General features: G+C 45.0%; 41 protein-coding genes (2 of these 41 running past the window's edge). 23 read left to right on the top strand and 18 right to left on the bottom strand.

Translation table 11 applies throughout. The annotated features are described in order from the left end of the window. Window positions 1–2,690: the 3' portion of an efflux RND transporter permease subunit gene (locus tag VME0621_RS14260; RefSeq protein WP_062463280.1), read on the top strand. Its footprint begins 433 nt before the window's first position; the window shows 2,690 of its 3,123 coding nt (coding positions 434–3,123); its start codon lies off the left edge, out of view; it ends in the stop codon at window positions 2,688–2,690. Window positions 2,691–2,747: 57 nt separating this feature from the next. Next, entirely contained in the window at window positions 2,748–3,299 is a 552-nt protein-coding gene (gene copI / locus VME0621_RS14255; protein WP_062463283.1) for a copper-resistant cuproprotein CopI, read from the top strand. Between the two features lie 92 nt (window positions 3,300–3,391). Here the strand turns inward: copI and VME0621_RS14250 are convergent, their stop codons facing one another. Then, complete coding sequence (locus VME0621_RS14250; protein WP_062463287.1) at window positions 3,392–4,657, bottom strand: RidA family protein; 1,266 nt, start codon at window positions 4,655–4,657, stop codon at window positions 3,392–3,394. Between the two features lie 512 nt (window positions 4,658–5,169). Between VME0621_RS14250 and gad the strand changes: the two genes are divergently transcribed. From gad to VME0621_RS14235, 3 genes are all read left to right on the top strand, one after another. After that, complete coding sequence (gene gad, locus VME0621_RS14245) at window positions 5,170–6,564, top strand: glutamate decarboxylase (protein ID WP_062463290.1); 1,395 nt, start codon at window positions 5,170–5,172, stop codon at window positions 6,562–6,564. 80 nt (window positions 6,565–6,644) lie between these two features. Further along, complete coding sequence (locus VME0621_RS14240; RefSeq protein ID WP_062463293.1) at window positions 6,645–8,372, top strand: aspartate:alanine exchanger family transporter; 1,728 nt, start codon at window positions 6,645–6,647, stop codon at window positions 8,370–8,372. Between the two features lie 193 nt (window positions 8,373–8,565). Beyond that, a complete protein-coding gene (locus VME0621_RS14235; RefSeq protein WP_062463296.1) occupies window positions 8,566–9,801 on the top strand; it encodes a methyl-accepting chemotaxis protein in 1,236 nt (411 codons plus the stop codon). Window positions 9,802–9,899: 98 nt separating this feature from the next. Here the strand turns inward: VME0621_RS14235 and VME0621_RS14230 are convergent, their stop codons facing one another. The 5 genes from VME0621_RS14230 to VME0621_RS14215 form a co-directional block, all read right to left on the bottom strand. Then, window positions 9,900–11,195, bottom strand: coding sequence for a DEAD/DEAH box helicase (locus VME0621_RS14230; RefSeq protein WP_062463299.1), 1,296 nt, complete (start codon window positions 11,193–11,195; stop codon window positions 9,900–9,902). A gap of 281 nt (window positions 11,196–11,476) precedes the next feature. Next, window positions 11,477–12,022 carry a DUF2799 domain-containing protein gene (locus tag VME0621_RS14225; protein WP_062463302.1) on the bottom strand — a complete coding sequence of 182 codons (546 nt, stop codon included), beginning with the start codon at window positions 12,020–12,022 and terminating at the stop codon, window positions 11,477–11,479. A 144-nt stretch (window positions 12,023–12,166) separates the two neighbouring features. Beyond that, on the bottom strand, window positions 12,167–12,367 hold the full coding sequence (locus tag VME0621_RS27060) for a DUF3955 domain-containing protein (protein ID WP_081411551.1): 201 nt from the start codon (window positions 12,365–12,367) through the stop codon (window positions 12,167–12,169). Window positions 12,368–12,694: 327 nt separating this feature from the next. Further along, window positions 12,695–13,075 (bottom strand): DUF2061 domain-containing protein, encoded by a 381-nt coding sequence (locus VME0621_RS14220; RefSeq protein ID WP_062463305.1) that lies wholly within the window; start codon window positions 13,073–13,075, stop codon window positions 12,695–12,697. 306 nt (window positions 13,076–13,381) lie between these two features. Continuing rightward, window positions 13,382–14,023: a Crp/Fnr family transcriptional regulator gene (locus VME0621_RS14215; RefSeq protein ID WP_006071350.1), complete on the bottom strand. Its 642-nt coding sequence runs from the start codon at window positions 14,021–14,023 to the stop codon at window positions 13,382–13,384. Window positions 14,024–14,298: 275 nt separating this feature from the next. Between VME0621_RS14215 and VME0621_RS14210 the strand changes: the two genes are divergently transcribed. Further along, a complete protein-coding gene (locus VME0621_RS14210) occupies window positions 14,299–15,444 on the top strand; it encodes an OmpP1/FadL family transporter (RefSeq protein WP_231892941.1) in 1,146 nt (381 codons plus the stop codon). A 75-nt stretch (window positions 15,445–15,519) separates the two neighbouring features. After that, window positions 15,520–16,230 (top strand): ShlB/FhaC/HecB family protein, encoded by a 711-nt coding sequence (locus VME0621_RS14205; protein WP_006071348.1) that lies wholly within the window; start codon window positions 15,520–15,522, stop codon window positions 16,228–16,230. Window positions 16,231–16,295: 65 nt separating this feature from the next. Here the strand turns inward: VME0621_RS14205 and VME0621_RS14200 are convergent, their stop codons facing one another. Together VME0621_RS14200 and VME0621_RS14195 are read right to left on the bottom strand one after the other, a co-directional pair. Beyond that, complete coding sequence (locus tag VME0621_RS14200) at window positions 16,296–19,040, bottom strand: sulfide/dihydroorotate dehydrogenase-like FAD/NAD-binding protein (RefSeq protein WP_062463312.1); 2,745 nt, start codon at window positions 19,038–19,040, stop codon at window positions 16,296–16,298. 2 nt (window positions 19,041–19,042) lie between these two features. Beyond that, window positions 19,043–24,040, bottom strand: coding sequence for a 2-oxoacid:acceptor oxidoreductase family protein (locus VME0621_RS14195; protein ID WP_062463315.1), 4,998 nt, complete (start codon window positions 24,038–24,040; stop codon window positions 19,043–19,045). A gap of 708 nt (window positions 24,041–24,748) precedes the next feature. Here VME0621_RS14195 and VME0621_RS14190 point away from each other — a divergent pair. After that, window positions 24,749–25,384 carry a murein L,D-transpeptidase catalytic domain family protein gene (locus VME0621_RS14190; RefSeq protein ID WP_038229911.1) on the top strand — a complete coding sequence of 212 codons (636 nt, stop codon included), beginning with the start codon at window positions 24,749–24,751 and terminating at the stop codon, window positions 25,382–25,384. Window positions 25,385–25,448: 64 nt separating this feature from the next. Here VME0621_RS14190 and VME0621_RS14185 read toward each other — a convergent pair whose 3' ends face one another. Further along, entirely contained in the window at window positions 25,449–26,882 is a 1,434-nt protein-coding gene (locus VME0621_RS14185) for a DEAD/DEAH box helicase (RefSeq protein ID WP_062463317.1), read from the bottom strand. A gap of 267 nt (window positions 26,883–27,149) precedes the next feature. Between VME0621_RS14185 and VME0621_RS14180 the strand changes: the two genes are divergently transcribed. Continuing rightward, entirely contained in the window at window positions 27,150–28,553 is a 1,404-nt protein-coding gene (locus VME0621_RS14180) for an MATE family efflux transporter (protein WP_062463320.1), read from the top strand. Window positions 28,554–28,612: 59 nt separating this feature from the next. On the opposite strand, the gene VME0621_RS14175 is transcribed toward VME0621_RS14180, so the two are convergent. From VME0621_RS14175 to mnmC, 8 genes are all read right to left on the bottom strand, one after another. Then, complete coding sequence (locus VME0621_RS14175) at window positions 28,613–29,578, bottom strand: enolase C-terminal domain-like protein (protein ID WP_062463322.1); 966 nt, start codon at window positions 29,576–29,578, stop codon at window positions 28,613–28,615. 7 nt (window positions 29,579–29,585) lie between these two features. Next, on the bottom strand, window positions 29,586–30,590 hold the full coding sequence (gene dgcN / locus VME0621_RS14170) for an N-acetyltransferase DgcN (protein WP_062463325.1): 1,005 nt from the start codon (window positions 30,588–30,590) through the stop codon (window positions 29,586–29,588). A 170-nt stretch (window positions 30,591–30,760) separates the two neighbouring features. Then, window positions 30,761–31,663: a LysR family transcriptional regulator gene (locus VME0621_RS14165; protein ID WP_062463327.1), complete on the bottom strand. Its 903-nt coding sequence runs from the start codon at window positions 31,661–31,663 to the stop codon at window positions 30,761–30,763. A gap of 471 nt (window positions 31,664–32,134) precedes the next feature. Then, window positions 32,135–32,512 carry a diacylglycerol kinase gene (locus tag VME0621_RS14160; RefSeq protein WP_062463330.1) on the bottom strand — a complete coding sequence of 126 codons (378 nt, stop codon included), beginning with the start codon at window positions 32,510–32,512 and terminating at the stop codon, window positions 32,135–32,137. A 4-nt stretch (window positions 32,513–32,516) separates the two neighbouring features. After that, window positions 32,517–33,590 (bottom strand): DUF4056 domain-containing protein, encoded by a 1,074-nt coding sequence (locus VME0621_RS14155; RefSeq protein ID WP_062463332.1) that lies wholly within the window; start codon window positions 33,588–33,590, stop codon window positions 32,517–32,519. Window positions 33,591–33,713: 123 nt separating this feature from the next. After that, on the bottom strand, window positions 33,714–35,540 hold the full coding sequence (locus VME0621_RS14150; RefSeq protein ID WP_062463334.1) for a GGDEF domain-containing protein: 1,827 nt from the start codon (window positions 35,538–35,540) through the stop codon (window positions 33,714–33,716). Between the two features lie 7 nt (window positions 35,541–35,547). Continuing rightward, window positions 35,548–36,609 (bottom strand): ABC transporter substrate-binding protein, encoded by a 1,062-nt coding sequence (locus tag VME0621_RS14145; protein WP_062463337.1) that lies wholly within the window; start codon window positions 36,607–36,609, stop codon window positions 35,548–35,550. Between the two features lie 179 nt (window positions 36,610–36,788). Beyond that, window positions 36,789–38,798 (bottom strand): bifunctional tRNA (5-methylaminomethyl-2-thiouridine)(34)-methyltransferase MnmC2/FAD-dependent 5-carboxymethylaminomethyl-2-thiouridine(34) oxidoreductase MnmC1, encoded by a 2,010-nt coding sequence (gene mnmC / locus VME0621_RS14140; protein ID WP_065311694.1) that lies wholly within the window; start codon window positions 38,796–38,798, stop codon window positions 36,789–36,791. A gap of 175 nt (window positions 38,799–38,973) precedes the next feature. Here mnmC and fabB point away from each other — a divergent pair, with 175 nt between their 5' ends. The 10 genes from fabB to purF all read left to right on the top strand — a co-directional run bounded on the left by fabB (window position 38,974) and on the right by purF (window position 52,970). Further along, window positions 38,974–40,185: a beta-ketoacyl-ACP synthase I gene (fabB, locus tag VME0621_RS14135; protein WP_006071332.1), complete on the top strand. Its 1,212-nt coding sequence runs from the start codon at window positions 38,974–38,976 to the stop codon at window positions 40,183–40,185. A 232-nt stretch (window positions 40,186–40,417) separates the two neighbouring features. Next, window positions 40,418–41,563, top strand: coding sequence for a 4-phosphoerythronate dehydrogenase (locus tag VME0621_RS14130; RefSeq protein WP_062460407.1), 1,146 nt, complete (start codon window positions 40,418–40,420; stop codon window positions 41,561–41,563). After that, window positions 41,547–42,560, top strand: a complete 1,014-nt coding sequence (locus VME0621_RS14125; RefSeq protein ID WP_062460405.1) for an aspartate-semialdehyde dehydrogenase — start codon at window positions 41,547–41,549, stop codon at window positions 42,558–42,560. Before VME0621_RS14130 ends, VME0621_RS14125 begins: the two co-directional genes overlap by 17 nt. Window positions 42,561–42,756: 196 nt before the next feature. Further along, entirely contained in the window at window positions 42,757–46,911 is a 4,155-nt protein-coding gene (locus VME0621_RS14120) for a FimV/HubP family polar landmark protein (protein WP_062460403.1), read from the top strand. Between the two features lie 150 nt (window positions 46,912–47,061). Continuing rightward, window positions 47,062–47,865 (top strand): tRNA pseudouridine(38-40) synthase TruA, encoded by an 804-nt coding sequence (gene truA / locus VME0621_RS14115; protein WP_038229944.1) that lies wholly within the window; start codon window positions 47,062–47,064, stop codon window positions 47,863–47,865. Window positions 47,866–48,043: 178 nt separating this feature from the next. After that, window positions 48,044–48,970 carry an acetyl-CoA carboxylase, carboxyltransferase subunit beta gene (gene accD / locus VME0621_RS14110; protein ID WP_006071327.1) on the top strand — a complete coding sequence of 309 codons (927 nt, stop codon included), beginning with the start codon at window positions 48,044–48,046 and terminating at the stop codon, window positions 48,968–48,970. A 42-nt stretch (window positions 48,971–49,012) separates the two neighbouring features. Further along, window positions 49,013–50,293, top strand: a complete 1,281-nt coding sequence (folC, locus tag VME0621_RS14105) for a bifunctional tetrahydrofolate synthase/dihydrofolate synthase (RefSeq protein ID WP_062460401.1) — start codon at window positions 49,013–49,015, stop codon at window positions 50,291–50,293. A gap of 18 nt (window positions 50,294–50,311) precedes the next feature. Continuing rightward, a complete protein-coding gene (locus VME0621_RS14100; protein ID WP_038229946.1) occupies window positions 50,312–50,875 on the top strand; it encodes an SPOR domain-containing protein in 564 nt (187 codons plus the stop codon). A gap of 61 nt (window positions 50,876–50,936) precedes the next feature. Beyond that, window positions 50,937–51,425 carry a CvpA family protein gene (locus tag VME0621_RS14095; protein ID WP_006071324.1) on the top strand — a complete coding sequence of 163 codons (489 nt, stop codon included), beginning with the start codon at window positions 50,937–50,939 and terminating at the stop codon, window positions 51,423–51,425. Between the two features lie 36 nt (window positions 51,426–51,461). Continuing rightward, window positions 51,462–52,970, top strand: coding sequence for an amidophosphoribosyltransferase (gene purF / locus VME0621_RS14090; RefSeq protein ID WP_006071323.1), 1,509 nt, complete (start codon window positions 51,462–51,464; stop codon window positions 52,968–52,970). Window positions 52,971–53,048: 78 nt separating this feature from the next. On the opposite strand, the gene VME0621_RS14085 is transcribed toward purF, so the two are convergent. Further along, window positions 53,049–53,924 carry a LysR family transcriptional regulator gene (locus VME0621_RS14085; protein ID WP_006071322.1) on the bottom strand — a complete coding sequence of 292 codons (876 nt, stop codon included), beginning with the start codon at window positions 53,922–53,924 and terminating at the stop codon, window positions 53,049–53,051. Window positions 53,925–54,278: 354 nt separating this feature from the next. Here VME0621_RS14085 and VME0621_RS14075 point away from each other — a divergent pair, with 354 nt between their 5' ends. The 4 genes from VME0621_RS14075 to dnaX all read left to right on the top strand — a co-directional run. After that, window positions 54,279–55,382: a response regulator gene (locus VME0621_RS14075; protein ID WP_062460396.1), complete on the top strand. Its 1,104-nt coding sequence runs from the start codon at window positions 54,279–54,281 to the stop codon at window positions 55,380–55,382. A 280-nt stretch (window positions 55,383–55,662) separates the two neighbouring features. Continuing rightward, the gene (locus VME0621_RS14070) at window positions 55,663–56,070 is read left to right on the top strand and encodes a YbaN family protein (RefSeq protein ID WP_256200720.1); all 408 of its coding nucleotides are present in this window, start codon (window positions 55,663–55,665) and stop codon (window positions 56,068–56,070) included. Window positions 56,071–56,203: 133 nt separating this feature from the next. Further along, the gene (gene apt, locus VME0621_RS14065) at window positions 56,204–56,749 is read left to right on the top strand and encodes an adenine phosphoribosyltransferase (RefSeq protein ID WP_006071318.1); all 546 of its coding nucleotides are present in this window, start codon (window positions 56,204–56,206) and stop codon (window positions 56,747–56,749) included. A gap of 13 nt (window positions 56,750–56,762) precedes the next feature. Next, window positions 56,763–57,671: the 5' end (the start) of a DNA polymerase III subunit gamma/tau gene (gene dnaX / locus VME0621_RS14060; protein WP_062460394.1), read on the top strand. The gene runs 1,260 nt beyond the window's last position; only the first 909 of its 2,169 coding nucleotides appear in the window; the start codon lies at window positions 56,763–56,765; its stop codon lies beyond the right edge, outside the window.

Below are 57,671 nucleotides of genomic sequence, written 5' to 3'. Positions count from 1 at the left end.
AAGACAAGACAGGCCAGCATGACCTAGCAGAACTTCGCAGTATACAAGACTGGTTTTTAAAGTATGAGTTACAGACCGTTGCTGGCGTTTCGGAAGTCGCGACGGTAGGCGGTATGGTCAAGCAGTATCAGGTCCAAATTGATCCTGCTAAGTTACGTGCTTATGACCTGACCTTGCAGCAGGTCAACATGGCTATCAAAAATGGTAACCAAGAGACTGGTGCATCAGTGATAGAGGTCGGTGAGGCTGAACATATGGTTCGCACTACGGGTTACTTGAGTAGCATTGAGGATATCAAAGCGCTTCCTCTTAAGGTGACGAGCAAAGGTACTCCTCTATTGCTGGGGGATATCGCGGACATCAATCTTGGGCCTCAAATGCGTCGTGGTATTTCCGAGTTTAATGGTGAAGGTGAAGCGGTTGGTGGCGTTATCGTTATGCGTTTTGGGGAGAACGCCAGTCAGGTTATTCATGATGTCAAAGCAAAGTTGGAAGAGCTGCAACGCGGTCTGCCTGATGGCGTTGAGATTGTTGCGACTTATGACCGTTCAACGCTCATCGATGCGGCGGTTGAAAATCTATGGAAGAAGTTGGCAGAAGAGTTCGTGGTAGTAGCCATAGTCTGTGCGCTGTTCTTATTCCACATTCGTTCTTCACTTGTGATTGCTATTAGTTTGCCCATTGGCATTTTGTCCGCATTTATCGTCATGCACTGGCAAGGGATTAACGCCAATATTATGTCGTTGGGTGGGATCGCTATTGCCATTGGGGCTATGGTCGATGGTGCGATAGTGATGATCGAAAATGTTCACAAACATATCGAGAAAACGCCCCTCACCGATAAAAACCGCTGGCAAGTTATCGGACGCGCAGCAGAAGAAGTCGGTGCTCCGCTGTTTTTCTCTTTGCTTATTATCACATTGAGCTTTGTTCCTGTGTTCGCGCTTGAAGGGCAGGAAGGCAAAATGTTCTCACCACTCGCTTATACCAAAACATACGCCATGGCAGCAGCTGCGGGTTTAGCCATTACTTTGGTGCCTGTGCTGATGGGGTACTTTATTCGTGGGAAAGTGCTGCCCGAACATAAAAATCCCGTCAACAAAGCGTTGATTGTCTTGTATCGACCGATGCTTAACCTAAGTCTTCGTTACCCTAAATCGATGATTGTACTGGCTATCGTCTTGATGGGGTCGGCTTTCTATCCGACCAGTAAGTTAGGTAGTGAGTTTATTCCGCCTTTGGATGAAGGGGATTTGATGTACATGCCAACGACTTATCCTGGTATCTCGATTGGTAAAGCACGTGAACTGCTTCAACAAACCAACAAGTTGATCAAGACCGTTCCTGAAGTCGAGACTGTGTGGGGCAAGATTGGTCGTGCAGAAACTGCCACTGACCCAGCCCCTTTAACCATGATTGAGACCACCATCCAATTGAAGCCTCGCTCAGAGTGGCGAGATGGCGTTACCACAGAATCACTACGTAAGGAGTTTGATGATTTGGTTCAGTTCCCAGGGCTAACAAACGCGTGGGTAATGCCAATTAAGACTCGCATCGACATGTTGGCCACTGGGATAAAGACGCCAATAGGTATCAAGATCGCTGGACCTGATCTCAAAGTCATCGAGGAGATAGGTGCCAATATCGAACCTATCCTCAATACGATTCAAGGCACGGTGTCGGTATATGCCGAAAGGGTAGCGGGTGGACGATATGTCACGATTGATATCAAACGACTCGCCGCCGCGCGTTATGGCCTTAACGTCAGTGATGTTCAGCAAGTTGTGTCAACGGCAGTGGGTGGTATGAATGTGGGCGAGACAGTGGAAGGGTTGGAGCGATACCCAATTAACGTTCGCTATCCACAAGATTATCGTGATTCGGTGGTGAAGCTACAGAACCTGCCTCTTGTCACTCCAAATGGTGCTCGAATCGCGTTAGCAGATGTGGCGGAAATTCGCTATGAAGATGGCCCGCCAATGATTAAGACTGAGAACGCTCGCCCGAACGGCTGGGTGTTTGTTGATATTGCTGAGCGCGATCTTGGGTCGTATGTCACTGAAGCTCAAAACATTGTGGCAGAGCAATTGCCCCTACCAGCGGGGTACTCGCTAACGTGGTCTGGTCAATATGAGTATATGGAGCGCGCCAAAGATCGTTTAAGCGTTGTTGTGCCTGTTACTCTCTCCATCATTATGTTGCTGCTTTACCTGAGTTTTAGAAGGGTCGGTGAAGTGCTGGTCATTATGGGGACACTGCCGCTCGCCATGGTAGGTGGCTTGTGGCTTATGCACTACCTTGGGTACAACTTCTCGATTGCTGTAGGAGTTGGCTTTATCGCGCTTGCTGGGGTAGCGGTCGAGATTGGAGTCATTATGCTGGTTTACCTAAATCAAGCATGGCATGCACGCAAACTAGCGGCACAAGAAAATCAAGCACCACTAACGCTCGATATGTTAACCGAGGCAATCCGAGAAGGAGCAGGGCTGCGTGTGCGACCCGTCATGATGACGGTGTTAACAGTTATCATCGGTCTTATTCCAATTATGTATGGGTCAGGTACTGGCTCTGAAGTGATGCAACGGATCGCCGCTCCAATGATTGGCGGCATGGCATCCGCGTTACTGCTCACATTGCTAGTCCTTCCGGCTATCTACAAGTTATGGAAATCAAAAGAAATTAACCAATAACCGTTGGCGGCCTCTAATGAAGAGGGCGCTAATCACTTATTTAAAAAGGAAGCAATCATGAAAAAAACACTGATAACATTAGCTCTTACCATCGCTTCAACCGCCGTGATGGCAGAAGGTATGGATCATTCGAAAATGGATCACTCCAATATGGACCATGGCATGATGAATCATTCTAATATGGACAACGCTAAGATGGACCATAGTAATATGATGAACATGGATGGGATGTCTGCTGTGGGTATGCCTGCCAAGGGAGCAAAGCCCGATAAAGTGGTACATGTGATTTTAACGGATGACATGAAAATCACTTTTAAGCGTGATGTTAAGATAGAACCTAATGACGTCGTTCAGTTTGTGGTCATGAACACTGGCAAAATCGACCATGAGTTTTCTATCGGTTCTATTGCAGAACAATTGGAACACCGTGAAATGATGAAATCGATGCCAGCGGGACATGATCATCATGGTATGGGCAACGTGGTTTATCTTGAACCAGGCAAAGCAGGACAGTTGCTATGGCATTTTCATGGTGAGAAACAAGTCGAGTTTGCTTGCAACATTCCAGGTCATGCAGAAGCTGGGATGGTTAAGAGCATCACATTGTAATAGAGCGGTGTTTCGTTAGTAAAAGTGCCCTAGAAGATAACTTCAAGGGCACTCAGGTCAGCAGGAAGCCTTGTCAGCGAGCTGCCATTAGCCTATTTGTTCGGCGGCGTACCTTCGGCGTTCGACATAATAGCATCTATTTGAACTACCGCATTAGACGGTAAACTGGATACGCCAATAACGGTCAACGCTGGCAACAAATCACTGAAATAGCTTCTCAATACTTCCTCTAGTGCGCACAAATCATTCATGTCTTTTAGCTGAATGTTGAGTTTAACAATGTCATCCATCACGTGGTCGATATTTTCTACGATGGCTTTAATGTTCTCGAAGCATTGCATCGCTTGTTCTTTTGTCCCTGAAGCAACAATCTTACCAATCGAAGAATCAATAGGCAGTTGCGCTGAGATATTGTTGTAGTGAGAGAAGGCCACGCTTTGCGTCGATAGGGCGTTTAACGGTGCTTTTTCGGTATTGGTTGCCTTAATAACGATGCCGTGACGGTCTTCAACTAATTGAGGCGGTGTACCATCGCCATGAGAAACGGTCGCATCTATTTGTACGAGTGCATCCAGCGCTAAGCCTTCCACAACCACAGTGGAGCGTGCAGGTAAGTAATTAACGGCACGAGCAATGGAAGAATCTGGGAAGAAGGTTTTATACACTTCGTCAACGGCCTCAAGATCCTCCAACTTTGTGATATGAATATTTGTTTTGACGATATCATCCATCGGCACGTCAATGCTTTCGAGTATCGTTTTGATATTGCGTAGACATTGTTGTGTCTGTTCTTTTATCCCGCCTGTCACTACATTCCCCGACTTTGGTTCGATAGGCAGCTGAGCTGAAATATGATTGTAGTGGGAAAACGCAACAGTCTGGCTTGAGAGTGGTGTTATCGGCGCGTTGACGCTATTTCTAGTTAATTTCACCAAATCACAAGGGTCTTGAGGGTAGGTACCTTCGCCATTTGAAATGACAGCGTCCATTTGCACCAACGCCCCTTTCATTGGCAAGTCAGCGACTGCAAGTGACGTATAAGTGGGGCGGTGCAGAGGAAAGAAGGAAGCATAGACTTCATTGACTTTATCGAGGTCGGTAATGTTTTTCAGGTAAACGTTGATCCTCACCACGTCACTCATCGTATGCTCAATGCTGTTTACTATCATTTTGATATTTTTCAGACACTGTTTTGCCTGCTGCTCTATACCACCCGCAATAAGAGTCTTGGTAGCAGGATCGATGGGTAATTGAGCCGAAATATTATTGTAGTGAGAAAAGGCAACAGACTGTGTAGATATTGGGCTTACGGGCGCTTTTTCAGTATTCCTTGAAACCTTAATGATACGGTTATCCATGTAGTGGTATCTCCAATTTTCGTTATTAGTTAGGATAAAACGAACAAATAATAAGCAAAAAGAGAGCCAAACTAACAAAAGGGTAAATCAAAGCTTCAAGTAGGGCGGATTTACTGTCGCACTAAATGCATAGTGAGGCGTTTATCTTAGCTTCTGGCACTAAGATTTATCTGACAGTGAGAGCGGGTGGTATAAGTCGAATTACGTTTGTGTTAAGCGTCTAGTTAGGTTTCAAGTAACGATTCTTGTTAATTTTTTAGGCAATTTTAGCGATTTAATCTCATGAGTTGAGAAAGTCATGGGATTAATTCATTAGAGACGAAAATGAGAGGCCGCACTACTCTCATCTGCAGAAAAGTCTACTAATAACGATTTGAATCTTATCAACCGAATATGAAACTAGCACGTTAATGGAATCTCGACTAACTTTAATCCAACGTCGTTGTGCCTTTTAAAACAAACGCTTAATGACAACTTACGCAATAGTTTCAATGATATAAAGGATTGATAATATGCCTCTTCATAAAAAGTCAGCTGTTCGTGGTTCAATGTTAGATGATGTTTACTCTTCCAAAGATTTGTCAGTGGTTATGCCCAAGTATCGAATCCCTGAGAATGAGCACGCACCTGAACATGCCTATCAAGTTGTTCACGATGAACTTATGCTAGACGGTAACTCGCGTCAGAACTTAGCGACATTTTGTCAAACATGGGTAGAAGATGAAGTTCATCAATTGATGGATGAATGCATCGATAAGAACATGATTGATAAAGATGAGTACCCACAAACGGCCGAGATCGAATCGCGTTGTGTTCATATGTTAGCGGATCTTTGGCATGCGCCAGATGCAGAGAACCCAATGGGTTGTTCAACGACGGGGTCGAGTGAAGCTGCGATGCTTGGTGGGATGGCATTAAAGTGGGCTTGGCGCGAAAAAATGAAGAAGCAAGGCAAATCTACCGACAAACCAAATCTTATTTGTGGCCCAGTACAGGTTTGTTGGCATAAGTTTGCGCGCTATTGGGATATTGAACTTCGTGAGATTCCAATGGAAGGTGATCGCCTTATCATGACACCTGAAGAAGTGATCAAACGTTGTGACGAAAACACTATTGGTGTAGTGCCGACTCTCGGTGTGACGTTCACATGCCAGTATGAGCCAGTAAAAGCGGTTCATGAAGCTCTAGATAAGCTTCAAGAAGAAACAGGCTTAGATATTCCGATTCACGTTGATGGCGCCAGTGGTGCGTTTTTAGCGCCTTTCTGTGACCCTGATTTAGAATGGGACTTCCGCTTGCCTCGTGTTAAATCGATTAATGCTTCCGGCCACAAATTTGGGCTTTCGCCATTAGGTGTGGGTTGGGTCGTGTGGCGTGATGCTGATGCGTTGCATGAGGATTTGATCTTCAATGTAAACTATCTTGGCGGTAACATGCCGACATTTGCATTGAACTTCTCTCGCCCAGGGGGACAAATCGTTGCGCAGTACTACAACTTCTTAAGATTGGGTAAAGAAGGCTATAAAAAGATTCATGATGCATGCTACGAAACAGCACGCTACATTGCCAAAGAAGTTGAGCAGATGGGCATGTTTGAAATCATTTACGATGGCCACGGTGGTATTCCGGCACTAAGTTGGTCTATCAAAAAAGGTGCAAACCCAGGCTTCAACCTTTATGACTTATCGGATCGCATTCGATCTCGTGGTTGGCAGATTGCAGCGTATGCAATGCCTGCGGATCGCCAAGATCTGGTTATTATGCGTATTCTCGTACGTCACGGCTTTAGTCGAGACATGGCGGACTTGCTGATCTCCGATTTACAGCACTGTGTTGATTTCTTCGATAAGCATCCAGTGATTAACGGCAGTGATGCCGACGAGTCAAGTAACTTTAACCACGGTTAAGTTGCCACCGCTCTTAGTAAACGGCAGAGTGATGCGGTGCATTGCTCTGCTGCTTCAATCAGAATGTAGCAGGTGAGATCATGTCTTTTCTTTTTAATTACTTATCTGAAAACCCATTTGTATTTCTATTTCTATCACTCGCGATAGGGTACCCATTAGGACGTATTACCGTTAAAGGTGTGAGCCTTGGTACAACGGCAGGTACATTGATTGTTGGTGTTGCGTTGGCGTTGACCTCATTTTCAGTCTTTGGATTGAAAATTGAGGAACCGGGCCTAGTATCGGACATCTTTTTAATGATGTTTATGTACGCCATTGGCATGAAAGTAGGTCCTCAGTTCTTTTCCGGACTGGCGAGAGGTGGCTTAGATTTTGTCGTAATTGGGCTAATCGTTGTCTTTAGTAACTTTGCCATCGTTGTGATTGGCGCCAAGCTAATGGGATTAGAGCCCGGATATGCGGCGGGTATCATTTCTGGAAGTTATACCGTTACCGCAGTAATGGGCGTTGCGCAATCAGCCATTACCTCAGGGGCTTTTGTGCCGCCAGCGGGAATGAGTGCAGATCAAGTCAGCGCGAATATCGCGGCAGGCTATGCCATCAGTTATGTGTTGTCGACAGTTCTTATTATATTGCTGATCAAATACTTACCTTCGATGTTTGGTATTGATCCAGTAAAAGCTGGTAAAGATGCCGAGAAAGAATTCTCTACTGGTGATGATAACGAGAAACTCCCTAGCACCTTTGGCTTTTCAGACGTTGGTGCATTGCCTATTGATGTTCGAGCCTATAAGGTGACCCATGAAGAGTTGGTAGGGCGCTCGGTCCAAGATCTTTATAAACATTTCCCCGATGCAGTGGTGCTAAAAGTCGTGCGGGGCGATGAAGTGTTGGATGCTTCGGAGAACCCAACGTTACAGTTAGGTGATGTCATCGGTGTTCGTGGTGAATACAGTGCTCTTATCAAAGAAGGTGAAGCAGATATTGGCAATGAAGTTGACGAACCTCGAGCGCGCAATGTCGATATTGAAGTTGCTGACATCCATGTGGGTAAATCAGAACATGCAGGTAAAACTATTGCTCAGTTGCATGCTGAGGTGGGTTTTGGCGTGTACTTCAAAGCGCTATTTCGACAAGGTCATCAACAACCACTATTACCTAATACAGCGGTAGAAGTGGGTGATGTTGTTCGTATTGCAGGCTCACAGTGGTGTGTAGAACAAACAGCTTCTCAGTTGAATAGTGTGCCCATTGTAGAGAGCACAGTCACAGAAACATTCTACTTAGCGTTAGCATTGCTAGTAGGTTATGTGTTTGGCCACTTGAGTGTGACCATTGCAGGAATCCCATTTGCCTTGGGTACATCTGCTGGTTGTATGCTTACTGGTATCGTGTTCTCGTTCTTAAGAACTCGTAACCCAGCCTTTGGCGGCCCAATGAGTGAGGGGGCGCGAAGCTTCTTACAAGATATTGGCCTTAATTTATTCGTAGCGGTGCTAGCTGCGACTGTTGGGCCTAAGATCCTAGCCTCATTTCAAGGCATTATTGTGATTAAAATAGCGTTACTTGGCGTGACTGCAGCACTTGTTCCACCGTTATTAGCTTGGTTGTATGGTCTGTATGTTCGTAAGATGAATCCGGCTATTCTTGCTGGTGCCTGCGCTGGTGGTAGGAATAGCACACCTGCAATGAAAGGAGCTCAAGATGCTACTCAAAGTGACATGCCGGCGATTGGCTATCCAGTGCCGTACGCGTTGACTTCCGTTATCGTGTTAATCCTTGGCTATATCGCAATGGTTATCAGCTAATCGTCTTATGAGCTGAATGCGATACTAATGAAAAACGGCACTCTTTGTGCCGTTTTTCTTATGCCATTTATACGTGATTCATAAAACCGCAGGCATCATAAAACTCACACTCCAATATCAGAATAAGTTGACACTATCGGCTAAATCCTGCTCAATATCCTGACCGTAAGGTCAGAAAATCAAGGGAATGGAAATGAGTGATATTGAGATTGGCTGGCGAGATAGGCTGTTTATGAACATCAGTATGCCAGTAAAAATGCTGCTACCGGGCATTGTAGGTTGCTTGGGTATTATCGTTCTATGTATATCAAATTTGTACGCTTTAGGTTTGTTATCGGGTGGCGATGGCGTTCAATTACTACTATCGCCTGCTGCGATTATCGTCTTTTCAGTGGTAGTCGTTGGGTTGGTGCTGTTTTTATCCACCGGCATCTCTCAGAATATTTTACCGCTTCTCAAACACATCATTGATACTATGCAGCAGGTTCAGCGTGGTCAACTTGATCACCGAATTGGCTTTTCAGGACAAGATGAGTTCGGTCAGATTGGTTCAGCTGTCGATAGCACTCTCAATAAATTGGTTTCTCTGATCAATGATGTTAATGGTTCAGTTGAGCAGCTTCAGCGTTGCACTCACCATATCGAAAGTGCTTCTTCGGATTTAGATGGCTTGTTCAAAACGCAGGTGACTCAGCTAGCCGATACCACGTCAGACATCAACAATATTCAAGTGGCGATAAGTCGTGGTGAACAAGAAGCACAGCGCAGCCTTGATGCGAGCCAGTCCATCTCCAATCAGTTCTTAGCGATTCAGGAGAACAACCAGCAACTAACTAAAGATGTCGTTCAACTCAGACACGAAATGGCAGAAGCAAATCAATCAAGTAATGTATTGACCGATGTTTCGATGAAGGTTCGGGATGTTTTGCATGTGATTACTTCCATCTCAGAGCAGACGAATTTGCTTGCGCTGAATGCTGCCATAGAAGCCGCTAGGGCGGGTGAAGCTGGACGGGGGTTTGCAGTTGTAGCGGGAGAGGTCAGAACCTTATCGGAGAACACCCAAAACGCTGTGTCGGAAATTCAAACCATGACCAAACAGCTTATCGATACGGCGAGTACTTTAGTATCTGCGATTGCGAAAAGCGAGAGCAGTGTGAGTGAAATATCCCAAGTGACTACGCGGTCCACGGCCAGCTTTGACGATATAACTGTCGCTTATAACCAGCTTCTGGCATTGAATGAACAGATCTGTAACGACTCGGTAGAAACACTGCACCTATGTGAGCAGTCTATCGATAGTTTAGAGGTGGTGAATAAATTGGCGCTCGACTGTACTAAAAGCACCGACAATGTTGTGCGTGCTAAGGATGAGTTGGTGACGATATCGGACTGCTTGGATGCTTCATTGGAGTCGATTGCGAAATAGCTGAGTAACGATGGTGACAGAGATAGGTCGACAGACAAACAAAAAACGCAGCGTTTAACGACTGCGTTTTTTAATGGTGCTCGCTAGTTAAACGGCGATTAACCTTTTAGGCGAGTTGTTTTACTCGACTTGTTTTTGATCGCTCGCATCAGACGTAATCTGCGCTCTGCAGAGCCTTGCTCGCTAGCATTATTAGTACGACCTTGGCGGTCTTTGTAAGCTGGTTTAGTGTGCATTTTCTGTAGCAAAGCATCACGGTTTGCTGGCTCGTAACCTGCAAGTTGGATACGTTTAATGCGGTGTTGAATTAGGTTCTCGATCTGAACCAGAGTAAGTTCTTCTTCACGGCTAACGAAAGAGACAGCATGACCTTGCTGACCTGCGCGGCCAGTACGACCAATTCGGTGTACGTAGTCTTCAGCTAGGAATGGCATGTCATAGTTTACAACGTGCGGAAGACCTTGAATGTCTAAACCACGAGCCGCAACTTCTGTTGCCACCATGACACGAGCCTTACCTGTTTTAAATTCTTCCAGAGCGCGACGACGAGAGCTTTGTGCTTTATCTCCATGGCAAAGCACCGCTTTAATACCATCAAGTTTGAGCTCTTTTACCACTTCATTGGCGGTCTCTTTGTAATTCACGAAAACCAAAACCTGTTGCCAGTTTTTGCGACCAATCAGCTCTGACAGTAGTTCAAGCTTACGATCTTCATCTACGGGATAAACTACGTGCGCAACAGTATCTGCGGTTGAGTTCTCTGCGTTGACAATAACGCGTTTAGGCTTACGCAATAGATCTTGTGCTAGGGCGTTCATCTGAGGTGATGATGTCGCGGAAAACAGCATGGTTTGAGGTTGGCTGTTAACGCTGCTCATGATAGTGCGAATTGCACTAATGAAGCCCATATCAAGCATTCGGTCCGCTTCATCGAAGACTAGGAACTCAAGATTAGAAAGCTTAACGTTACCAAGCTCCAAATGCTCGATAAGACGACCCGGAGTTGCAACCAGAATGTCGACACCAGCTTCAAGTTTGCGTTCTTGAGACGACATTTTCGCACCACCAAACACGGCGGCAACTGACACGTCGACGTATTGAGTGTAGCTTTCGATGTTATTAGCGATTTGATCCACTAATTCACGAGTTGGCGCCAGAATAAGTGCACGTACCGCTCCACGAGTGCGAGCCTTTGGAGTATCAACAATCTGTTGAATAATTGGCAAAGAGAAAGCGGCTGTTTTACCTGTGCCGGTTTGAGCGTGTGCCAGAATATCGTGTCCACGACGAGCATGTGGAATCGCTTGTTGTTGAACTGGAGTGAGTTTTTCATAACCACACTCGGTCAGTGCTTGCACGATCTCGGATGAAAAACCTTGTGATAAAAATGACATTCGTTGTTCCTAAAAGCAGATGGCGGTATTTGGTGTTTCTCGTTAACCAATCAACAAAATGATTGTTGACCAAAAATACGGTCGGTGATTATAGAAGAATAATTGCTGCCTGTGGTGACTAATTTTGGTTGTTTGAGTAGAAATTGTACAGTTATTAGGCTAACAATCTGAAAATTATTGCGATATGACGGCAGTCAATCCGAATTTGGGTGGGGTTTTTATCGTTAAAAGGTAAGCCTCCCTCTTTGTGAGAGGAAGGCTTTGAGTTGCAAGAACTCAGCTTAAAATGAGATATTGAAATTATGTTGTACGGTTAACCCGAGTAGATGAGAACGTTCTGACACTAAATCTCGCTTTTCATTTTCTAGACGTTTGCGCTCATCATGATTTTCGCTTGGTGTCGTTCTTAACTTGTCTTCGATAGTACGTAACTCGGTTTCAATCTGTTTAAGGCGCTGGTCGCGTTGTCTAGCTTGTTTGCCCAACTCATAGTTTTTGAGAAAAGACTCGCCCGGACATACATAGTAGTACTGCTGTCCCTCATAACCCACCTTGTAACCATTATCTGGTGAGCAGTACAGCCCCGTCCCTACTTTGAATCCCTTTGACCATTGTTCTCTATCGGGAAAAACAGCGGCTTCGCTACAATCACTGATATAGCTATCAATCATTTTAGGGCTATTACCGTTAAGTCCATCGCTATAACCAACTTGATACCAGTCAGCGTTGTTACACTCTTCAATAGACATACTGGAACAGCCAGAAAGCGTGATAGCTAGTGCAGCGACAAGCCATTTGATGTGTAAACTTTTTAGTCCGATATACATATAAAATCCAAAACAGTGAAAAATAAAAAGAGTGCTAAAGAGTCGAAAGCTACTTAGTCAACAATGCTCTTCGTCAAGCTTATTAAGTAACTATCCATTCATAGAGATTGGGTGAAGGTATTGGTTTATTTTGTTCTGTCTGTTTTAACGACGTCGACGATTCAAGGTAATGAACCAGCTAATTGCTGAACTAAAGAGTAATAGCCAGAATAGGGCAAGAAATCCAAAATTCTCTACAAGGACGCCCGATTGATCGACATAAGAATCGCTCATAAGAAAGATAGCTAAGCAGAGGTTTGCCAAGCCAAATAGAATGAAAGTTAACCTATATTTTTTACAGTTCATTACCTAGCATCCTTGCCGTCACTCCAACTTTTATAGCGAGCAATATCACCAACTCTTATTCTATCACCTAGGGTAATTTTCGATCTGTAACCGAATGTACTAGCGGTGTCATGAAACGTAGTTGGCTTTCGTGTGTGTAGGAGTCCAAGAGTTGGTTTGCCAGTGCCTCAGCGAATAGCATTGGGGCGTTGAGCTTTCAGTAATGTCTTATTTGTCACTAGAAGATAGGGTGGGAAGTCATACAAACAGGTACGATAGAAATCTCGGTATGGTGTACAAAATGTATGAACGACCTCCTCTCATTGTGCAGATATACCTTTGATGTGATTAATGCGCAAAGCACATCTGCTGGCGCTTCTTGTTCCAAGACTTTTCGTGGAAAAAGTACGCGATGGTATTAATCGTTGGCTCTAATGTTGCCATGATACCACCCGCCAACACATCACCCGTTAACAAATAAACGACACCAAACGCCACACTAAAGTGTACGGTCGCAAATGAAGCGGTCTTAATGGTTTCATTATTTCTCAAAGCTTGAAGGCGTTGGTTTTTGTCCCAAACACGTTCGTGAAAGTAAAACGCAACGGTATTTACGGCTGGTTCAATCATTGCAATCATACTCGCGATTAAGATTTCGCCAGTTAGCGCATATGCAACCGTAAATGCAATAGTAAAATGGATAGCGGCAAATCGAATCGTCTTAATCATGGGATGTATCACTCAGTTCAAATCTTATGGGTCCATTATGATGAACTGGTAATGAGAATTAAAATCAATTAAATCTCTTCTATTGATAGGTAATATCTATGTTTTGTTGTTGGAGTTATTTTAAGCAGATGCACTGCTAGTGCACCTAAGGAAGAAAAACTACCGCATACTGAAGCGACATTGACCTTAGTACTATTCTTGTGCTGAAGCAGGGTAAATGTATGAAGGAGCGTTAGATATCTTCTGATGTACAAGCACTGGCGCTCCTTCATTTCACGTTTTGTAGATTCATGCTCTAGTAGATAGTCAAGCTGCGATAGATCTCTTTTCGATTAAACGAAAACCGAGCTCATTCCTTTCTACTTCTCCGGCAGCGATTGCTTTACTCATATAGCTTCCGACGGTGTTTCGCGACATATTAAGTAATGAAGCAAGAGTAAGAATATTTAATGGGATAGACCCATCGTAGGTCGCTGCACTGATTGCTTCCATTGCCAAACGAATCTTCAAATCGGTATTTTTTTCGCCGCGTAGGCGAAATAATGTCAAGCAAAAGCGCTGTTTTTTTGCCAACGAGAAGTTGATCATTTTTGAAAAACTACAGCAAGAATCCATCAATTCTTTGACATCCTCAAAGGGTAACAGCAGCACGGTACTGTCGGTCACGGCTTGTATATCAGACTGAGCACCCTCACCCAAAATCAATGGTACATCATTGATAAGGATACCGGGGGTAATTAGGTCGTACTTCAAGTTAGTGCCTTCATCGATAGTGGGGTAAAAACCTAATACGCCCTGTAAAGGGATAACGATATCGCTCACACTTTGATATTGGAAGAACAGAAATTTACCCTTGGGAATGGTGACAACTGCTCCACGTCGGATAAGTTGACCTGCAAGTTCGTCGCTAGCGCGGTATATCTCTTTAAGTATCTTCTGGACTGACATTTTAAGCCTCTCAAGAAAGGGACAAGCGCTATTCCTTAGCTTCTTGGGGGTTGTATGTCTGTGATTATAAGAGGGCCAAGGCGGTGAATAAATAAGCCGCTGGTTATATAAAACATAAACGCCGTTTATATTGTTCAACCTTTTCGATAACGAGGAAGTTTGACCAATTGCCTGCGTCGCTTTTCGTTACAAGCTATTACCATGCACTCATAGTGCACCTTTGGATTGCTGGTTTGACTATGATTTGCGCCATCCGAATCTGTGAGTTGCAAACGATGAACAAAAACCTTTTAGCAGTCGCAATGGCTGTAACCTTCTCTTCGTCCACATTTGCTGGCGGTATCTTACTTCACGAAGTAGCTACCTTTGATAGTGTTTCTTCTGCTGGTGTAGGGAACTCATCTAATCGTACTGATGCAAGTGCCGTGATTACTAGCCCTGCTGGTCTAACGGCGATAGATGACAATAGTTTTTCTATTGGCGTTCAGTACTTAAACGCAAAGACTGAGCACAGTGGTACTGGGGTTTCTGTTGACAAGTCAACGACAGGTGAGTCGAATGCTTTTATTCCAAGTCTTGCTTATGCACAGAGAATCAATGACAGTTGGGTTATCGGGGCATCTTTACATGGTGAAGGTGGTTTGAGTATGGACTATAGCGGTGGTCTTGTAGGACCTAATGGTGGTCTTCCAAAAACACTGTCTGATGAAGCGTTAAATTTGCAGTTAGCCGCTGGATTCCAGGCAAGCGACAATCTGTCTCTTGGCGGAGCTTTGATCGTTCAGCATTTAATGACGTCGTTTGAGCTTGGTGGTGATTCTAGGCTTGATGGAGATGGCAGTTCTACGGCGGCAAGCTTTATGCTATCAGCTATGTATGACGTGTCAGACTCTACTTTTCTATCTGCCAACTATAAACACAAAGTAAAGCATAACTCTGGTGATATCGATGTGTCGTTTGATGGCAACCAGTTTACGTCAATTGAGCGAAATGCTTCTTGGCCAGCTCAACTTGATTTTGGCCTTCAGCACAAAATCTCAGATGAGTTAACTTTCAAAGCCATGACGGGTGTTGAATTTTGGTCACAGTTTGATGATGCTGCAAACAACGTTTATAGCTTAGGTACAGCGCTCGCGTATTCTCAAAATGATTGGACCTACCAAGGTGGTATCCGTTACGACTCGAAAATGTATGACACTGACAAAATGACCCCTGCGCTTCCTATTGGAGCAAACTGGTCGTTAGGTCTTGGCGCAGAAAAAGAGCGTTCAAATGGTCATCGAATCGGTATCGCATACCAATACCGCAATATGGGTACTCAAGACGTCACCTACACTGGCCCTACAGACACAATTCCTTATTTTACTGGCAGTGTGGATACTAACCGTATTCATGTTCTAAGTATCAGCTACGCCTACTAACTTAGTGAGCTAACCGTAAATTGGCCTCTCACCGTTGTGAGGGGCATTTTTGTTTTTAATGAGAAATAAAGCGTTATGAAAAAGAATGGTCTGTTTTCATCGGTTGTCAGAGCTTTTGGCTTTGTTACCGTTGTTGGATTATTGGTAGTGACAGGAGTCTCAGCCAAAGAGAAACATCATGAAGATCCAACCAAGATCGTTACCAAAGTAGGTGCTGGCTATTCAGACTCTGCGTTTGTGTCTGGTTCGATTGGCCTTGATGAAGCGAGGATGATCAACGCTCGATACAATGAGACTGGAGAGTGGCGCTTGGGTGGCTCATGGCTATTTGATTTGGGAATCTTAAACTTCAACTTTAGCCGTACTGATTATGAAAATGATAGCTATCGCAACAACTACAGTATTGGCACCTACATCCCTCTAAGTTACTTTGACATCTCTCCGGCAGGATGGATGCTATTTCCCATGGCGGGCTACAGCTACAACGATGGAAAAATGGCAATGCCTTCAGAAGAGGTGGATAACGAATACGTACTGATGCGAAGCCAAAGTCACGGCGGTTATTTGGGAATGTTTGGTATTCGTCCAATTGATGACTCGGATTGGAGCGTACTCGGGTTTGCTGGTGGCTCGATAGGCTCGGATAATTACCGCGGTTACTGGGGCGGACTTGGCCTTAGTTATAAGATAAACAAAAATGCATCGTTTAACTTCTTTGGAATGCTCTCGGAGGACGACTACGGGACCAATAATAAACTGGCAGGATCGGTGAGTTACGAGTTTTAATGAAGTAAAGGCTTTAAGTAAGCGAAAGTAAAAACGGCGGCTATCATTGATAGCCGCCGCGTCGTTTACTCCTCAATAAACTTGTGCTTTATCTGACTCTCTCTTTCCTGCGGTTTGAACTGATTAAACCTAGGTAAGAACTTGTCCCAATCGATCACATGACTGTTGATCTCTGGGCCATCGATACAAGCATGTTTACGAATCAATTTTCCATCTTCCATTACTGGGACCATACACGCACCGCACATCCCGGTTGCGTCTACCATGATAGAGTTAAGGCTCGCCACGCACTCCACTTTGTACTCCAAAGTTAAGTCGCTTACAGCTCTCATCATAAGCGGTGGACCTATAGTAATTACTTCTGCGATAGGTTCGCCTTGTCCGGCTTGATGTTCATCTAGGCGGTCTTTTAGAGGGGTAGTGACAAACCCTTCTACACCGAAGCTGCCGTCATTACTGGTATAGATGACTTCCAGTAAATCAGGATAGAGCGCTTTGAGTGTTTCGACTTTATCGCCTTGCTCAGTCCAGAATGCTTGAGGTGCGCCTCTAAAACCGGAAATCAAAGTGACTTTGTTACCAATTTCGAGATGTGCGCGCATAATAGGATGAACAGCCGGAAGACCCACACCACCTGCGGTGAAGTAGACTCTGTGATTATCTTGGTGCACAACGACTTTACTTGCTTGACCTAGTGGCCCCGCAATCGCTTCAAAGACATCGCCTTCCTGCATCCGGTTGATAAGTTTAGAGCTGCTTCCTAGCCCCTGAATCACTAATTCAATCGTCCCTTTTTCAACATCCCAATCAGCGAGTGTCAGTGGAATTAACTCGCCTTTTTCATCGGCAAGAACTCGTACAAACTGACCGGGTTTTGCGGAACGGGCGATGAGTGGGGCGGTAATGGTAAATTCGACAATCTCATCCGTAAGTTGACGGCGTTTGACGATTTTGGCTGGCATTTGCCCAAGTTCAGTGTAATTGCTTGCCTGCGCGACTAACCCTTCGACTTCTTTTAAATTGAAGTCTAGCGTACTCATGATTTCACGAGCGGCTGCTTGCCCATCACCTGCCGCTTTAATGGCTGTTGAGCCACCACGAGTCGCATCACCACCGCTATAAACACCAGCAAGCGAGGTTTCCTGCGAGCCTTTATTAAGCAGCAGGGTACCCCATTTTGAGGTGTTAAGATCTGGGTTGGCGTCTTTCATTATAGGGTTAGAGCTATTACCCAGAGCCATGATGGCGAAATCGACCTTCATTAGCTCCGTTTCCCCTGTTGACTGCGGTCTGCGACGGCCTGAGGCATCGGGCTCACCTAGTGCCATCACGTCTAAATCGGCAGTCGCCAGTACATGGTTTTTGTCTCCATTAAACTGACAAGGAGAGCGTAGTTCTTTGAGCATAATGCCTTCTTCTAACGCATGATGTAGCTCTTCCACACGAGCAGGCATCTCTTGTTGAGTTCGACGATAGACAATAGTCACGTTAGCGCCAAGGCGACGAGCGGTTCGCGCGGCGTCCATTGCGGTATTACCACCACCGATGATCATCACCTCTTTATTGTCCATCTCTGGCATAGGTGTCTCATAGTCAGGGAGGTTGGCGTGCATCAGGTTGACGCGAGTTAAGAACTCATTCGCTGACATGATATTAAGTAGATGTTCACCCGGAACGTTCATGAAGCGCGGTAGTCCAGCCCCAGTGCCGACAAACACTCTCACAAAACCTGCGCGTTTGAGGTCCGCTAGGGTGGCAGTTTTACCAACGATGTAGTTAGTGACAAAGCGGCCTCCGAGCGCTTTGATTTTTTCTACCACGTCATCCACCAATTGGTTCGGTAGACGGAACTCAGGGATACCATAACGTAACACGCCACCTAGGACATGGAATGCTTCAAATACTGTCACGGGGTAACCAGCTTTGGCCAGTAGGTATGCATTGATTAACCCAGAAGGCCCTGAACCTACAATAGCCACTGGCGGTTTGCTAGCGGCAACCCAAGGGTTACACGCCACAGGTTTCGGCGGCTCACCATTAGAAAGCTCGCGCTCCCGTTGTGGTAAGAACCACTCCAACTGACCGATCTCAATCGGTCTATCGTTGTGAGTACATACACCTTGGCATTGAAGCTCTTGTGGGCAAACTCGACCCGTGACATTTGGCAGAGGGTTGGCGTCTCGTATTAGCTCAAATGCCGCCTTAAAACGGCCTTCGCCCATCAAGTTCAACACTTCTGGTATGTGGATCTTAACCGGACATCCTCCATCGGCTTCTTCCGCAAGATTGCCGTCGCGGTCGCACATTGGGACACCGACTTCACAAGGTTTGTCTTCGCATTGCTTATCGCGAAGCACTTCAAGCCACACAAACAGCTCTACTTCGCGCAGCGAATAACCCAGCCCCATGTAGCCAAGGTAGCCTTGGCTCACTAGATCGAAGTCTTTGCGGCGTTCTTCCGCAGGACGAACGTAAGGAGGAATATTATTGCTGCCCGGCCAACCTTTAGATAACCCTTTAAACATGGGATAACGTTCTGAAAGGTGCAGGTCTAAGCCTTTAACAAATGCCCGTTTTTGTTTCAGTGGAATTCGCCATAGATAACGCTGTAGTGCGGTACTAAGATTGTTGCCCGCGAGCAACAGATCCCATAGCTTAGTGGTGAACTCTGCCGATAGGTTACCGCGTTTCAGCGTGTCCTGGATTAGCTGTTGACTCTCTTCGATGATCATTTGCTGGAAGCGCTGTGGATTTTGATCCATGCGCTTTAGCATAAGCTCCCGTTGAGATTGAGTAAGTAAAGCGACCATAACTACACCTCCACCGAAGCAGGAGCGTTAAAGTGAATGATTTCAGCATCACACTCATCGGCGATTCGTGCGGCACGTTTCACTAACTCATCAGTGAGTGTCACTTTGGTCAATGAACCCGGAATGACTTGGCTAATCACTTTCGCTTCGCCATTCTCAACCACGGTTGTTTTCTCAAACAGTTCACTCAGTTGTTGGTAGCAGGTCTTGCAATCGGTACACAGACATTTTTCGTCCTCATTGATCGCGACAAGAGGTTGCAATTGTCCATCGGCTTTCGCAGGTGCGTCAGTGGTGTCGATTTGTGTCACAGGGATGCTACTGGTTGGTGTTGCAACCATAGCAAGTTCTGCTAGTCCGTTTGCGATGGACTCAATAGTTTGTTCATTGTTGTCCAAGGCTTGTTGATATCGCAGTTTCCACTCTTCGATTTGCTGCTGATAACCTTGCTCGATCTGCGCTATATGCTGTCCACTTAATGTTTGTAGCATGTGCCAGTTGCGAAGACGCTCTTCACTCAGTGCCACTAACGACGGTGAAACAGAGAGCTGCACCAAATGTTGCTGTTTATCGGTGGACCAGATAAACGGTACTTTATTTGCGCGTTCTTGAGCGCTTAGCTTGAGATAATCAGCGAGCTCTACGGTGTTGTCGTTATCGCTGACTAGCGCAAAGTGTTTCTTGAATCGACCCTCATACAACGCGAAGTCTGCGGCGGTAAATGGCACTTGTTTAAGTTGGGTCATGCCATCGTTATCTAGGTAGCTGATGGTATGTGTTGCCCAGTCCTGATCCAGTTCAGGGTTACCTTCAATAGAGAAACGCTCTGCTAAAGTCTCACCTTTACGTGGGTCGTGAACAAATACTGGACTCATGCGGCTCTCTACGGCTAAGCGAGAGTGTCGCGTGCTAGCATCATCGGCGATACCGTGCTCACCCATACAAGGGGTATAAACATCAAACAGTGCTGGTGCATCTTGATAATTCAAGTACTCCATCAAGTTCGACATAAAGTGACCTTGTAATGCCGTTGAGGTCTGTACCACCATGACTTTCGGATGGAAGGTAGCAATAATTCCTAGCTCTTTACGTGCTTCTTCTTTACCGCTATGAGCACTGCCGAAACGGCTGAGGTCGGAATCTTGCGCGGTGAAACTTGCTGTGGACGCTTGTCCACCAGTATTAGAGTAGCTCCCCGTATTCAACACAAAGATCTTAATCGGTGTACTGGTAGTTAACAGTCTAGAAAGCGCACCAAAACCAATATCATAGGTTGCGCCGTCTCCACCGATGCTGAATACCGTTGGCATCAGTGCCAGTTCTTGATCGGACAACTGACTCCACTCAAGGTAACGAAGCTGACGATCGTGAATCTCTTCATCGTACATATCTTCTAATTCGAGTTTTGCGGTGCGCAGTGCTCTGAACTGTTCAAGCTGATTGGCGGCTTCACCTTCAAACAAGCCTTTCGCGACTGCTGGGGTGTCTTGGAACAAGCTGTTTACCCAAGGGTCGTTGTATGGGTTTGCAGGGAAGGTAGAGGCATAGACGCTACTACAGCCTGTGGCGTTAGCGATAAGTGCATCAGAAGGGCCATTTCCAGTTGGGCCATGTTCGAATAGGAACAAGCGTTTTTCTAGCGTTTCAATAGTGCGAACTAAACGCTGGGTTCTGGTATTTTCACTGTCTTGTCCAACGATCATATCCAACTTGTCTTCAAGTTGCTCAATCATAGACTCAAGAGTCTGTATATGAGCTTGATAGCGTTGTTGTTGCAGTGCTCGGTTGATGGAGGTGACGAGTCTTAAGGCTGTGACCTCACCACAACCGCGACATGCGCCGTGGCCAGAACTCATTGCATAGTAGTTGCTGCGGTCGAGTAGCAAACGTTTTGACTCTGAGGCATCTTTCACACCTTGTTCAACAAAACGAGTAGGCGTATTTGGCATATTCGCAAGCGTGTTGAACAGTTCGTGCATTTGCTGGTTCATTTCGGTGGTTTGACGAACTTTTTCTAACGCATTCGGGCCGCAAACGTCGACACATTCCATACAGCCGCTACATTTGCTTGGGTCGATAGCCACAGAGAACAAACCGCCACTTCCTGGTACCGCTTTTTCCATCGCATCAAAGAATGGCTTGGTGCGGCTTACTGGTAAGGATTCTAATGCCACGCATAGCGCTGCCATTTGCAAGGCGATAGGCTCTTCAAAGGTCATGGAATCCACAACTTTTGAGACGACTTGATGCAGTGGCTGTGATTCCCCTTTTGCCGAGCTGCGATAGTGGTGGCGCACTGCGTCCAGAATTGGCGGCATTTTCGCTTTCAAACTGTCGCGTTGTACAGGTGGAATATTCAGTTTGTCTATAGCTATATAGGCAATATCGTGCAGCTCATGCACTGCGTTAGGAATAGCGCCATCTGGGCAAGCAATAGTACATTCCATACAGCCAGTACACTTGTCTGCATCAAATTTAGGCACGTTAAGTCTAAAGAGTCCTTTATCTTTAGTGATGGCACTGGCAGGAGGTAAGAACATGCCAGAACCCGGGATAACAGGAGCTTCGCCAATGGAGCCATCAACGTAGCGTTTGCCTGCGATATTATTGAAATAAGAAGGATCAAATAGTCCGCAGCTGGCTTGCGCTGGTTTTTGGGTTTCGGTTTGCGCTAGCGTTTCACTGGTTTCGACATTGTCGTTAAATGCACTGTAATTGACATGCTGTGTGGCGTGCATGCCTTCACGAATCACTGCCATGTTACTGGCAACGACTTTCTCGCCTTTTGAACCAAATTTCTTGGCGATTTGTTGGGTAATACGCTCTAACATCGCTGACTCATCAGCACCTTGGGTAACTTGTTTTGCATGTCCACACAAGGCTCCGATAAAGGCGATACCCATCATACGGATTTCTAAATCAGCTGATGGCGCTTGCTCACGCGCTACCTTGAACGCATCAACAATGTAGAAGTTGATGTTGTTGTCACGAATGAACTGACGAGCACTCGCAGGGATCTCTTGCCAAACTTGCTCTGGTTCGTGATGAGTTTGCAAAATGAAGGTGCCGTTTTTACTAAGACCCGCCAGTGGATTGGTGTGCATAAACACTTTATGGTCGGGTGAAAGAACGACTTCGACCTGTTGTAGTTCGGCATTGGTGATTTTGATAGGTTCTGGAGAAAGAGTAATAAAGAAGTTGGTTGGTGCGCCACTTTTCTCAGAACCATATTTCGGCATGGACTTCGAGTGCAATCCTAATGCACCAGAAAGAATGTCCGTCAGTAGCTTACCGGTGGCGATGGTGCCGTATCCACCGACAGAGTGGAAGCGTACACGCATTGCCGATTCAGGTAACAGGTTAGGGTTTTCGCCTGTTTCTAAAGCCATCAGCTCAGTATCTGGATAAGCAGAGCGTAATCGATCTTGAATCTGTTTCAGTTCGCCAGTTGCCTGTTTGTCGAAGAACTGGCTGCCTAGGTAGAAGAATGGCTTAATGTTCTCTGAGCGCATGTTATCAAAAGCAGCGATCAAGTGCTTAGGTTGCAGGTCGTGACCACCAAGTCCGAAGATACCAGTATTGATCATTGGTATGTGCGTCAGTGCTTTGATGCCATTGTGACGAGGGTAATGGGCATTTTCTTGCGCTTTAAATAGCGCTCTAGAGATGCGCGCAGTTAAGCGTGTTTCGTCGCAACGCTCTAGCACTGTTACCGCAGTTTTTCCCGCAAGTTTCTCGACGATTTGCGCTTCAGGGAATGGATGCAATTGTTTGATGGAGATGACGCCGACTTTTTGACCTTGTTCTCTGAGGTGTAAAGCAACGGCTTCAGCATCATCCGTGACCGAGCCTAAACCGACAATGACGTATTCTGCGTCATCACATAGATAATCCATGACCGGTTCATAGGTGCGACCCGTTAGCTCGCCATATTCACGCATGGCTTGCTCGATAAACTGTGGAACATCACTTAGGAAGTGGCTGCGATGGTCGACGATACCCGCTTGGTAGTCTGGCTGATTTTGGACACCACCCGTTAATCCTGGGTTATGCGGATCCATCAGTGCTGGTACACGTTGACGCGTATCTTTTTCATAGGCATTAAGCCAAGCACGTTGCCATTTTTTCAATAGTGCTTCGGGTAGGTAAGCGTTGGTGGATTCAATCCATTCGCCCTGAGCGTCTTTTTCTATCGCTGCTTCATTAGCTGTGATATAGCCTCTTAAGTCGGCTAATCTTTCAGGCCAAAATTGGTCTTGGTATTTGTCGATAAATTGATTGAGTTGCCAGACGCGGCCTTTGGCACCATATAGCATTCTCTGAGCTTCTGTTGGTGCGAGAATTCGATCGGTTGGGTCACCGAGATATTGTTTAAGTAATTCTGGCTCAGGTAGTTGAACTTCACTTTGAATATGGCTCGTTGCGAAGCCATCCATGGTATTGGCGACAGGAATTAGTGACAAGGCACTGACGCGATACGAAATGGCAGCAAGGTCGGCCGCTTCTTGGGCATTACTTGCAAATAAAGTGGTGTATCCAGCAGATAACAGAGCGTAGACGTCATCATGTCCCGCCATTACATTCAGTGAATGACGAGAAACTGAACGCGCCGCGACATGAAGCACAAAACCTGCAGCCTTCTTACCGACGGTCACATAGTGCGATTCAAGCCCGTATAAAATCCCTTGGCTTGATGAAGCGTTGGAAATGTACTTGCCCCCTGTCAGCGCGGCGCCTAATGCGCCACTTTGCGCAGAATGCTCACCTTCAGGTTCGAAGAAGAATGGGTGTTGCCCCCAAACATTGCAGCCGCCTTGAGCTCTAAAGGCTTCATACAGTTCGGAAATCTCAGTAGAAGGGGTAATTGGGTATCCTATCACTCCACCGCAAACGTAATCCATAACATGTGCGACAGCGCCATTGCCGTGGATTACAGTAGTCAGGCCGGGATAGGATGGGGTGTTGTGGTGCGCATTGCTCCCTTGGGTCATCGTAGACATAAGAGGTTGCTCCTTGGTATATGGTTTTATTATTAGTTCGACTTCCTTAATGCGTCGATTCTTTACTCCTCACCAAATACTTCATGGCTAATTGCCAGCTTGCACCTTATCATTCAGAGCATTTGGTGATGAACCACATAAACCTAGTGATCGCTCTCGAGATGACCATCTGATGCTTATGCGTTAAATACTACACCAGTTGCAAAGACAACTTTGCTCGTATGTTCACAAAATCAACACAATTTATGTGGTTATAGGGGGTGGGATAGAAGAGAGGTCGGTGAGCCTTATCAGGTGATGTTCAGAAAAAGAAAATTTCAGAATTACATGTGGTTAGTTTAGCTATAACCTATTGAAAAAGATGTGGTTTAATTAGTTCAGTTCAAGTTAGTATCTTTGATTTTAAAAAATGCTACTTAAATAAATATTCAATGGTCTATTTTAATATGCCTACAGTGTAATATAGGAGTAGTCTTATTATTATCTATAGTAGTGCCAATTAATAAATTTAAAGGCATAAATATTAACTGTCTGATATCTATAATTATATTTTAAATGAATGTGAATAATTTCCGATCATGTTCAAATAATCATGTAAAAATTAGTAAACTGGATTTTATTAATAGTTAGGTTAGGATAATATTGTTCACTAATTAAGACAGAGATGTCTTTTATTTATCAACCTGATTAGAATAACTTGTTGTAATAATGGTAAAAAAGATTTTTTCACCGTTGTGGGTGTTAGCGCTTTCTGTTGCTTTCCTGTTTTCCCACAGCGCTCGCAGTGAAGCGGAGATTAGTCCAACATCGGCTAAAGGCATATACAACAGCGCTAAGCTGTACGGGATCGTCGACTTTCAGTTGTTTAAAGATGCCTATAATGCATATGAAAGTACTACCAATCGCAGTAAATCACTATTAACTATTATTGATTATTCGAAGCCCTCTACAGAAAAACGCTTTTATGTCATAGATATGGCGAAAAAGTCTTTGGTTTTTAATACGTATGTAGCTCATGGTGTTAATAGTGGTAAAAAGACGGCGACTAAGTTTTCAAATATTATAAATTCTCGCAAGACATCACTGGGGACATTTTTAACGGACACGACTTATTACGGCTCTAATGGTTATTCACTAAGATTGGATGGACTAACAAAAGGCGTTAATGATAATGCTCGTGACCGATATATTGTTGTTCATGGAGCAGATTACGCTAACGAATCTTTCATGAAGAAAAACGGCTATCTTGGTCGTAGTTGGGGTTGCCCAGCCTTGCCGGAAAAGCTGTCTAAAGAAATTATTGATACGATTAAAGGCGGCAGTGTTATTTACGCTAGCTCTTAATGAATAATTATCTGATTTTTAAATTAAAAAGCCCACTATGAATAGTGGGCTTTTTGCTGTCTAGTTAAGCGTTTTGCTTTGGTTTACTAGCATGAGGTTTGCTTGGTCTAGGCTTACGCTTCTTGTTCGCACCGTTGTTTGCATTATTCGTATTGTTACGATGATTAGCGTTACCTGACTCACCGTCGCTATTACGCTTAGTATTGAACTTTCTTGGTTTACGAGGCTTTTCAGAACGAGGCTTATCTGCACGACCATGTCCGGATGCAGTCGATTTCTCTTGGCCTTCTTGCTTAGGCTTTTTTGGTTTCTTCGGCTTCTTCGGTTTAATTGGGCGCGTGTCCAGTTTTGACTCAGGAACAGCGTTTACTGGTTTGAATCCCTCTAATTCGAAACGGTCGATGAGTTTACCGATCAGCCTTTCAATACCGAACAGCTCTTTTGCTTCATCAGCACATACTAAAGAGTACGCTTTACCAGTTTCACCAGCGCGGCCTGTACGACCAATTCGGTGGACGTAGTCTTCAGAGACATGAGGAAGATCGAAGTTCACCACTTGAGGTAGCTGTGGAATATCGAGTCCACGAGCCGCGATGTCAGTTGCCACTAGTACGCGAATTTGCCCAGTTTTAAAGTGCTCAAGTGCTTTCGTTCGCGCGCCTTGGCTCTTGTTACCATGAATCGCAAGCGCTGTGATTTTCTTACCTTCAAGGAAGCGGGCGAGACGGTTTGCGCCGTGTTTAGTCTTACAAAAGACTAAGACTTGTTTCCAGCTACCATCGTCTATTAGCTTGGCCAGCATAGCTGGTTTTTGCTTCTTATCTGCCACATATAAGCTCTGCTCTACGAGTTTTGTGGTTGAGTTTGGCGGTGTGACTGACACTTCAACAGGGTTATTCACCAACCCTTTAGCCAAATCACGAATCTCGTTGGAGAAAGTGGCTGAGAATAGTAGGTTTTGGCGATTTTTAGGTAGTAGATCGAGGATCTTCTTAATATCGCGGAAGAATCCCATATCTAACATACGGTCGGCTTCATCAAGTACGAGCACTTCAAGTTGAGAGAACTTAATGGCGTTTTGTTGGTAAAGATCAAGTAGACGACCTGGTGTAGCAACCATCACGTCACAGCCCTTACGCAGCTTAAGCATTTGTGGGTTGATCTTCACGCCACCGAACACGCACTGTGAGGTTAATGGAAGGTTAGTGCTGTATTTGAACACGCTCTCATGAACTTGTGCAGCAAGCTCACGCGTTGGGGTAAGGATAAGCGCGCGAATATGATTGCCTTTCACTCGCTGACCTGAGTTTAATCTTTCAAGTAACGGTAGCGCAAAGCCAGCGGTTTTACCTGTGCCGGTTTGTGCTGCAGCCATGACATCCTTGCCTTCGATAATTGCAGGAATGGCTTGCTCTTGAATTGGTGATGCCTTTTCGTAACCTAGATCTTGGATAGCACGAAGAATAGGAGTCGAAAGACCTAAAGATTCAAAACTCATAGTGGTACTCGTCGGTGGAGTGAGAAAAGTGGCAGTCATGGGATAGAGCAAATCTATCGTTATAAAAGGCCGTAAACCCAAGGATAGGGTAAGGCGCGCTATTCTGCGTGCTTTTGTGACGAACTTCAATACAATTCTCGTCGATTTGCGCTATTGAAATTTGTAGGTAAGGTGTTTATATTGTCGCCGCCTAACGGGCACACCCTAAAATGCACATTCGCCATCCCGCCATCACTGGTGCATTTATATTGGTGTTTTAGAACTTTCATGCAAACGACTACTCGTCCTTTTTCTCGTTTTACTCGTGAATCGGGTGCATTAATGCATCTGTCGATACCTATTATTCTGACTCAGCTTGCCACTCAAGCGATGGGTTTTGTGGATACCACAATGGCTGGTCAAGTGAGCGCTGCCGATCTCGCGGCGATCGCCTTGGGTGCTAGTCTGTGGATTCCAGTTTTATTGCTGCTTCGCGGCGTGATTATGGCGCTTACTCCTGTAGTGGCTTATCACCGTGGTGCGCGTGACTTTGAGAGCATCTCTGTCGAGTTCTTTCAAATGGTTTGGCTCGCATTGATTTCTAGCGCGCTGCTGGTGGCTTACTTGGTCAGCGCGAAACCTATCTTAGAGTGGATAGGGGTTGCATCAGAAATTATCCCTATTGCTAGTGATTATGCGTTTGCCTTGGCGTTTGGTGTGCCGGGTATTGCTTTGTTCTATACCTTAAATGGTTTCTGCGAAGGGATGAACAATACTAAAGCGCCGATGATCATTTCAGTTATTGGCTTGTTGGTGAACATTCCGGTTAACTACATCTTAATTTACGGCAAGTTTGGGTTTCCTGAACTCGGTGCGGTAGGCTGTGGTTGGGCAACCAGTTTGGTGTATTGGTTAATGTCAGGACTATTGTATTCCTACATTAAAGGTCATCATCACTACAAAACGATCATTCGGTTTACTGATATTAAACCAAGAGCAAAAGAGATGATTCATTTGCTTAGGTTAGGTCTACCGATCGGTATGAACATTGCGGTTTGCGGCAGTATTTTTGCTGTCATCGCGTTGTTGATTGGTCGTATTGGAGCGGAAAATGTTGCGGCTGCGCAGATCGCTTTGAATATCTCCAGCATGACTTACGTGATTCCAATGAGCATTTCGTTTGGTATCACTATTCGTGTGGGCCACGCATTAGGTGCTAAAGACGAGATAGGCGCGATTGAACGCAGTAAAATCGGAATCTTGGTTGCAGGATTGATGTCGTTAATATCGGTGACAATTTTCTTGTTGTTCCCGGATTGGATTATTCGACTTTACACTACAGACCCAGCAGTGAGTGCGACAGCAGCAACGCTACTTGTGTTTACAGCGATGTACCAGTTTAGTGATGCGCTGCAAACCTCTTCGAACGGTGCGCTCCGTGGGTATAAAGACACGAAAGTGCCGATGTTGTTGGCGATTGCTTCTTATTGGGGATTGGCATTGCCGCTTGGCATAGTGCTAGGGCTGACAGATCATATTGTGCCAGCTATGGGTGAAAAAGGTTTTTGGATCGGCATTCTTACGGGACTGACTGTGGCTGCGATATTGATGTTGCTGCGTTTACGTCACGTAATTAAAAAGCGTCCGCCTATTACTTCTGATAGAGCTTCTGATGGAATGACTACTCGCTAATAGTAAAAGCGCGTGATACCTGAGAAAGGGTCACGCGCTTTTTGATTATTCGTTAGCTGCTAGAGCAGTAATCGTCCGTTTTTATAGCTAAGCCCATTCTCAACATCGCTGCCGAGTAGCACTGGACCATCGAGATCCACCACTTCTGCTTTAGTTGCTATAGGCAATGCTGCTTTCATTGCCATTGACGTTCCCAGCATACAGCCGCTCATGATCATCAGTCCGAGTTCACGAGCTCTTCCTTCTAGCGCTAAGGCTTCTGTTAGCCCGCCAGTTTTATCAAGCTTAATGTTGATCATCTCATAACAATCGACGAGTTCATCTAGCTCGGCTCTGGTATGGCAACTCTCATCAGCGCACAGTGGGATAGGGTGGGGAATACCCTTGAGCAAGTCATCTTGGCCACTGGGAACGGGCTGCTCAATCATGGTGATGTCTAGCGGTGCTAATTGATCGAACAAGGACTCAAGATCAAGTGACGCCCATGCTTCATTAGCGTCAATGACGATCTTCACTTCAGACGATAATGCTCGAATAGCGGCTATTTTCTCAACGACATCCTCGTTATCGAGTTTGACCTTCAACAGCGTTGCACCTTCATCAATATACTGCTCTGCTTGGCTTGTCATGGTGTTGAGGTCAGCAACAGACACCGTCATCGCAGTTTCGATACTGGGTGCAATCGCAAAATAGGGTGATGGGAACTGGCTATCAGAGAGCTGACTTTCAAGCGACCATAACGCGCAATCAATAGCATTTCGAGCAGCGCCAGCCGGATAGTTTTGCAAGGCGAGTCGCGCTTCAAAGGGGTCTTGGGTCACTAGGTCGGCACTAAACTCATTGATTTGTGCCATGACTGATTCAACCGACTCACCATATCTCGGATAAGGCGTACACTCCCCTTGTCCAAGTTGTCCTTGGTATTCGATGGACACACGAACTACTTCACAGTGAGCACGTGTGCCTCTGGATATAGTGAAGGGCTTCGCGAGTTTAATTGAGTGATGGTGCGCTTCAATCTTCATAAGATTCTCACAACGTTTTTAGCTTGTTAGCGATTGAGTCTACCCCGTAACGAACAGGGTCCGTTACGGGAAGGTCAAACTGTTCACTCCATTGTTGACAGAGTTCTTTGGCGTCAGACTCATCCAATATGGAAGTATTTAAACAGATACCTGCAAATTGGACTTTGGGGTTAGTCACACGTGCTGCCAAAAGGTTAGCGTTAATTGTTTGCTCAATTGTGGGCAATTGCGCGTGGGGGAGGTGGCGAATATGCTGACGTCCAACTTCGTGACAAAGAACAAGCGCATCTGGCTGAGCTCCGTGCAATAGTCCCAAGCTTACGCCAGCAAAGGATGGGTTGAAAAGAGAGCCTTGTCCTTCAATGATATCCCAATCATGATCGTTAAACTCAGGACTTAAAGCTTCTACGGCACCAGAAATGAAGTCTGCTACGACCGCATCCACTGAAATGCCTTGACCGTCGATTAATATGCCGGTTTGCCCCGTTGCTTTGAATCTAGCGTCAACATTGAGCTGCTTGAGGGCTTGTTCGATGGCGAGGGCACTGAACATTTTCCCTACTGAGCAATCTGTTCCAACAGTGAGTAGTCGTTTCCCCGAGCGCTTTTTACCGTTACCTACTGCAAGGCGTTCGTCATAGTGTCTAACATCAAACAACTGGATTAAGCCTTGATCTGCCATTTGGGCTAACTCTGGGATATCTGTCAGTCTTTGATGCATTCCCGATGCGATATCTAACCCTAGATTTGCTGCTGCAATGAGTGTCTCTACCCAGTTTCTAGGAATAAAGCCGCCCGCATTGGCGGTGCCTATGACCAGCGTTTTTACGCCTTGTTTTTTAGCCTGCTCAAGTGTTAATTCATTAAGCCCTAGAGAGACGGTATCCTCGGTTAACCTGAGTTGTCCTAAACAGGCATCTGGGCGCCATTTGACAATACCGCGCGCGGTTTTTGCTGAAAGAGGATCAGTGACGTCACCGAGGAAAAGCAAGTAAGGCTGAGAAATGTTCATAGTGTCCCTTTATTAACAAGTAGCGAGATTCACAAGTAGCCCGTTTACAACTAGGTAAATTCCTAGCAGCGAGGCTAATGCTATCTAAGATAGGGAGGGAGAACTCTAATAGCGAATACCCTGTTGTTAGTCGCCTATAACATTAGGTTATAGGTGGCTATATGTTGTAACTAAGCACTTGCGTGATTCTTCAATATTGAAAGAAAAGATTTCGTCGCAATCGAAAAAGGATGTAAGTCGCTGGTAAGTAGTGAGACGGAACAGTCAATAACGTCGGATAGCTGGAGGCTATGTAAGTTCTCACTTGCCGCATATTGGCTGGCAGTCCAAGGGTCAACAATCGCAATACCAGCGCCAAGAGCGGCCAGTTCTGCACCTGAACTGTAATTCCTAACTGTAAGGGACGGAACAAAATCAGGCTGTATTTGCTCAAGGGCGAGCGTGAGTTTCCGCCCTAAAGGATCGCGCCTGTCCAGGGCGATGATGTTCAGTTCATCGTCCAACAGAGCTTCTAACGTCACTACAGGGTGTTTATTTTCGCCATCGCTCAATCGAGTGAAACCAGATGTTGGTACTAGAACTTGCATTGATTTCTTGGCTAGAAGTTGGTGAGAAATACCGGCAGGAGTGTCTTCACCAAACGCGACGGCAATATCGAGCGCATTGTCAAGTAATGCGTCGCACAGTTCACTGCGATTACCGGTGACCAGTTCTATTGAGCATTGATGTGCTTGATGAAATTGTGCAATCACCGGTGTCAGGAATTTTGTAGCTAATACTGGTGGCGCACCTATTCGAATATGTTGATGCCCTTTTTTAACCTTGTTGGTGAGGGTTTTAAATTGGCCGAGTTGTAGATAGATTTTCTCTACTTCTGGTAACAGGGTTCTGGCTTCTTGAGTGGGAACCAGACGACCTTTGACGCGCTCGAACAGAGAAAAGCCAAGCTGTAGCTCCGTATGAGCGAGTACACGGGTCACATTAGGTTGCGATACATGGAGGTTTTTCGCCGCGCCAGAGACGGTTCCCGTTTGCATAATCGCATAAAACACTTCTAGTTGACGTAAGTTCACAAAGACTCCATTCCCATACTGGCTCGCTGTAACTGTAATGGATCTTGCGCCTGAAGAGAATGACCGATTTTGACGCGATAAGGACTCTATCAGAAAACTGATGAAACCCTTATTTATTAAGCCTAAGTTGGCTTATTGCCTGTTTTGGTCAAAATCTCCGTGGAAATGGTCGTGATCAGACACACTGTCGGCGGCTTTTAGTTTTCCACCAATACGCAGAGTTTGTTTCGGCTGAACCTCATAGTGTGTGCTAAAGCGCGCAACTTGCGGTGCTGCCTCGGCAACCTCGGGGAAACAAGGTTTCGCTCATCGGGTAATAAGTTGTTTCGCAAAGAATTTGTTGAAGTTCAATTCAATATCAGAGGTGCCAAAAGGCGGCTCAAAACATGAGGACTAGATAAAACAAAGGCTCGAACCTAGGTTAGGTTCAAGCCTTGAGTTGAAATTAGAAGTTAGACGGCTGTGGCGGAATTAGCCGATGAAATGCGACCAAAATATGGATGACCAGATCATAAGTGCTAAACCAATTGCCAGAAACACAGCGGCAGAGCCGAGGTCTTTTGCGCGGCCTGAAAGCTCATGACGTTCTAAACCGATTCGATCAACAACGGCTTCAACCGCTGAGTTCATCAGTTCGACTATCATTACAAATACAACACTACCGACCAGAGCCATTTTCTGAAAAAGAGAAACATCGATGAGCAAAGCAATAATAACAGCGGCAATCAGTGCGACCACTTCTTGACGAAAGGCAGCCTCGTTCTTCCATGCAGCAATTAGCCCTAACCAAGAATATCGGGCGGCATAGATGATACGTTTGATTCCGGTGTTTTTTTGTATTTCACTCATAGTGTTAATTCAACTTCATTATTAGGGCATCGTTGCGATTGTTCGCATCTTGGTCATCGACCGACTTAGAAATATTGGCGATCATTTGGAACTCTTCATGAGTCCAGATCTCTTTCTCATTTAATGCGGACGGCAGTATATCAAACGAATCTATCTTGTCAGCAGCAACGAGCTGTAATTGACCAAACTGCTCAAGCTTGTTCAATGATGACAAAGAAAGTGGTGTGCCTTTGGTGACTCCATTTGGGACCAAATCTAGGCTGTAGTGGTAATCGCGAGTTTTAACTACCCATTTATTTGGTAAGCGTTTGCTGCTATCCCACCAGATACCATCCAGCTTTTTAAGCTGTGCGATGGTGATGTCTTCGTCTTGGGCATCTAACATCTTTAGGTGCTTTCTGAAGTATTGTGGAAATAACACGACAAACGCATCTTGAGTGATGTCAGGGTTGATCTTAATGACCTCAATCGCGATTAGCGCACCTAACATATTTGAGTACAAATCTTCAGGAGAGAAGGCCGAAGGATACTCTTTAAACCCGCCGACAGACACTAAGCCATACCATTGAGCAATTTCATGCCATTGTGCAAGGCGAAACGCCAGTAAACCTGCGAGCTTCGCCTGTTCGTTGTTTGCTGAGTCAAGCTGGTCTAAGTTATTGAACACGATTCTTCGAGCACGAAGCTCTGGCGTCAGAGCCAATTCAAAGTCGTCATTGTCGCGATTTTTGATACTGTGATAAAGGTATAAGGTGAAGTCCGCAGTATCTCTCACATGGGCGGTATCGATGAAGCCACCTTTATTAGAGAAAATCAGACCGTTAACTTCGTCTGATGTGCCGATAAGACTACCTATGACACTCGAAGAACCATCATTAAACACGTGAGCATCAACGTCTTCGACATTAAGTACGTTTTTAATGGAGTAGAAAGGGACGGGTACTCTTCCTAGCTCTGCTTTAAGGCCTGTTCCAAAGGCGCAGCATGGTCTTATCCCTACTGGTACAGTGTTTACGTCAGCAAAGCTGGGCTGAACAGACGCAAAAGCTAGACTAAGTAGTAATACTATTCTTCTCATAATCAACCAAAAATCAGTGTGTGGAACGAAAAAACGGCAAAGTGTGCAGTTTACACAGCCTTGCTTTGTCAAAAAAATGCAAGAATTTATGGTGACGATAGTAAATCAATGAATTGATGAAGTTTACCATTTCGTGCCAGCAGCGATTTCTACGTGGTTTCTTCCTCGCTTTTTGGCGGCGTAGAGGGCTTCATCCGCATTTTCAAGCATGTTTTGTGGAGTAATTGGATGGTTACCTAAGTGCTGAAACGCGACACCAATGGAAATGGTCACAATGTCATAAGGGTCGTTACCGGAATGCGTGATGTTGAGTTTCTCTACTTCTTGCCGCATTTGCTGTGCTAGTACGACACTCTCTTCTTGTGAGGTATTGATGAGAAGTGCACAAAACTCTTCCCCCCCGATTCTCGCCACCATATGACCACAAGGAGATAACACTTGTTTGAGTGCTTGTGCCACATAACGAAGGGCAAAGTCTCCTTGGACATGACCATAGGTGTCGTTGTATTGCTTAAAGTGGTCGACATCTATCATCATGGTCGTAATGGTACTAACAAAGAGGCTTTCGGTGTTGTGGGCGAGCTCAGTCATAAACGGACGGCGGTTGGGTAGACCAGTTAGTTCATCTGTTTCGGCAGCAATATGTAACCTGCGATTTGTTTCGATGAGCTCGTCTTGTAAGGCAGTCATCTCGTTATGATTTTTCAAGCGAATGTGCAGTTCACTAATGGTGGTTGATAATCGGCTTAAAATGGTTTTCTGTGTTTCCGTCCATTGCTGAGGATGATACAAGTTAGACGCGCTCAATATGCCGAAAACAGACTGACCATCAATAAGAGGGAATAGGGCAATAGAGGCGATATTTTGGGATTTGAGTAGTGTGTATTCAGTCTGCGCGCTTTCTTCAATCGATTCGATGTCATCGATGATGATGGGGTCGAGAGATAGTAACCGCCTTTGCAGTAATGTCATGGCTTCGATATTAAAACCTTCACCTAAAGGGTTTTTTGAACCATCAGCCCGCCACGAATAGCTGAACGTGGCCATCTGCTCTTGAATTGAGAGTATGCTAATACGATCAATTTCTAAAACTCGTCCTATCGGTTCAAACGCGCTATACATCACTTCGGTAACATTATCTTCGTTACATGTGAGTATGTTTAATGACATATCTGCCAAGATACGATGCAACTTACTTTGTGCTTTGTACGCTTCCGTTTGCCGTTCAATAGAATGTTTAAGTTGGTTCTGATGCTGCAATAGCTGACGTTCAGTTTTTTTCTGTGCTGCAATCGCATTACGAGAAGTATTGTTTAGGTTTTGTAAAGCGTGAGCGACATAGGATAGTTCATCTGTACGCTCTGTTAAATCTTGCGGTAGTTTCACTTTGCTTGAGGTTCTAGGACTAATATCTTTCGAAAGGCGATATAGATCCAAAAGTGGCGTCGTTATAAGCTTGCGAACAATATAGAGAATAACGACCAGAATAATAACGGCTTCGATAATGTTAAGTAAAAGTCCTAATGCGAGCTTAGATATCACTTCTTCTTGAATAATTTCATCGTCAATCATGTAAGAGATGTTGCCGAGGTAGCGACCGTTATATCGCAGTTCCAGTATTGAGGGGTTGGTTTTGATGTTTGGTGATAAATTAGCGTCCAAATAGGTACCATCGACACCTGTTAGACGAATGTTGCGAATGTAATCATCCTCACTAATGCTCAGCATAAGCTGTTGAAGTTGAGAGAGGTCTAAATCCCATAGCGACTCTGCAATGGGATAGGTGAGCGAGTGTACATGGACTCGAGCATGTTTGTTCACATTGTGTATTTCCTGTCGATAGTCGACATAGGCTTGAATGCTTACGTTTAAAAGCGCCAGAGCTCCCGTAACGATAATCAAAATAGTGATAATTTTATTGCGGATGGACATAGCATTGAAGCGTTGCATCTATCGTTCACTCGCTTTTGACAACAAAAGGGTCGATTGGGTTGGCAAAAATGTCGATATTTTCGAAGTCTATGTTGTTCCATGCTTTGTTCTCAAGCGTAGAGAAAAGCTCAGAGGGGTAACGAATGATCTGGAATAGATTAAGTTTGGTTCTTTGTGGCCAACGCTGGTCTTTCTGGTGATGGTGAATCTTAACCATTTGCAAGCCGACCGCAGTGAAGTGTCCACCGCCCAATGAAGTAATATGCCCATCTTTCAGCTCCGATAGTACTGCCTGTGAGGTGTTGATAGTGCTAATAAATACGTCGTTGCCTATACTGCGTCCCGCTTCGCTAATTGCTTTTTGAGCACCAAATGCCATGTGATCGTTGGCGGTCCAGATGTAACGGACTTTTGGATGACGTTTAAGCAGGACCTTGGTTTGTTCATAAGCCAGATCCTCTCGCCAATCTCCGTACACTCGCTGCGCAATCGTGGTGTGCTCTTGCTGCATCACAAACGCCATAGCTCCTGCTTCGCGATTGTTTGAGGCTGGAGTGTTTTTATCTCCTGACAGGATTACGAAGGCGCCTTGTTTATCCTTTCCTTTTTGATACAGATCTTTGGCAGTGAGATATCCGATATTAAAGTTATTGGGAAATACGCCAGGCATAAGCCGCGTATTCCATATTGGATCGGTTCGCAGCGTTTGTTTGTTTGAAGGGGAAAGGTCGTTAAGTACGAAAGAAACAAAGCAATTTGATTCAGATAGCATGTTCAATAATGCAAGGCCGTTGCTTTTTTCGTTAACGAGAACGACATAGTCGGGCTTGGGTAAAACTTGCATCCGTTCTGCAAGCAACTGTTGTGTCAGAATGTGGTCTCTATTGCCGTGAAGTATCTCCAAGGTTAAGCCCAGCGAGGATGCCGCTGCTTGAGCGTAGCCGTCAACGTCTCCCCAGAAGCTCTCTTCGGCAAAGCCTGGGTTAACGAATAGAACTCTTGTCGTGATGTTCTGGTTCGCACTCAACGCGAACGGGCTATGAATGATAAGCAAGCAGCATATCAACCAAATGGATCTCCAAATCATACTAACACTCCCTGTGTTAGAGAAAATTATGGGATGTAGATCACATTAAGTCGAATGGATTGGTTTGAATTTGTTGCAGATTATTCGAGTTTCTCATTTCTTGAACGCTTTTTTGGTTTTGAGATAGCAGAAATGAAAGGCATCAGCCACGAGGTAGGGCGTGGCTGATGTGGGTTTGCTTATAGGGATAAAGGTTTTGATTTTATGATTCGTTTGGCCCAAGCCCTAGCGGGATGCAGTTGTGATAAAACATCTACGGGTAGCGGAAGAGGATCACCGCAAATCTCAGAGGCTAATAGCTCAGCCAAAAGTGGCGCAGAACTCAGTCCTCTAGAGCCTAAACCGAGCATACAATATAAGCCGCCATAATTCGGAAGTTCAGCTAACGTGTTGTCGTCCTCCGAATAGGAGGCATCCAGCTTATCAAAATCACACACTTGACCAACGAAGGGTAAATGATCTCGACTTACGGTGCGAATCCCCTGTCGTGACTGATTATCTGAGGTGTCTACCTCATTTACCCACTCGACGTCTTGAATACAGTGTCTGAGTTTTTCTGCATTTGCGAACTGAGCTTGTTGATCAAATTGGTTATCGATGTGTTTTCGATCGTAGCTTGCGCCGATGCAATGGGTGCCTGTTTGTGGATTGTTTGGCGTCATGTAACCGTCATAACATAACACCGACTTTAGCGGTTTGAGCTTATCTGTCGTCTGAATATGGCTGACTTGTCCTTTTACCGCCGTAAGATGTAGTTTCTCTGTTTGTTTTATAGCACTGAATTTATGGCCATTAGCAACGATAACTGTGTCGAAATGAGTTTGATGGATAGTGCCGTCAACGAGGATGACTTGCCACTTTCCGTCCTGCGCTTGTTTTAGCTCAGCTACTTCTAAATTAAAGTAAGCACTACTTTTTCCATTTCTTACACTGCTTTGGATTAGACCTTGAGTGAGCTGGAATGGACACAACCAACCTCCGAGAGGGTAGTGAATGCTCGCATGCGGCGAAGGGAGGCCGATGGTCTCTGAGGTTTGCTCTGCATCCAACTTATGGATAAGCGCTGTCGGAAAGCCTCCTGACAACATACGTTCGAGCTTAGTAGTAGATTTCTCGTCCCACATAAGTTGCGTGACACCGCACCAATCGTGGTCGTAAGGGATTGTGGTTGCTGCTTGCTCCGCAAACTGGCGGGCATAAATAAATGCTGGAGCAAACACTCTGGATACGCCTTTGTGCTCACCGTTAAGAAGTGGGTAAACCGCACCTTGCCTGTTTCCTGATGCACCTTGAGCAGGTTCACTGTCTTTGCAAAATAGTTGACTGTGAATTCCTCGATTTGCTAACGCTTTTGTCAGGCAAGCACTGGCAATGCCGCCACCAATGATGGCTACTTGTACTGGTGTATTTAGATGTGGTCGATAATACAATGAGTGATAGTTTGTGAATGGCGTTTTTTGTGCGATTTGACCGACAATCATGTCACGCTTTGTGCCAAAACCTTTGGCTTTACGCATATCAAAACCCGCTTCGATTAGACCTCTTCGGACAAAACCTGCTGCAGTGAACGTTGCACAAGTACAATCTTGTTTACCGAGTTTAACCATGCCGTTAAACAACTCTTGATTCCACATCTCTGGGTTCTTACTTGGTGCAAAACCATCTAAGAACCAACAATCTACTATACCTTCGTTTGGTGTGGGTACTAGTGGCATGCAGTCTTTTATATCGCCAAACCAGAGATCTAGCGTTATCGCGCCATCCGCTAAGACAATGCGATGACATTCCGGTACAGCCATAGGGTAATGTGCTTGCAACTGTTCGGCATAAGGAGCTAACTCCGGCCATGCTTGATGCGCTTTTTCTAGATCGGTTTTTGAGAGAGGGTATTTCTCAAAGCTAATAAAATGCAGTTCTTGAAGTGTCGAATCCGGATTGCTCATTCGGAACTGTTCGAACCATTGCCATACTGCAAGGAAATTGAGGCCGGTACCAAATCCGGTTTCAGCAATGACAAAACGTCGTTGTTCGAAATCCTGCCAACGCTCCGGAAGGCGATTTTGTTTCAAAAAAACGTAACGTGTTTCTTCTAACCCATTGACATTAGAGAAGTAAACATCGTCAAATTGGTCTGAAACTGGAGTACCCGACTCATTCCAGTCGAGTTGAGCGTGAGTGATGGAAGTCATAATATTGACACTTAACTTGTGTTATACCCGTTACTAGAAAGTTATCACAACTACAGTTATTAGGGCATCGATAGCATTTATTGGTGCGGATTGTACGAATTTATGGGAAAGCTGACCACTTATATCCTGTATCTTCGTTATCATTTAGCAGTTTTTGAATTTATAGGAAAGTCACATGAAACGAGTCGTAATTACCGGTATGGGTATTGTTTCGAGCATCGGTAACAACGTAGAAGAAGTTTTAGCGTCTCTAAAAGCAGGCCGTTCTGGTATTAACGCCTCTGAGCAGTTCAAAGAGATGGGCCTTCGTTCTCAAGTGTGGGGCGACCTGAAAATCAACCCAGCTGAGCACATTGATCGTAAAAAAATGCGCTTTATGGGTGATGCTGCGGCGTACGCTTATCTGTCTATGGAACAGGCAATTGCTGATGCGGGTCTAACAGAAGACCAAGTATCAAATGACCGCACGGGTATTGTTGCTGGTTCTGGTGGTGCGTCAGCACTAAACCAAACACTAGCGGTAGACACTATTCGCGAGAAGGGCGTGAAGCGTGTTGGTCCTTACATGGTACCTCGCACTATGTCTTCAACTGTTTCTGCATGTTTGGCGACTCCATTTAAAATCCGTGGTGTGAACTACACGATGAGTTCTGCATGTGCGACGTCGGCACACTGTATTGGCCATGCGATGGAACTGATTCAACTTGGTAAACAGGACATCGTATTTGCTGGTGGTGGTGAAGAGCTTGATTGGACTCAAACTATGATGTTTGATGCTATGGGCGCACTATCTACTAAATATAACGAAACACCAGAAAAAGCCTCTCGCACTTACGATGCAAACCGTGACGGTTTTGTTATCTCTGGTGGTGGCGGTATGGTTGTTGTCGAGGAGCTTGAGCATGCTCTAGCTCGTGGCGCGACTATCTACGGTGAAATCGTAGGTTACGGTGCAACTTCTGATGGCTACGACATGGTAGCACCATCTGGCGAAGGTGCGGTTCGTTGTATGAAGATGGCGATGCAAGATGTAGAAGTGATTGATTATGTAAACACTCACGGAACATCAACTCCTGTTGGCGACGTAAAAGAACTGGGCGCTATTCAAGAAGTATTCGGCGGCAATAGCCCTGCAATCTCAGCGACAAAAGCAATGACAGGTCACGCATTGGGAGCAGCTGGTGTTCATGAAGCAATTTATTCTGCGCTAATGTTACATCACAGCTTTATTGCACCAAGCATCAACGTTGAAGAACTGGATGAAGCAGCTCAAGGCCTAGATATTGTTACTGAAACTCGTGAACAAGAACTGAATACAGTGATGTCAAACAGCTTTGGCTTTGGCGGTACTAACGCAACGCTAGTATTGAAAAAGTATCAAGGCTAAGACTGGATAATCAGTTATTATGATTTCCAGAGCTGACCAGTGAAAATTGGTCGCAGACGCAAGTTTTAACTCCTGGAGAGCGGGTTAAAATCCTTTTGTTCTGGATATTGCCCAGCCATTATTGGCTGGGCATTTTTCTATCTAGGGAATTTGAAAAGAGATCTCTCGACACTGTGGTGAAGATCTAGCACAATTCATGCCTAGGTAAGGACAACACCCTTTGGACAAAACAATGAAGATTATTGTTGATGAAGCAATGCCTTATGCTGTCGAATTGTTCGAGCAGCTAGGTGAAGTGATAGCGAAACCAGGACGTGAGCTAACTGCTGACGACCTTATTGACGTTGATGCGCTGATGATACGTTCGATCACAAAAGTGAATGAATCGTTGTTAGAAAAAGCGAACAAATTGAAATTTGTCGGTACAGCGACAGCAGGCATGGATCATGTTAATCAAGCATTGTTGCAACAGCGTGGTATCTTTTTCACTGCTGCGCCAGGTTGCAATAAGGTTGGCGTTGCGGAATACGTGATCAGTAGCTTGATGGTTATTGCTCAGCAACAAGGCTTCTCTATTTTTGATAAAACAGTGGGCATTGTTGGCTGTGGTCAAGTCGGAAGCTATCTCCAAAAATGTTTACAAGGTATTGGTATTAAGGTTCTGCTCAACGACCCTCTTAAGCAGCAACAAGGCGACAGCCGTGAATTTACCGACCTAGATGTACTATTAGAGCAATCTGATGTCATCACTATGCACACGCCAATCACACGAGATGGTGAATTTCCCACTCACCATTTAATCGATGAAGCGCGTTTAAACAATTTTAGATCTGACCAAATCTTAATAAATGCAGCACGAGGTCCTGTGGTGGATAATGCTGCTCTAAAGCAGCGACTACTTAAGAACGATGGGTTTACTGCTGTTCTTGACGTGTTTGAGTTTGAACCAGTAGTTGATTTCGACCTGCTTCCTCTGTTAACGTTCGCGACCCCTCATATTGCAGGCTATGGTTTAGAGGGCAAAGCTCGCGGTACCACGATGATCTTCAATAGCTATTGTGAATTTTTGCAGCTATCTGAACGTGCTAACCCAGATGCTTTATTACCTATTGCACCCATTCCACAAATTACATTAGATAGAGAGTGGAATGAAGCGACACTGCATAGCATGACTCAAATCATCTATGATGTACGCAAAGACGACGCAATTTTCCGCCGTGAAATTCACAATGAAGGCGGCTTTGATAAAATGCGCAAAAATTATTGGGATAGGCGTGAATATGGCGCCATCCTTGTTAAGGGTAGCGATTCATGCAATTTAGCACCTTTAGCAGAACTAGGATTTCAAATCGAGGTAACCAATGAGCCAACAATTTAATATTGCTGTATTTGGAGCAACCGGCGCTGTAGGTGAAACTATGGTGGAAGTGCTTCAAGAACGCGAATTTCCAATGGGTGACATTTACTTGCTGGCTAGCGAGCGTAGTGAAGGTAAAACTTATCGCATTAATGGTAAAACCGTTCGAGTAGAGAATGTAGAAAACTTTGATTGGTCTCAGGTTCACATCGCACTGTTCTCTGCTGGTGGTGAGCAATCAGCTAAGTGGGCACCAATTGCAGCTGATGAGGGTGTAGTCGTTATCGATAACTCCTCAAACTTCCGCTATGAGTATGATGTTCCTTTGGTTGTTCCGGAAGTTAATCCAGAAGCGATTGCTGAGTTCCGTAACCGTAACATTATCGCTAACCCAAACTGTTCAACTATTCAAATGTTGGTTGCATTGAAGCCTATTCATGACGCAGTAGGTATTGACCGTATTAATGTCACGACGTATCAGTCAGTGTCTGGCGCGGGTAAAACAGGTATTGATGAGCTAGCGGGTCAAACCGCAATGCTACTAAATGGCAAACCGGTTGAAAATAAAGCATTTAGCCAGCAAATCGCATTTAACTGTATTCCACAGATTGACCAGTTTATGGACAACGGCTACACCAAAGAAGAAATGAAAATGGTGTGGGAAACTCAGAAGATTTTCAATGATGCGAGCATCATGGTGAACCCAACGTGTGTTCGAGTTCCAGTATTCTATGGCCATGCTGAGGCGGTACACTTAGAAACTCGTGCACCAATTTCAGCGGAAGAAGTGACGCAACTGTTAGAACAAACGGACGGTATTGAAGTATTCCATGGTGAAGATATGCCAACTCAAGTTCGTGATGCGGGTGGCAAAGACCACGTTATGGTTGGTCGTATTCGCAATGACATCAGTCACCACAGCGGTGTCAACCTTTGGGTAGTGGCAGACAACGTACGTAAAGGCGCTGCGACGAATGCGGTGCAAATCGCAGAAGTGTTAATTCGTGATTACTTCTAAACTCGTTACGTTCAATTTAAGTTGATAATTAAAGGCCTCTTGTTAGAGGCCTTTGTTCTGTATAGTGTGACAAAATTGGTACGAATATCATGCTTGAATCATGTTTTTTCAAGGCTGAGCTATAGTTTTGCAGTGATTATCCGATATAGTACCAAGATTAGATTTGTATTTTTTATCGCAGACAGCTGAGCCTTCCATGCATCATTTTTTAAAGCCTTTGCTGGTGACACTTGCACTAGCAGGAGCGACGACTTCTTTTTCTATCAGCGCTGATACTATTCGATTAACTGGTCCTAACGGTGAAGCTCTGGCTGCGCCACAGTTTTCACAGCCAATTCGTAATCAAGTTACTCCAGATTCTGAAACGCCTGCTCGCTATTATGGGCCCACTAAAGTCGACGAAACTCTTTGGTCGATTGCAAGTCGATTTAAACCAGCAGATGCTACCGTACAACAAACGATTTACGCCTTTTATCAACTCAACCCTGCTGTATTTGAGCAAAACAATATTCACAAGCTGGTACCTAACAGCGAGCTACGCATCCCGTCTGACGCTCAAATCAATCGTGTCGATTTACAAGAAGCCTTAGCCGTACTTGCTGCCCATCAAAATAAACTCAATTCAGCAGCGACGCAGAGACAGGCCAAGGTGGTCGCTGAATCAAAACCTGCGGTAAAACCGCTTGATGTGAAACCAACGGTTGAAACTTCGGCGACAACCAAATCAGTTCCTTCGCAAGTCACGAAAGAAAAAGTTTCGGACATCAAACCTCAGAAAGGTTTAGAGCAAGTTATCCCAGCGGCGAAAGGCTTAATTGAGTCGGGTGAGATTAAGCCGCCAGCACAAGAGCTAACTCAAAAGCTTCAGGAAGAGTTGACGCGTTCAGAAAGTGAATTGCTTTCCCTAGAAGAGCGTAATCATCAATTGAGGTTGATGTTGTCAGAAGTCCAAAATGAAGTGGAAGTTCTAAAAACTGAAGTCAGTAACGAAGAGCGTATTCGTACAGAGGTTGAGCGACAGCTCAGTGAAGAGAAACGCAAGCAAGCAGAGATGGCAAGGCTTGCGCCGAGCAAGTTGGATACTTGGTTAGCTAAGCCTTGGTTTGTTGCCTTATTAGCATTTGTTCCTGCATTGCTGATCGGCTTGTTGGTAATGATGGTTTTACGATCTCGTAAGCAAAAGACGCAGATTGCTAGTAATCAAGAAGCCAATACCTCAAACCCGTCTTCTGATGTTGCAGCAGCGACTGCTGGTGTTGCTACTGCAGCTGTTGCGGTTGAAACTCTGGATGATGATAGCCCGTTCTCAGATGATCTCCTTGCTGGGATTGAGGAAGATGATGACAGTAGCCAATTAGAGGTAGAGCAACAGCCAGAAGATGATATCTTCGCCGATTTGAATGATAGCGATCTTGATTTCAATTTAGACGATGATGATGAAGACCCGTTTGCCAGTATCGACGAAGATGGTGAACTGGATATCGGTTTTGTTGATCTGGACGCGAGTAATAACGGCATCAGCGTTAAAGATGGTGAAAAGGCATTAGGTCTTGAAGAAATGGAGCGTGCACTCAACGATGTTGCTGTTCCAGATGCAGAAGATGACCTTGATTTAAACTTGTCTGATACAGATTCAGAGCCTGTTTCTCAACAAGAGCTCGACGATCTATTCGCTGATTTTAACGGCACATCTAGTACTGAAATGGCTGACCTTGATTCGGAGGAACCTGAAAACTCACTAAATCAAGCGGACATGGACGAGTTACTTGCGGGTGATAGCTTTGATCTAGAAAGTGATGGTGACTTCAATCTGGATGATCTAGATATTGAGACGGATAACAAAACCGCATCAGAGATGACGCCAGAGCAAGCAGATGAACCTGTTGACAATGCCGATATTGATGACCTTTTTGCCCAGTTCTCACAAATAGACGCAACGCCTGAAGCGCCACAGTCTAATACCTCTGAACTGGCACAAGACGAAGAAATCACGCTTCTAGACGATATGCTGGACGAGGATTTTGAGCTGTCTGATTTGGATGATTCTGATCTAATGCTCGATGAAATAGTCGATGCTGATGAGAAAGAAGCCACTGACAAGGAGTTTGAATCTTCCGAGAATTTAGACCTAGATGACGTCACTTTACTGGCAGATGAAGACTTAGAGCTTGATGAAAATAATACCGATTTACTTGATGAATTACTGTTTGAAAGTACGTTAGGCGATTCAACCTCCGATGAGAAACAAGCTGTTGATCTTGACCCGTTTGCCTCTGACGACCTAATCGGCGCAGATATTGATTTAGATAGTGAGATCGAAGACAGCAAACTTGAACTTTCTGACCTTGAGCCATCAAACCTTGAGCCTTCAACAGTAGAAGCCGAATCTCCACTAGCACAACAGCCTGAGGATGACGACGTAATGGCTGTGGCAGAAAGTACTGATGTAGAAGAAAGTGCTGATGCGGATAGGTTGGTCGAAGAGAGTAAGGCTGCCGCAGCGCAAAATGTAACTCAAGAGCAGCGCTTAGAGGATGACCTCGATCTGGCATTAGATGCTGAGTTGCGACCAGCTATTGCTGAGGCTGAGCAAGTAAATATCGAAGAGCTAGATTCGATGGGTCTGTCTTCATCTTCGCAAGATCCTGCCGGCGAAGCACAATCTCAAGTGGAAGAGCCATCAACATTAGATGACTTAGATAATAATGTTCCTGACGTTGATTCTATTTCAGATGAACAAGGCATTGCTGAACCGTCGTTACCGTCAAGTTTTGAAAGCGAAGTTTCGCAAGAGAACGAGCGACATCACGAGGCGCATCAGCAACAAACGTCAGCCAGTGACAATGCGAGTACTGCATTTGAAGATGAGTTCGACTTCTCTCCTGAAATTGAAGGGGTAGGAGAGTCGGACACAGTGCCGCGTGATGATTCGCAAGAACAGAAAGAACTTGAAGCTTTGATGGCGAATGAGTTTGGAATTCCTCAAGATGATGATTGGTTGATAGATGATGAAAATACTCTATCAACTGCGCTAGAAGCCGAAGTGGCGGAATCATCTCAAGAGCAAGAGTCTGACGATGACTTTTTAGCCAAAGCTTTGCAAAGTGAATATAACGAAGAAAATGCTTTCGCCGATGCAGAGGGTGACGCTGAGGATACCTTGCAGCCGGATTCGGAACTGGCTGCCGATTTTGCTATGGCCGATGATGAACTGCCTGAGTATAGCGAAGAAGATGCGCTTGCTGATGTGTTGGCAGGACAACCAATAGAGCAAGAGGCGTCTGAGCCTAGCGATGTTAGCGAAGCGGAGATTGAAGCTGTACTTCATGACATTGAATTGCCAGAAGAGGTAGAAGTTGCCCACAACACAGAGAGTGACATTGAAACTGCCCCTCAATCAGATGCTACTCAAACGGTGCCGGAACGAGAACCGATTGAAGAGTTTGATTTTCCTGATTACACCGAAGAGGACGCGTATGCGGATAGCGCGCAAGCAGAGCCTGAGCTTGTTCATGAGCCTTCGGCTCAGGATGAGTTCACCGATGGCGCTATTTCGCTAGAGGATCTACCGGAATACGATGAGTCACAAGCTGCGGAGGATATGGCGTCGTCCGCTTCTGAACGAGAGCCGAGTTTTGCAGTTGAGCAAGACATGGTCGGTGAAACATTAGATCACTCAGAAATTGATGCTCTAGCAGATGCTTTTTCTATGGTAGACATGTCAGCTATAGAGCAAGAAGGTCAGCTTGGGGAGTTGCTGCAAGAGGGCGAGCAAGCGTTCTCAAATATTAGCCCTGTTGACCAAACAACGGCGGATAGTGCTGGCATGGATTTGGGTGTGATGCTGCAAGATTCTCCAGACCAAGAAGGTGGTGAAGACTGGAATGGTTTCTCATTGACTGACGAGCAGCGAGCATCTATCGATCACCAAATCCCAGATGAAGAACAGGAAATTTGGAACAATACTCATGCTGGTTCTTTAGCTGATGCCAGTGAAGAGGATTGGGCTTCCCAAGACCCTGTTGCCGACTTTGAGGACAGCACAGATCAATTTATGACGATTGATGAGCTGATGGCACAGGTCGACGATAATGCTTCCAGTGATGAGGAAGAAGAGTTGAAGTTGGATGTGGGATTGGATGAGTTCCCTGATGTCATTGGTCCAATTACCAAAGTCGATGTTGATTCGGATTCCGAAGCCGCAGGTAACCTCGACCTTGCCAAGATCTACATCGAAATGAACGATTTCGAGGGTGCGGTGAAATTACTTGAGAAAGCGCTACTAGAAGGTAGTGGCAATATTCAATCAGAAGCAAAGGCCTTGCTGGCTAAGCTTTCCGAATACCAGTAAGTAAAAGTGATGTAAAACGGCGGTTGAATGACCGCCGTTTTTGCTTTTACGCTTTGATGACAAAGGATTCACCACCTGCGGGTTTATACCTTTATGAGTTGGGTATATACTTTGCCCCCTTTGAAAATTGACAGATAGACAGAGAAAACGATGAAAGTTGCATTAGGTATCGAATATAACGGTGCAAACTACTACGGTTGGCAAAGACAAAGAGACGTCTCCAGTGTGCAAGAAGAACTGGAGAAAGCGCTATCGATCGTTGCAAATCAACCGGTAGAAGTACAGTGTGCTGGTCGAACAGATGCTGGTGTGCATGGCACTGGGCAAGTGGTTCATTTTGAGTCTTCTGTCATTCGTAAGCCAGCTGCCTGGACCATGGGCGTGAATGCGAATCTTCCTAAGGATATCGCTGTGCGTTGGGCAAAAGAAGTCCCTGAAGAGTTTCATGCTCGTTTTTCGGCGACCGCTCGACGCTATCGTTATGTGATCTTTAACCACGCATTGCGACCTGGCATTTTGTCTTCTGGTATTAGTCATTATCATGGCGAACTTGATGCAGAAAAAATGCACCAAGCAGGTCAATATTTGCTGGGCGAAAACGACTTTACCTCATTTAGAGCGGTTCACTGTCAGTCTCGAAGCCCATGGCGTAACATCATGCACCTCAATGTTTCTCGTCATGGACCGTATGTTGTGATTGATATCAAAGCGAATGCCTTTGTTCATCATATGGTGCGTAATATCACTGGCAGCCTGATTGTGGTGGGTAAAGGTGAGCAGCCACCAGAGTGGATTGAATGGCTATTGCAGCAGAAAGATCGCAAGCTAGCTGGCGCAACGGCAAAAGCTGAAGGCCTGTATTTGGTCGATGTGGATTATCCAAGTGAGTACCAGCTCCCAGAAGCACCAATTGGTCCACTATTTTTGCCGAATGATTTGAACTCTGGTTGGTAATTGTACTCGAAAATCAGTAGAGACTTTCGGCGTTACAAATATTTATGGCAATGTCACAAGGATAGGTACAACCAGTTTTTTATCTACAGTTAGCCTGTAATATGGTTTAATCCAACGGCATTAATTAGAATTTCAATCTCTCGCCATTAGGCGGGGGTCACAAGAGAAAAGGTCTTCCATGAGTTGGCTTGAAAAAATTTTAGAAAAAAGCAACATCGTTAGCTCGCGCAAAGCGTCTATCCCAGAAGGTATCTGGACTAAATGTACTTCCTGTGAGCAAGTACTTTATCATGCTGAATTAGAGCGTAATCTAGAGGTGTGTCCTAAGTGTGACCACCATATGCGAATGAAAGCGCGTCGTCGTCTAGAAACATTCCTAGATGAAGGTAATCGCGTTGAACTTGGTACTGAGCTTGAACCACAAGACAAGCTGAAGTTTAAAGATTCAAAGCGCTATAAAGAGCGTATCTCTGCTGCTCAAAAAAATAGTGGTGAGAAAGATGCACTCGTTGTCATGCAAGGTGAACTACTGGGTAACCCAGTCATCGCATGTGCATTTGAGTTCTCCTTCATGGGGGGCTCTATGGGCTCTGTGGTTGGTGCTCGTTTTGTGCGTGCAGTAGAAGCGGCTATAGAAAACAACTGTGGTTTAGTGTGTTTCTCTGCCAGTGGCGGTGCACGTATGCAAGAGGCACTAATGTCTCTAATGCAAATGGCGAAAACCAGTGCTGCACTTGAGCGCCTATCTCAAAAAGGTCTACCGTTCGTTTCTGTTATGACCGACCCAACTATGGGTGGTGTATCGGCGAGTTTAGCAATGCTGGGTGATATCAATATCGGTGAACCAAAAGCATTGATCGGTTTTGCTGGTCGTCGTGTTATCGAGCAAACGGTTCGTGAAGACTTACCAGAAGGTTTCCAACGTAGTGAGTTCTTACTTGAGCACGGTGCGATTGATATGATTGTTGACCGCCGTGAAATGCGTCAACGCGTAGGTAGCCTACTTGCTAAAATGACAAATAAAGCGTCTCCTTTAGTGGTCTCTGTTGAAGATTCTCCAGAAGAACCTACATATGAAGTACCAGAAGCGGACGAAAAAGGGTAAAGTACTCACTAAGTTATCAAACGTTAAGATATTGACGGCTAAATGAGTTCACAATCCATTCCACAAGCCACATCTTCTTTACAGGTGTGGCTTGATTACTTAAATAGTATTCATACTAGTGCTATCGACCTAGGTTTAGATCGAGTTTCGGTAGTCGCCCAAAAAGGTCAATTGACCAAACCTGCCCCAACAGTCATTACCGTCGCTGGCACTAACGGTAAAGGCTCTACCTGCGCGCTTATGGAAGCAATCTTGCTAGATGCAGGTTATTCAGTCGGTGTTTATAGTTCCCCACACCTTATTCGTTACAACGAGCGTGTTCGCGTTAATGGTAGCGATCTTCCTGATGACTCACACACTCGTGCGTTTGACTATATCGAAAAGCTACGTGGCGAAGTCAGCCTTAGCTTTTTCGAGTACGCCACGCTTGCCGCATTGCGACAGTTTCAGGAAAACAAAGTGGAAGTGGTTTTACTGGAAGTAGGCCTAGGTGGGCGTCTTGACGCAACTAACGTGGTTGATCACGATGTTTCAGTCATTACTAGCCTCGCAGTAGATCATGTTGATTGGCTGGGTGACGATATCAATGTCATTGGGTTCGAGAAAGCAGGAATCTTTAGATCTGGGAAGCCAGCAATATGTGGCCAACCAAAACCACCTGCAACTGTGCCTGCGCATGCTGATGATATTAAGGCGAATTTCTACCAAACGGGTATTCAATTTGACTACAAACTGACGTCTGAACACACATGGGCATGGCAACATGGCACATTCATGCTTGAGGACTTGCCCGTACCAGTCTTGCCACTAATGAACGCCAACACTGCGTTGATGGCTTTAGGGGCGGCAGAATTGGACATTTCCGACGTTAATATCGTGAATGGACTTAAGCAAGCGCGTCTTCCGGGTCGTATGCAGATGCTTACCGGATCGCCAGTAACCATTCTCGATGTAGCTCATAACCCTCATTCAGCAGAGTATCTGGTTGCACAGCTTTCTAAGCATTACCCAAATCGCGGATTTAAAGTCGTGATTGGCATGTTGCATGATAAGGATATCGAAGAGACCATTCGAGTGTTAAACCCATTAACTGAAGATTGGTATCCAGCGTCATTATCAGGGCCAAGAGCGGCGAGTGCAGACGAACTGTGCCAGCATTTAATGTCTGGCAATGCTCTAAAGCGATATGACAACCCAGTAAGTGCATATCAAGCCGCGAAAAGTGAAGCAAAGTCAGACGATATGATTTTGGTCGTAGGATCCTTCCATACCGTTGGCGAAGTTCTTGAGCATTGTGAGAAGTTAGACGCTCAAGAGCAATAAAGTAATTAAGGAGTATCAATGGCGAGTAAATTTCAAAGCCGCTTGGTGGGTACCATAGTATTGGTCGCAGTTGGTGTCATCATTTTGCCTGACCTACTTGATGGTAAAAAGCTTCATTACAAAGAAGAGTTTGCCAGTATTCCGCTTAAGCCTGAAATCAGCGCTCAAGTAGAAAGCTTTGAGGTACTAGAGCCAGAAGAAGACACATCGGTGTTACCTGACTCGCCTGTTCAAGCAACAGTAGGGGAAGAGCTGGCAGCAACACCTGAACAGCAGGCCGAACAAGATAAGCGTGATGTTGTGGATGTTGCAGTGAAAGAAGTGCCTGAGCGTAATGAGTATGCTGATAGTGCATGGATTATTCAGCTTATGGCTCTTAAGAATGCAGATAATGCTCGCGGTCTTGTTGCCGACCTACAAAAACGTGGCTATCAAGCACATGTAAAACAAGAAGCCACCTTTACGCGTGTCATCATAGGTCCAGATGTTTCAAAAAGTAAACTTGAGAAGCAATTGCTAGAATTGGAGAAAATTACCGGTTCAAAAGGTCAATTGCTCAAATTTAAACCACTAAATCCATAAGAAAACGTTTGCGTCGCGGATTTTTCTGTTAAAATGCGCGCCAACTTGAGATGAAGAATTCATGAATTGGTTAGATTTTGTCATTTTAGGTGTGATTGGGCTTTCAGCTTTAATCAGTTTAGTTCGCGGATTTGCCAAAGAGGCAATGTCTTTAGTGATATGGTTCGGCGCATTTTTTATTGCCAGCCAGTACTACGCAAAACTTGCGGTGTACTTTACCAATATCGAAGATGAGATGTTCCGAAATGGCGCCGCAATTGCTGCCCTATTTGTTGCCACACTGATTGTTGGGGCGTTAATTAATTATGTTTTAGGGCAGTTAGTGCAAAAAACGGGTCTATCGGGTACTGACAGAGTATTAGGTATCGTATTTGGCGCGCTTAGAGGTGTGTTAATTGTTTCTGCGGTATTGTTCTTTGTTGATACCTTCACGACACTAAATAGCAGTGAATGGTGGGAGTCTTCCCAACTTGTTCCGCAATTTAAACTTGTGATACAGCCGTTTTTTGAACACATCGAAGCAACTTCTAGTTTCCTGTCTGGCGCCTAATGGCGCCAGCTAATGTCGCAAATCGAGGATTAGGACATGTGTGGTATTGTTGGAATCGTTGGCTCAACGCCTGTGAATCAGTCTATCTATGACGCTTTGACCGTTTTACAGCACCGTGGCCAAGATGCCGCTGGTATTGTTACCATAGAAAGCAATCGTTTTCGTCTGCGTAAGGCGAATGGTCTAGTAAAAGACGTATTTGAAGCGAAGCATATGCAACGCCTCCAAGGTTGTGTTGGTATTGGACATGTTCGTTACCCTACAGCAGGTAGCTCAAGCGCTTCAGAAGCTCAACCTTTCTACGTAAACTCACCGTTCGGAATCACACTGGCTCACAATGGTAACTTGACTAATGCTCACGAAGTTCGTGAGAAGCTGTTTGAAAAAGACCGCCGTCATGTGAACACTACGTCCGATTCTGAAGTATTGCTGAATGTTCTAGCTCATGAAATTGATACCGTAAAAGGCAATGTGACATCTGATGATGTCTTCAGAGCTGTTACTAATGTTCATCGCACTATCAAAGGGGCTTACGCAGTAGCTGCTATGATCATCGGGCACGGTATGATTGCATTTCGTGACCCAAACGGTATCCGACCGCTATGTTTAGGCAAACGTGATGTTGAAGGCAAAACCGAGTACATGGTGGCTTCTGAGTCAGTAGCTCTTGATGCAGTAGGCTTTGACTTTGTTCGCGATGTTGCTCCTGGTGAAGCGATTTATGTAACGTTTGACGGTGAGCTCTTCACTCGTCAATGTGCTGACAATCCAAGCCTAAACCCATGTATTTTTGAGTTTGTCTACTTTGCTCGTCCTGATTCATTCATTGACAAGATTTCTGTTTACAGCGCACGTGTTGAAATGGGTAAGAAGTTGGGTGAGCGCATTCAGCAAGAATACTCGGATCTAGACATTGATGTGGTTATCCCAATCCCTGAAACATCATGTGATATCGCTTTGCAAATCGCTCAGGCTATCGATAAGCCATACCGCCAAGGTTTTGTTAAAAACCGTTATGTAGGTCGTACCTTCATTATGCCTGGGCAGCAGCAGCGTAAGAAGTCGGTTCGCCGTAAACTTAATGCCATTCGCTCAGAATTTAAAGGTAAGAACGTTCTGTTGGTGGATGACTCTATTGTTCGCGGTACAACGTCAGAGCAAATCATTGAGATGGCACGTGACTCGGGTGCTAACAAAGTATTCATGGTTTCTGCTGCACCGGAAGTCCGCTTCCCTAACGTTTATGGTATTGATATGCCTAGTGCCAATGAGCTGATTGCTCACGGCCGTGACAACGATGCTATCTGTAAGCAAATTGGTGCGGACGCACTGATTTATCAAACCATTCCTGACCTAATTGAAGCTGTTGGTCTTGGAAACCCAGATGTGAAATTGTTTGAGGCGTCTGTATTCAACGGTGAATATGTAACTGGCGATATTGACCAAACGTATCTTGACTTCCTTGACTCGCTACGTAGCGATGATGCAAAGACGCAACGTGATATCCAAGCGGATCTAGCAAATCTAGAACTGCATAACGAATAAGCGAACGATGAAAAGAAAAAACCAGAGCAAGCTCTGGTTTTTTTGTGTCTAAATTTTGAAGCCGTTGCTACTGAACGATCAATGAAGTGAGTAATCGATAACAAAGTCGATGAACAGACGGACTTTTTCAGGAAGATGATCTTTATGGTTATAAAGCATATAAATATCGCGAGGGTTGGCACTCCACTCTGGTAGCACTCGAACTAGTTCGCCGTTGTTTATGTACTCTTTTAGCATGACATCGGGCATCAAGGTAATACCCAAACCCGCAGAACATGCTCTGCGAACCACATTTAAGCTATTGGCTTCGAAACGGCCTTTCGTGTTGTTAATAATGGACTCGCCACTGGTATTTTTCAGTTGCCATTTAATTAACGGTGCGCCTTTTAATAGGCGGTGTGTTGATAATTCTTCAGCATGCTTAGGCTCGCCGTTTAATGACAGATAGTCAGGATGCGCAACAAGGATATCTTTGACTGTACTGATCTTACGAGCGATTAAACTTGAATCGCGTTGAGGACCGACGCGGAAAATAACGTCCCATTCCGTTGGGTCTAGTTGATCGGCATGATTGCTCATCGTCAGCTCAAGGCTGATGTCAGGGTATTTAGACATAAAGTCGTTGAACATCGGCATCATCATGCGCTTAGTCAAATTAGAAGGTGACGATATTTTTAGTTTACCAGACGCACCTTTGCATTCATCTGCGATATCTTCGGTAGTGCTAGTAAGACGCTGGAGAAGAGGAGAGCACTCATTATAGAAGCGTTCACCCGCTTCAGTTAAAGACAGTTTTCGCGCGTGACGATTCAGTAAACGAAGATTCAAAGAATCCTCTAGAGCCTGTATACGTCGAGTAATTGTTGCAACAGGGATCATTGTCTTACGAGAAGTTGCTGTATAACTCCCATTTTCCACAACAAGTCGGAACAGATTTAAATCGTCAAGTTTCATATATTCAACTATTTGTATTAATTGGCTTTTAGTATAGCTTACACCTTGTCAAGCTGGCGTGGTTAATTTCAAGCGTTTTTGCTAAATAACACAAGTGCTCTCAAGCAAACTAACTTGATATCAAAGGGTTGTTTGATTTTTTCAACTTTAGCTATTGTATTAAAAAAACTCTCCCAAGGGTACATTTGTATAAAAACGAATTTCTGCCTACAGTTAAAATACTCAGGAGCAGTTTGTTCTGCTGCCTGCATATACATATAAATGCATTATTGTAACGTGTCCTACGGTACGAGGTTTAATGTAAACCAAAAAATAATAACAACAAGCTCAATAAATTTTGTGAGGCGTAATTTTATGTCTAATACCGACAGTCAGGCTGCTGTGGCTATACCTCATCAGCAACACAGTGCGCGGATTATGGTTGTTGATGATGATCCCGTATTTCGAACCGTTACCCGAAACTTTCTTGAGGCAACGGGCCACCAAGTAACAGAAGCTGGGGATGGATTAGAGGCTTTAAAACTACTGAGTATCACTGAGCCGGACTTAGTGCTTTGTGATTTAGCTATGCCACTTCTTACTGGCATGGAGTTCACCGAAGAGGTGCGCGTAGAGTACCCGTCACTACCGGTTATTGTAATTTCGGCGACGGGTGACATGGCGGACGTTGCTAAAGCGTTACGTATGGGAGTGAAAGACTTCTTAACCAAACCTATTGGTGATTATAAACATCTTACGGAATCTATTAATGTCGTCTTAGAAGAGAGTTCAAGCAGTTGTGAACAATCTGACTTTGTCAGTCGATGGTTTCGTATTGAAGAGTCAGAAGAAGACGGTTCGCAAGAAGAACAAGAATTGCATTGGCACCTACAATATCTCCAGCAAAATCCTAACGCAGCGAGAGAGTTACTTACGGCACTGTTACCTGAAAAAGATTCTGCGTTAGGGGCGTGGAGAAGTAGTTACCGGCTTTTGCAATCGGCTAACACATTACCTCTCGTGTTCGATTACACGTGGCTTATGAGCGGTCAAATGGCATTTTATCTGGTCGATGCTTCATCAAGTGACCATGGTGGCGTGGCTAGTACGTTGTTGGTACGGACACTGTTTGATGATTATGTACGCCGTTTGCATCACAACAGTGTCGACCTTAAAGATCTTGCGAGAAATATAGAAAAAGGCATGCAATGCTCGTGCGCTGCATATCCTGTCGAAGCTGTGTTTGGAGTGATTGACTTATCGGAGGGGACCATATCTGTCTTGCCGGCTGGATTGGATTGTCGATGGGAGAATTCTCAAGCTCATTTCAACATCTCTGGGTCAAATCGTTTGGGTGAGAACTGTTTAAGTAATTTTATGACTAAAGACCTTGCTGTTTTAGAAGGGGGGAAGTTGTCCTTAAGTCGAGTCGGTTCAAGTAGCTTCAGTTGGGAGGTAAAACTTGCTCTGCCGAGCTAAAACAGCGTAGCGGAAGCGCTCTTCAAAAATAACCACACAGTTAGTCTGTTTTTGATTGAATGTAATTGAGATATAGTCAAAGTGTTAACAAAAATGGGAGGCGAAAGCTTCCCATTTTGATGTCTAAAACAACTATACCCAAGAGCAAAGTCATGTCTGATACAGAATTCAAAGAACCATACAACATTTTTTACTTTTTAGGCTTCATTGCCGCATTGCTAATTCCAACGCTTCCCGCTACTCTGACGTGGATTAGAGTTATGAACGGATATGCGGGTTTTTGACCAATACAATAAGTCCAGTTAAACGTTTCTTTTGGAATACGTTAGGCGTTATTTCAGTAATATTGGGTGTGGTAGGCATCGTACTTCCGCTTCTACCCACCACACCTTTCCTACTCCTTGCTAGTGCAAGTTTTTTTCGTGGTAGCCCTCAATTTCATGATTGGTTACTTTCTCATCGTAAACTTGGTCTCATCATCTCTGACTGGGAAAACGATCGCTGCATTAAACGTTCGGTCAGAACCAAAGGCGCAATCTTCATTGTTTTGAGTTTTGCTATCTCCATATTGGTTGTCCAACCAGCATGGTTAAAAGTTGTGCTATTTATTCTGTTTATCGGCGTTTTTACCTTCTTTTTGCGAATTCCTGTGAAACAGCCCGTTGCCGACCACGATGAAAATCACTAACATGTGAAGGTTGTGTGCCCACGCTTAATGTGGGCGTTTTAATTTATACCTACAGAATGAACGTACTCGTGACTATTCGCGACAGCGTACTCTGATCGTCAGGCATATAAAGACCTTTCCAGAGACCAATACTATGACAATCGATAAAATCTCCCAGATCAAAGCAAGCATCAAAAGCATTCCAGATTACCCAAAGCCAGGCATTCTATTTCGTGATGTAACGAGTCTTATGGAAGACGCAGCAGCTTACAAAGCAACGATAGAGATGCTTGTAGACAAATACAAAGATCAGGGCTTCACTAAAATTGTTGGTACTGAAGCTCGTGGCTTTTTGTTTGGTGCACCTCTAGCACTTGAGCTAGGTCTGGGATTTGTTCCAGTTCGTAAGCCAGGTAAGCTGCCACGTGAAACTGTCGCACAATCATATGAACTTGAATATGGCACTGATACTCTAGAAATCCACACAGACGCGATTGTGGAAGGTGATAAAGTACTGATGGTTGATGACCTGTTAGCAACTGGTGGTACGATTGAAGCTACAACGAAACTTATTCGCCAACTAGGTGGTGAAGTATCTCACGCTGCATTTGTAATCAATCTGCCAGAAATTGGTGGAGATAAGCGCTTAGAAGCACTAGGTATTGAAGTATATAGCTTGTGTGAATTTGAAGGTCACTAATTAGGACACCTTGATGAGTTATCTCGCGTTAGCTAGGAAATGGCGACCAAGAAAATTTTCAGAGGTAGTTGGACAAACCCATGTCCTAACTGCACTTGAGAATGCACTAGACCAGAACAGATTGCATCATGCTTATTTGTTCAGTGGAACACGTGGTGTGGGTAAGACGTCCATCGGTCGCTTGTTCGCAAAAGGTTTAAACTGTGAAACAGGCATCACCTCGACACCTTGTGGTACATGTTCGACTTGTATCGAGATTGATGAAGGCCGAAGCGTTGACTTACTTGAGATTGATGCGGCGTCTCGTACAAAGGTTGAAGATACTCGCGAGCTTCTAGATAACGTTCAATATAAGCCAGCGAGAAACCGCTTTAAGGTTTACCTGATCGATGAAGTACATATGCTTTCGCGTCATAGCTTCAATGCGTTGCTTAAAACGCTTGAAGAGCCACCAGAGTATGTGAAGTTCTTACTGGCGACGACGGATCCTCAAAAGCTGCCGATGACCATTCTGTCGCGCTGCTTGCAGTTCCACCTCAAGCCGATCACTGTCGAGAATATCCATCAACAGCTAGATCATATTCTTGAGAAGGAACAAGTTCAGTCTGAAAGCCGAGCGCTTGCTCTGCTTGCTCATGCTGCTGACGGCAGTATGCGTGATGCATTGAGCTTGACCGATCAAGCGATCGCGCTTGGAAATGGCAATGTATCGACACCAGTCGTCAGTCAGATGTTGGGTACGCTAGATACGGCTCAAGCGATTCAAATACTGGAATCATTGACTACGGGTGATGCACATCAAGTTATGACTAAGCTTGAGCACTTGGCGGAAAATGGTGTGGATTGGGATACATTGCTTTCTGAGCTCGCATTGCAGCTACATAGAATCGCGATGGCCCAGGCATTACCATCTAGTATCGAT

The sequence above is a fragment of the Vibrio mediterranei genome (assembly GCF_900088415.1).
Taxonomy (GTDB): Bacteria; Pseudomonadota; Gammaproteobacteria; order Enterobacterales; family Vibrionaceae; genus Vibrio; species Vibrio mediterranei.
Note: the sequence above shows the minus strand (reverse complement) of the source record. Positions and strands in the feature narration are given on the sequence as shown.

What these genes read in the sequence shown, in the direction of transcription:
- copI (WP_062463283.1), top strand. Translation starts at nt 2,748, where the DNA reads ATGAAAAAAACACTGATAACATTAGCTCTTACCATCGCTTCAACCGCC.
- VME0621_RS14250 (WP_062463287.1), bottom strand. Translation starts at nt 4,657, where the DNA reads ATGGATAACCGTATCATTAAGGTTTCAAGGAATACTGAAAAAGCGCCC.
- gad (WP_062463290.1), top strand. Translation starts at nt 5,170, where the DNA reads ATGCCTCTTCATAAAAAGTCAGCTGTTCGTGGTTCAATGTTAGATGAT.
- VME0621_RS14240 (WP_062463293.1), top strand. Translation starts at nt 6,645, where the DNA reads ATGTCTTTTCTTTTTAATTACTTATCTGAAAACCCATTTGTATTTCTA.
- VME0621_RS14235 (WP_062463296.1), top strand. Translation starts at nt 8,566, where the DNA reads ATGAGTGATATTGAGATTGGCTGGCGAGATAGGCTGTTTATGAACATC.
- VME0621_RS14230 (WP_062463299.1), bottom strand. Translation starts at nt 11,195, where the DNA reads ATGTCATTTTTATCACAAGGTTTTTCATCCGAGATCGTGCAAGCACTG.
- VME0621_RS14225 (WP_062463302.1), bottom strand. Translation starts at nt 12,022, where the DNA reads ATGTATATCGGACTAAAAAGTTTACACATCAAATGGCTTGTCGCTGCA.
- VME0621_RS27060 (WP_081411551.1), bottom strand. Translation starts at nt 12,367, where the DNA reads ATGAACTGTAAAAAATATAGGTTAACTTTCATTCTATTTGGCTTGGCA.
- VME0621_RS14220 (WP_062463305.1), bottom strand. Translation starts at nt 13,075, where the DNA reads ATGATTAAGACGATTCGATTTGCCGCTATCCATTTTACTATTGCATTT.
- VME0621_RS14215 (WP_006071350.1), bottom strand. Translation starts at nt 14,023, where the DNA reads ATGTCAGTCCAGAAGATACTTAAAGAGATATACCGCGCTAGCGACGAA.
- VME0621_RS14210 (WP_231892941.1), top strand. Translation starts at nt 14,299, where the DNA reads ATGAACAAAAACCTTTTAGCAGTCGCAATGGCTGTAACCTTCTCTTCG.
- VME0621_RS14205 (WP_006071348.1), top strand. Translation starts at nt 15,520, where the DNA reads ATGAAAAAGAATGGTCTGTTTTCATCGGTTGTCAGAGCTTTTGGCTTT.
- VME0621_RS14200 (WP_062463312.1), bottom strand. Translation starts at nt 19,040, where the DNA reads ATGGTCGCTTTACTTACTCAATCTCAACGGGAGCTTATGCTAAAGCGC.
- VME0621_RS14195 (WP_062463315.1), bottom strand. Translation starts at nt 24,040, where the DNA reads ATGTCTACGATGACCCAAGGGAGCAATGCGCACCACAACACCCCATCC.
- VME0621_RS14190 (WP_038229911.1), top strand. Translation starts at nt 24,749, where the DNA reads ATGGTAAAAAAGATTTTTTCACCGTTGTGGGTGTTAGCGCTTTCTGTT.
- VME0621_RS14185 (WP_062463317.1), bottom strand. Translation starts at nt 26,882, where the DNA reads ATGAGTTTTGAATCTTTAGGTCTTTCGACTCCTATTCTTCGTGCTATC.
- VME0621_RS14180 (WP_062463320.1), top strand. Translation starts at nt 27,150, where the DNA reads ATGCAAACGACTACTCGTCCTTTTTCTCGTTTTACTCGTGAATCGGGT.
- VME0621_RS14175 (WP_062463322.1), bottom strand. Translation starts at nt 29,578, where the DNA reads ATGAAGATTGAAGCGCACCATCACTCAATTAAACTCGCGAAGCCCTTC.
- dgcN (WP_062463325.1), bottom strand. Translation starts at nt 30,590, where the DNA reads ATGAACATTTCTCAGCCTTACTTGCTTTTCCTCGGTGACGTCACTGAT.
- VME0621_RS14160 (WP_062463330.1), bottom strand. Translation starts at nt 32,512, where the DNA reads ATGAGTGAAATACAAAAAAACACCGGAATCAAACGTATCATCTATGCC.
- VME0621_RS14155 (WP_062463332.1), bottom strand. Translation starts at nt 33,590, where the DNA reads ATGAGAAGAATAGTATTACTACTTAGTCTAGCTTTTGCGTCTGTTCAG.
- VME0621_RS14150 (WP_062463334.1), bottom strand. Translation starts at nt 35,540, where the DNA reads ATGCAACGCTTCAATGCTATGTCCATCCGCAATAAAATTATCACTATT.
- VME0621_RS14145 (WP_062463337.1), bottom strand. Translation starts at nt 36,609, where the DNA reads ATGATTTGGAGATCCATTTGGTTGATATGCTGCTTGCTTATCATTCAT.
- mnmC (WP_065311694.1), bottom strand. Translation starts at nt 38,798, where the DNA reads ATGACTTCCATCACTCACGCTCAACTCGACTGGAATGAGTCGGGTACT.
- fabB (WP_006071332.1), top strand. Translation starts at nt 38,974, where the DNA reads ATGAAACGAGTCGTAATTACCGGTATGGGTATTGTTTCGAGCATCGGT.
- VME0621_RS14130 (WP_062460407.1), top strand. Translation starts at nt 40,418, where the DNA reads ATGAAGATTATTGTTGATGAAGCAATGCCTTATGCTGTCGAATTGTTC.
- VME0621_RS14125 (WP_062460405.1), top strand. Translation starts at nt 41,547, where the DNA reads ATGAGCCAACAATTTAATATTGCTGTATTTGGAGCAACCGGCGCTGTA.
- VME0621_RS14120 (WP_062460403.1), top strand. Translation starts at nt 42,757, where the DNA reads ATGCATCATTTTTTAAAGCCTTTGCTGGTGACACTTGCACTAGCAGGA.
- truA (WP_038229944.1), top strand. Translation starts at nt 47,062, where the DNA reads ATGAAAGTTGCATTAGGTATCGAATATAACGGTGCAAACTACTACGGT.
- accD (WP_006071327.1), top strand. Translation starts at nt 48,044, where the DNA reads ATGAGTTGGCTTGAAAAAATTTTAGAAAAAAGCAACATCGTTAGCTCG.
- folC (WP_062460401.1), top strand. Translation starts at nt 49,013, where the DNA reads ATGAGTTCACAATCCATTCCACAAGCCACATCTTCTTTACAGGTGTGG.
- VME0621_RS14100 (WP_038229946.1), top strand. Translation starts at nt 50,312, where the DNA reads ATGGCGAGTAAATTTCAAAGCCGCTTGGTGGGTACCATAGTATTGGTC.
- VME0621_RS14095 (WP_006071324.1), top strand. Translation starts at nt 50,937, where the DNA reads ATGAATTGGTTAGATTTTGTCATTTTAGGTGTGATTGGGCTTTCAGCT.
- purF (WP_006071323.1), top strand. Translation starts at nt 51,462, where the DNA reads ATGTGTGGTATTGTTGGAATCGTTGGCTCAACGCCTGTGAATCAGTCT.
- VME0621_RS14085 (WP_006071322.1), bottom strand. Translation starts at nt 53,924, where the DNA reads ATGAAACTTGACGATTTAAATCTGTTCCGACTTGTTGTGGAAAATGGG.
- VME0621_RS14075 (WP_062460396.1), top strand. Translation starts at nt 54,279, where the DNA reads ATGTCTAATACCGACAGTCAGGCTGCTGTGGCTATACCTCATCAGCAA.
- apt (WP_006071318.1), top strand. Translation starts at nt 56,204, where the DNA reads ATGACAATCGATAAAATCTCCCAGATCAAAGCAAGCATCAAAAGCATT.